General features: G+C 33.5%; 57 protein-coding genes, 1 pseudogene and 1 riboswitch (1 of these 59 only partly in view). Of the genes and pseudogenes, 44 read left to right on the plus strand and 14 right to left on the minus strand.

Annotation, left to right across the window (positions count from 1 at the left end):
• From kynU to ACX6U0_RS17140, 4 genes are all read left to right on the plus strand, one after another.
• On the plus strand, positions 1 to 1,237 hold the 3' portion of the coding sequence (gene kynU, locus ACX6U0_RS17125; RefSeq protein WP_464961086.1) for a kynureninase. It extends 38 nt beyond the left edge of the window; 1,237 of the gene's 1,275 nt are visible here — the last part of the coding sequence; its start codon lies off the left edge, out of view; its stop codon occupies positions 1,235 to 1,237.
• A gap of 12 nt (positions 1,238 to 1,249) precedes the next feature.
• On the plus strand, positions 1,250 to 1,873 hold the full coding sequence (gene kynB / locus ACX6U0_RS17130; protein WP_464961087.1) for an arylformamidase: 624 nt from the start codon (positions 1,250 to 1,252) through the stop codon (positions 1,871 to 1,873).
• Between the two features lie 13 nt (positions 1,874 to 1,886).
• A complete protein-coding gene (locus tag ACX6U0_RS17135) occupies positions 1,887 to 2,585 on the plus strand; it encodes a tryptophan 2,3-dioxygenase family protein (protein ID WP_464961088.1) in 699 nt (232 codons plus the stop codon).
• A 174-nt stretch (positions 2,586 to 2,759) separates the two neighbouring features.
• Positions 2,760 to 3,632, plus strand: coding sequence for a cation diffusion facilitator family transporter (locus tag ACX6U0_RS17140; protein ID WP_464961089.1), 873 nt, complete (start codon positions 2,760 to 2,762; stop codon positions 3,630 to 3,632).
• A gap of 63 nt (positions 3,633 to 3,695) precedes the next feature.
• Here ACX6U0_RS17140 and ACX6U0_RS17145 read toward each other — a convergent pair whose 3' ends face one another.
• The 4 genes from ACX6U0_RS17145 to ACX6U0_RS17160 all read right to left on the minus strand — a co-directional run bounded on the left by ACX6U0_RS17145 (position 3,696) and on the right by ACX6U0_RS17160 (position 7,330).
• Positions 3,696 to 4,691, minus strand: coding sequence for an ABC transporter permease subunit (locus ACX6U0_RS17145; protein WP_464961090.1), 996 nt, complete (start codon positions 4,689 to 4,691; stop codon positions 3,696 to 3,698).
• Positions 4,684 to 5,601, minus strand: a complete 918-nt coding sequence (locus tag ACX6U0_RS17150) for an ABC transporter ATP-binding protein (protein WP_464961091.1) — start codon at positions 5,599 to 5,601, stop codon at positions 4,684 to 4,686. Before ACX6U0_RS17150 ends, ACX6U0_RS17145 begins: the two co-directional genes overlap by 8 nt.
• On the minus strand, positions 5,594 to 6,403 hold the full coding sequence (locus ACX6U0_RS17155) for a GDSL-type esterase/lipase family protein (protein WP_464961092.1): 810 nt from the start codon (positions 6,401 to 6,403) through the stop codon (positions 5,594 to 5,596). Before ACX6U0_RS17155 ends, ACX6U0_RS17150 begins: the two co-directional genes overlap by 8 nt.
• Positions 6,404 to 6,526: 123 nt before the next feature.
• Positions 6,527 to 7,330 carry a formate/nitrite transporter family protein gene (locus tag ACX6U0_RS17160; RefSeq protein WP_464961093.1) on the minus strand — a complete coding sequence of 268 codons (804 nt, stop codon included), beginning with the start codon at positions 7,328 to 7,330 and terminating at the stop codon, positions 6,527 to 6,529.
• A 242-nt stretch (positions 7,331 to 7,572) separates the two neighbouring features.
• Here ACX6U0_RS17160 and ACX6U0_RS17165 point away from each other — a divergent pair, with 242 nt between their 5' ends.
• A complete protein-coding gene (locus tag ACX6U0_RS17165) occupies positions 7,573 to 7,833 on the plus strand; it encodes a DUF2573 family protein (protein ID WP_464961094.1) in 261 nt (86 codons plus the stop codon).
• 189 nt (positions 7,834 to 8,022) lie between these two features.
• Positions 8,023 to 8,940 (plus strand): proline dehydrogenase family protein, encoded by a 918-nt coding sequence (locus tag ACX6U0_RS17170; protein ID WP_464961095.1) that lies wholly within the window; start codon positions 8,023 to 8,025, stop codon positions 8,938 to 8,940.
• Between the two features lie 182 nt (positions 8,941 to 9,122).
• Here ACX6U0_RS17170 and ACX6U0_RS17175 read toward each other — a convergent pair whose 3' ends face one another.
• Entirely contained in the window at positions 9,123 to 9,263 is a 141-nt protein-coding gene (locus ACX6U0_RS17175; protein ID WP_464961096.1) for a YuzL family protein, read from the minus strand.
• Positions 9,264 to 9,480: 217 nt separating this feature from the next.
• On the opposite strand from ACX6U0_RS17175, the gene ACX6U0_RS17180 reads away from it, so the two are divergent.
• From ACX6U0_RS17180 to ACX6U0_RS17230, 11 genes are all read left to right on the plus strand, one after another.
• Complete coding sequence (locus ACX6U0_RS17180) at positions 9,481 to 11,862, plus strand: 3-hydroxyacyl-CoA dehydrogenase/enoyl-CoA hydratase family protein (protein WP_464961158.1); 2,382 nt, start codon at positions 9,481 to 9,483, stop codon at positions 11,860 to 11,862.
• Between the two features lie 20 nt (positions 11,863 to 11,882).
• A complete protein-coding gene (locus ACX6U0_RS17185) occupies positions 11,883 to 13,058 on the plus strand; it encodes an acetyl-CoA C-acetyltransferase (protein ID WP_464961097.1) in 1,176 nt (391 codons plus the stop codon).
• A gap of 51 nt (positions 13,059 to 13,109) precedes the next feature.
• The gene (locus ACX6U0_RS17190) at positions 13,110 to 14,894 is read left to right on the plus strand and encodes an acyl-CoA dehydrogenase family protein (protein WP_464961098.1); all 1,785 of its coding nucleotides are present in this window, start codon (positions 13,110 to 13,112) and stop codon (positions 14,892 to 14,894) included.
• A 377-nt stretch (positions 14,895 to 15,271) separates the two neighbouring features.
• Positions 15,272 to 15,628, plus strand: a complete 357-nt coding sequence (locus tag ACX6U0_RS17195) for an arsenate reductase family protein (RefSeq protein WP_464961099.1) — start codon at positions 15,272 to 15,274, stop codon at positions 15,626 to 15,628.
• Positions 15,629 to 15,668: 40 nt separating this feature from the next.
• Positions 15,669 to 16,052: a glycine cleavage system protein GcvH gene (gene gcvH / locus ACX6U0_RS17200; protein ID WP_464961100.1), complete on the plus strand. Its 384-nt coding sequence runs from the start codon at positions 15,669 to 15,671 to the stop codon at positions 16,050 to 16,052.
• A gap of 211 nt (positions 16,053 to 16,263) precedes the next feature.
• Positions 16,264 to 16,614 carry a toprim domain-containing protein gene (locus tag ACX6U0_RS17205; RefSeq protein WP_464961159.1) on the plus strand — a complete coding sequence of 117 codons (351 nt, stop codon included), beginning with the start codon at positions 16,264 to 16,266 and terminating at the stop codon, positions 16,612 to 16,614.
• A 14-nt stretch (positions 16,615 to 16,628) separates the two neighbouring features.
• A complete protein-coding gene (locus ACX6U0_RS17210; protein WP_464961101.1) occupies positions 16,629 to 16,952 on the plus strand; it encodes a thioredoxin family protein in 324 nt (107 codons plus the stop codon).
• A gap of 440 nt (positions 16,953 to 17,392) precedes the next feature.
• Entirely contained in the window at positions 17,393 to 17,755 is a 363-nt protein-coding gene (locus ACX6U0_RS17215) for a hypothetical protein (RefSeq protein WP_464961102.1), read from the plus strand.
• 63 nt (positions 17,756 to 17,818) lie between these two features.
• Positions 17,819 to 17,929: riboswitch (SAM riboswitch) on the plus strand.
• Between the two features lie 136 nt (positions 17,930 to 18,065).
• The gene (locus ACX6U0_RS17220; protein WP_464961103.1) at positions 18,066 to 19,079 is read left to right on the plus strand and encodes a methionine ABC transporter ATP-binding protein; all 1,014 of its coding nucleotides are present in this window, start codon (positions 18,066 to 18,068) and stop codon (positions 19,077 to 19,079) included.
• A gap of 1 nt (position 19,080) precedes the next feature.
• The gene (locus tag ACX6U0_RS17225; RefSeq protein ID WP_464961104.1) at positions 19,081 to 19,749 is read left to right on the plus strand and encodes a methionine ABC transporter permease; all 669 of its coding nucleotides are present in this window, start codon (positions 19,081 to 19,083) and stop codon (positions 19,747 to 19,749) included.
• A gap of 25 nt (positions 19,750 to 19,774) precedes the next feature.
• Complete coding sequence (locus ACX6U0_RS17230) at positions 19,775 to 20,608, plus strand: MetQ/NlpA family ABC transporter substrate-binding protein (protein WP_464961105.1); 834 nt, start codon at positions 19,775 to 19,777, stop codon at positions 20,606 to 20,608.
• A gap of 73 nt (positions 20,609 to 20,681) precedes the next feature.
• On the opposite strand, the gene ACX6U0_RS17235 is transcribed toward ACX6U0_RS17230, so the two are convergent.
• Complete coding sequence (locus ACX6U0_RS17235; RefSeq protein WP_464961106.1) at positions 20,682 to 21,653, minus strand: 2-hydroxyacid dehydrogenase family protein; 972 nt, start codon at positions 21,651 to 21,653, stop codon at positions 20,682 to 20,684.
• Between the two features lie 539 nt (positions 21,654 to 22,192).
• On the opposite strand from ACX6U0_RS17235, the gene ACX6U0_RS17240 reads away from it, so the two are divergent.
• The 13 genes and pseudogenes from ACX6U0_RS17240 to yunB all read left to right on the plus strand — a co-directional run bounded on the left by ACX6U0_RS17240 (position 22,193) and on the right by yunB (position 38,696).
• Positions 22,193 to 26,242: an autotransporter outer membrane beta-barrel domain-containing protein gene (locus ACX6U0_RS17240; protein ID WP_464961107.1), complete on the plus strand. Its 4,050-nt coding sequence runs from the start codon at positions 22,193 to 22,195 to the stop codon at positions 26,240 to 26,242.
• A gap of 129 nt (positions 26,243 to 26,371) precedes the next feature.
• Positions 26,372 to 27,097, plus strand: coding sequence for a DUF3298 and DUF4163 domain-containing protein (locus ACX6U0_RS17245; RefSeq protein WP_464961108.1), 726 nt, complete (start codon positions 26,372 to 26,374; stop codon positions 27,095 to 27,097).
• Between the two features lie 704 nt (positions 27,098 to 27,801).
• On the plus strand, positions 27,802 to 28,587 hold the full coding sequence (sufC, locus tag ACX6U0_RS17250) for a Fe-S cluster assembly ATPase SufC (RefSeq protein ID WP_192603238.1): 786 nt from the start codon (positions 27,802 to 27,804) through the stop codon (positions 28,585 to 28,587).
• Between the two features lie 20 nt (positions 28,588 to 28,607).
• A complete protein-coding gene (sufD, locus tag ACX6U0_RS17255) occupies positions 28,608 to 29,915 on the plus strand; it encodes a Fe-S cluster assembly protein SufD (protein ID WP_464961109.1) in 1,308 nt (435 codons plus the stop codon).
• Positions 29,915 to 31,135, plus strand: coding sequence for a cysteine desulfurase (locus ACX6U0_RS17260; protein WP_464961110.1), 1,221 nt, complete (start codon positions 29,915 to 29,917; stop codon positions 31,133 to 31,135). Before sufD ends, ACX6U0_RS17260 begins: the two co-directional genes overlap by 1 nt.
• Entirely contained in the window at positions 31,125 to 31,574 is a 450-nt protein-coding gene (sufU, locus tag ACX6U0_RS17265) for a Fe-S cluster assembly sulfur transfer protein SufU (RefSeq protein WP_464961111.1), read from the plus strand. Before ACX6U0_RS17260 ends, sufU begins: the two co-directional genes overlap by 11 nt.
• 46 nt (positions 31,575 to 31,620) lie before the next feature.
• Entirely contained in the window at positions 31,621 to 33,018 is a 1,398-nt protein-coding gene (gene sufB, locus ACX6U0_RS17270) for a Fe-S cluster assembly protein SufB (protein ID WP_098861060.1), read from the plus strand.
• Positions 33,019 to 33,178: 160 nt separating this feature from the next.
• Positions 33,179 to 33,700 (plus strand): DinB family protein, encoded by a 522-nt coding sequence (locus tag ACX6U0_RS17275; RefSeq protein ID WP_464961112.1) that lies wholly within the window; start codon positions 33,179 to 33,181, stop codon positions 33,698 to 33,700.
• A 178-nt stretch (positions 33,701 to 33,878) separates the two neighbouring features.
• A pseudogene (locus ACX6U0_RS17280) lies at positions 33,879 to 34,666 on the plus strand (sulfite exporter TauE/SafE family protein).
• 15 nt (positions 34,667 to 34,681) lie between these two features.
• On the plus strand, positions 34,682 to 36,088 hold the full coding sequence (locus tag ACX6U0_RS17285) for a bifunctional metallophosphatase/5'-nucleotidase (RefSeq protein ID WP_464961113.1): 1,407 nt from the start codon (positions 34,682 to 34,684) through the stop codon (positions 36,086 to 36,088).
• Positions 36,089 to 36,157: 69 nt separating this feature from the next.
• Positions 36,158 to 36,460, plus strand: coding sequence for a YunC family protein (locus ACX6U0_RS17290; RefSeq protein WP_464961114.1), 303 nt, complete (start codon positions 36,158 to 36,160; stop codon positions 36,458 to 36,460).
• A 199-nt stretch (positions 36,461 to 36,659) separates the two neighbouring features.
• Entirely contained in the window at positions 36,660 to 37,766 is a 1,107-nt protein-coding gene (locus ACX6U0_RS17295) for an HD-GYP domain-containing protein (RefSeq protein ID WP_464961115.1), read from the plus strand.
• 105 nt (positions 37,767 to 37,871) lie between these two features.
• A complete protein-coding gene (yunB, locus tag ACX6U0_RS17300) occupies positions 37,872 to 38,696 on the plus strand; it encodes a sporulation protein YunB (protein ID WP_464961116.1) in 825 nt (274 codons plus the stop codon).
• A 31-nt stretch (positions 38,697 to 38,727) separates the two neighbouring features.
• Here yunB and ACX6U0_RS17305 read toward each other — a convergent pair whose 3' ends face one another.
• The gene (locus tag ACX6U0_RS17305; protein ID WP_464961117.1) at positions 38,728 to 39,729 is read right to left on the minus strand and encodes a M23 family metallopeptidase; all 1,002 of its coding nucleotides are present in this window, start codon (positions 39,727 to 39,729) and stop codon (positions 38,728 to 38,730) included.
• 178 nt (positions 39,730 to 39,907) lie between these two features.
• Here ACX6U0_RS17305 and lipA point away from each other — a divergent pair, with 178 nt between their 5' ends.
• Positions 39,908 to 40,795 (plus strand): lipoyl synthase, encoded by an 888-nt coding sequence (lipA, locus tag ACX6U0_RS17310; protein WP_464961118.1) that lies wholly within the window; start codon positions 39,908 to 39,910, stop codon positions 40,793 to 40,795.
• A 38-nt stretch (positions 40,796 to 40,833) separates the two neighbouring features.
• Here lipA and ACX6U0_RS17315 read toward each other — a convergent pair whose 3' ends face one another.
• Positions 40,834 to 41,448, minus strand: a complete 615-nt coding sequence (locus tag ACX6U0_RS17315) for a YhcN/YlaJ family sporulation lipoprotein (RefSeq protein ID WP_464961119.1) — start codon at positions 41,446 to 41,448, stop codon at positions 40,834 to 40,836.
• A gap of 90 nt (positions 41,449 to 41,538) precedes the next feature.
• Between ACX6U0_RS17315 and ACX6U0_RS17320 the strand changes: the two genes are divergently transcribed.
• Positions 41,539 to 41,814 carry a YutD family protein gene (locus ACX6U0_RS17320; RefSeq protein WP_464961120.1) on the plus strand — a complete coding sequence of 92 codons (276 nt, stop codon included), beginning with the start codon at positions 41,539 to 41,541 and terminating at the stop codon, positions 41,812 to 41,814.
• A 211-nt stretch (positions 41,815 to 42,025) separates the two neighbouring features.
• Here ACX6U0_RS17320 and ACX6U0_RS17325 read toward each other — a convergent pair whose 3' ends face one another.
• Positions 42,026 to 42,295 carry a DUF3055 domain-containing protein gene (locus tag ACX6U0_RS17325; RefSeq protein ID WP_088000540.1) on the minus strand — a complete coding sequence of 90 codons (270 nt, stop codon included), beginning with the start codon at positions 42,293 to 42,295 and terminating at the stop codon, positions 42,026 to 42,028.
• Positions 42,296 to 42,563: 268 nt separating this feature from the next.
• On the opposite strand from ACX6U0_RS17325, the gene ACX6U0_RS17330 reads away from it, so the two are divergent.
• Both ACX6U0_RS17330 and ACX6U0_RS17335 read left to right on the plus strand, forming a co-directional pair.
• Positions 42,564 to 43,013 carry a DUF86 domain-containing protein gene (locus ACX6U0_RS17330; RefSeq protein WP_464961121.1) on the plus strand — a complete coding sequence of 150 codons (450 nt, stop codon included), beginning with the start codon at positions 42,564 to 42,566 and terminating at the stop codon, positions 43,011 to 43,013.
• Positions 43,014 to 43,044: 31 nt separating this feature from the next.
• Entirely contained in the window at positions 43,045 to 43,815 is a 771-nt protein-coding gene (locus ACX6U0_RS17335) for a TIGR01457 family HAD-type hydrolase (protein WP_464961122.1), read from the plus strand.
• Between the two features lie 58 nt (positions 43,816 to 43,873).
• Here ACX6U0_RS17335 and ACX6U0_RS17340 read toward each other — a convergent pair whose 3' ends face one another.
• Positions 43,874 to 44,392: a phosphatidylglycerophosphatase A family protein gene (locus ACX6U0_RS17340; protein ID WP_464961123.1), complete on the minus strand. Its 519-nt coding sequence runs from the start codon at positions 44,390 to 44,392 to the stop codon at positions 43,874 to 43,876.
• Between the two features lie 629 nt (positions 44,393 to 45,021).
• On the opposite strand from ACX6U0_RS17340, the gene yutH reads away from it, so the two are divergent.
• Positions 45,022 to 46,047 carry a spore coat putative kinase YutH gene (gene yutH, locus ACX6U0_RS17345; RefSeq protein ID WP_464961124.1) on the plus strand — a complete coding sequence of 342 codons (1,026 nt, stop codon included), beginning with the start codon at positions 45,022 to 45,024 and terminating at the stop codon, positions 46,045 to 46,047.
• Between the two features lie 205 nt (positions 46,048 to 46,252).
• Here yutH and ACX6U0_RS17350 read toward each other — a convergent pair whose 3' ends face one another.
• Positions 46,253 to 46,480 (minus strand): NifU family protein, encoded by a 228-nt coding sequence (locus tag ACX6U0_RS17350; protein WP_025671774.1) that lies wholly within the window; start codon positions 46,478 to 46,480, stop codon positions 46,253 to 46,255.
• Between the two features lie 119 nt (positions 46,481 to 46,599).
• Between ACX6U0_RS17350 and ACX6U0_RS17355 the strand changes: the two genes are divergently transcribed.
• The 3 genes from ACX6U0_RS17355 to ACX6U0_RS17365 all read left to right on the plus strand — a co-directional run bounded on the left by ACX6U0_RS17355 (position 46,600) and on the right by ACX6U0_RS17365 (position 48,457).
• Complete coding sequence (locus ACX6U0_RS17355) at positions 46,600 to 46,902, plus strand: YuzD family protein (protein WP_464961125.1); 303 nt, start codon at positions 46,600 to 46,602, stop codon at positions 46,900 to 46,902.
• Between the two features lie 157 nt (positions 46,903 to 47,059).
• Positions 47,060 to 47,479 carry an NfeD family protein gene (locus tag ACX6U0_RS17360; protein ID WP_464961126.1) on the plus strand — a complete coding sequence of 140 codons (420 nt, stop codon included), beginning with the start codon at positions 47,060 to 47,062 and terminating at the stop codon, positions 47,477 to 47,479.
• Between the two features lie 18 nt (positions 47,480 to 47,497).
• A complete protein-coding gene (locus tag ACX6U0_RS17365; RefSeq protein WP_464961127.1) occupies positions 47,498 to 48,457 on the plus strand; it encodes an SPFH domain-containing protein in 960 nt (319 codons plus the stop codon).
• A gap of 49 nt (positions 48,458 to 48,506) precedes the next feature.
• On the opposite strand, the gene ACX6U0_RS17370 is transcribed toward ACX6U0_RS17365, so the two are convergent.
• Positions 48,507 to 49,574, minus strand: a complete 1,068-nt coding sequence (locus tag ACX6U0_RS17370; protein WP_464961128.1) for an NAD(P)/FAD-dependent oxidoreductase — start codon at positions 49,572 to 49,574, stop codon at positions 48,507 to 48,509.
• Between the two features lie 197 nt (positions 49,575 to 49,771).
• Between ACX6U0_RS17370 and ACX6U0_RS17375 the strand changes: the two genes are divergently transcribed.
• The 4 genes from ACX6U0_RS17375 (at position 49,772) to ACX6U0_RS17390 (ending at position 53,859) form a co-directional block, all read left to right on the plus strand.
• Positions 49,772 to 50,008 carry a YuzB family protein gene (locus ACX6U0_RS17375; protein ID WP_088000521.1) on the plus strand — a complete coding sequence of 79 codons (237 nt, stop codon included), beginning with the start codon at positions 49,772 to 49,774 and terminating at the stop codon, positions 50,006 to 50,008.
• Between the two features lie 173 nt (positions 50,009 to 50,181).
• A complete protein-coding gene (locus ACX6U0_RS17380) occupies positions 50,182 to 51,681 on the plus strand; it encodes a spore germination protein (protein WP_464961129.1) in 1,500 nt (499 codons plus the stop codon).
• Positions 51,671 to 52,762, plus strand: coding sequence for a GerAB/ArcD/ProY family transporter (locus ACX6U0_RS17385; protein WP_464961130.1), 1,092 nt, complete (start codon positions 51,671 to 51,673; stop codon positions 52,760 to 52,762). The genes ACX6U0_RS17380 and ACX6U0_RS17385 overlap by 11 nt, the downstream gene beginning before the upstream one ends.
• Entirely contained in the window at positions 52,759 to 53,859 is a 1,101-nt protein-coding gene (locus tag ACX6U0_RS17390) for a Ger(x)C family spore germination protein (RefSeq protein WP_464961131.1), read from the plus strand. Before ACX6U0_RS17385 ends, ACX6U0_RS17390 begins: the two co-directional genes overlap by 4 nt.
• Before the next feature lie 125 nt (positions 53,860 to 53,984).
• Here the strand turns inward: ACX6U0_RS17390 and ACX6U0_RS17395 are convergent, their stop codons facing one another.
• The gene (locus ACX6U0_RS17395; RefSeq protein WP_464961132.1) at positions 53,985 to 54,668 is read right to left on the minus strand and encodes a DUF2225 domain-containing protein; all 684 of its coding nucleotides are present in this window, start codon (positions 54,666 to 54,668) and stop codon (positions 53,985 to 53,987) included.
• 447 nt (positions 54,669 to 55,115) lie between these two features.
• Between ACX6U0_RS17395 and dapF the strand changes: the two genes are divergently transcribed.
• Positions 55,116 to 55,967, plus strand: a complete 852-nt coding sequence (gene dapF, locus ACX6U0_RS17400) for a diaminopimelate epimerase (protein ID WP_464961133.1) — start codon at positions 55,116 to 55,118, stop codon at positions 55,965 to 55,967.
• 16 nt (positions 55,968 to 55,983) lie between these two features.
• Positions 55,984 to 56,337 (plus strand): HesB/IscA family protein, encoded by a 354-nt coding sequence (locus ACX6U0_RS17405; protein ID WP_464961134.1) that lies wholly within the window; start codon positions 55,984 to 55,986, stop codon positions 56,335 to 56,337.
• A 262-nt stretch (positions 56,338 to 56,599) separates the two neighbouring features.
• Here the strand turns inward: ACX6U0_RS17405 and ACX6U0_RS17410 are convergent, their stop codons facing one another.
• Positions 56,600 to 57,589 (minus strand): NAD(P)/FAD-dependent oxidoreductase, encoded by a 990-nt coding sequence (locus ACX6U0_RS17410; RefSeq protein WP_464961135.1) that lies wholly within the window; start codon positions 57,587 to 57,589, stop codon positions 56,600 to 56,602.
• Positions 57,590 to 57,671: the final 82 nt, after the last annotated feature.

Here is a 57,671-nt window from a genome sequence, read left to right on the forward strand (position 1 = left end):
TCAAAAAGATTCTTTAGCTAACTATCGTAATGAATTTTATCTACAACCTAATACAATTTACTTAGATGGAAATTCTCTTGGACTTCTTTCAAGAAGGGCAGAGCAAAGTTTACTAGATTTATTAGCTTCTTGGAAAAACTTAGCCATCGATGGCTGGATGCAAGGGGAGTACCCTTGGTATTATTTTGCAGAAAAACTAGGTGCGTTAAGTGCGCCATTAGTCGGAGCAAAAGAAGATGAAGTAATCGTTACAGGTTCTACAACCACTAATCTACATCAGTTAATTGCAACTTTTTATCAACCAAGTGGGAATAAAACGAAAATATTAGCTGATGAATTAAATTTTCCATCTGATATTTATGCGATTCAAAGTCAATTAAAGTTAAAAGGTTTCGATCCAGAAACTCATTTAATTCGAGTGAAGAGCCGTGATGGTAGAACGATTAATGAAGAAGATATTATAAATGAGATGACCGAAGAAATAGCTTTAATTATCTTGCCAACCGTTTTATATCGAAGTGGCCAATTGCTGGATATAGAGCGTTTAACAAAGGCAGCTCATGAACGTGGAATTTTGATTGGTTTTGATGGCTGTCATTCAGTCGGAGCGATTCCACATAAACTTCATGATTGGGATGTAGATTTTGCATATTGGTGTAATTATAAATATTTAAACAGTGGCCCAGGTGGGGTTGGAAGTTTATTCGTACATGAAAAACATTTAGGAAAAATGCCGGGCTTGACTGGTTGGTTTGGTTCAGATAAAGAAAAGCAGTTTGATATGAAGCATGAGTTTTCACCTGCTCAAACAGTCGGAGCTTATCAAATTGGAACTCCACATATTTTAAGCATGGCTCCTTTAGCGGGCTCACTTGAACTATTTAATGAAGTGACAATTGAACGAGTTCGAGAAAAATCATTACAAAGTACAGCTTATTTAATGAACTTAATTAATGAAGAATTAGGTGAGTTTGAATTTACGATTGGAAATCCACTCGATGATGTTTCTCGTGGTGGCCATGTTTGTCTTGAGCATGAGGATGCAGCAAGGATTTGTAAAGCATTAAAATTGGACGGAATTGTTCCAGATTTTCGTGCACCAAACGTAATTAGGTTAGCTCCAATTGCCTTCTATACTTCATATGTTGATATTTGGAATAGTGTACAAATATTAAAGAAAATCATGGTGGAAAAGCAATATGAACAATTCCATAATGAACGAGAAATTATTGCTTAGGAGTTGTATGGAATGTCTTTAATTGATATCTCAAGAAGATTACAAAATGGAATGCCTGTATGGCCAGGTGATACTAATTTCTCATTTGAACTAAGCTGGACAAAAGAAGAAAGTGGTTCAGTGAATGTTGGTAAATTAACGTTAAGCACACATACTGGAACGCATATCGATGCGCCTTTTCATTTTGATGAAAACGGTAAAAGGGTAATTGACCTGGATCCAAATCTGTATGTAGGTGAAGCGAGGGTTATTGAATTACCAGGTGTTGAGAGTATTAAAAAAGTAGACTTAGAGGCATTTTCATTAAATGGTGTAAAACGATTATTAATTAAAACAAATTCATGGAAAAATGATAACGCTTTCCCAGAAAGTATACCTCATATTGAAAAAGACGTAGCAGCGTTTTTAAAAGAAAATGGAATTAAATTATTAGGTATAGATGTACCTTCAGTAGATCCACTTGATAGTAAAGAATTAGTTGCACATCATGCGCTACATGAAAATGGAATACACATATTAGAGTCAATTGACTTACGAAGTGTTAGTGAAGGGGACTATGAACTGATAGCATTACCTTTACCATTAACCGATGCAGACGGAAGTCCAGTTCGTGCAGTTTTACGTAAATACGTTTAGGGGGATATGAAAAATGACACAAGAGCAAAAGAAATTAACTGATTATGAGAAATACATCCGAACAGAAGAGTTATTAAGTTTACAAAAGCCAGACGCTGAATTATTTTGTCCTGATGAATTAACATTTCAAACGATACATCAAATTGCTGAGTTACATTTTAAATTAATCATTCAATCAATCCATGCAGCAGATCAACATATGCGTGCAAAGGAAGTAACAAGAGCAATCCATCATCTTGGTCGTATTAATAATCACCTAAAACATTTACCAGCAGTTTTTGATATGGTGAAGGCTGTAAGTCCAAGTGATTACCATATTATTCGTTTAGCATTAGGTAGAGGAAGCGGTCAAGATTCACCTGGATTTAATGAAATCTTAAGATTAGGACCAACACTTTGGCAGCCATTTGTAGATTTACTAAATGAAAACTTATTAACACCAGTTCAATTACATCAAAATGCATCAACTCATTTTGAATTATTCCAGCTGATGCAAGAACTGACTGCCTTTGATGAAAGCTTCCAAACTTTCCGTAGACAGCATATCCAACTTGTTAGAAGAATGATTGGAATGAATACGAAGAGCTTAAAAGGAGTACCTGCTGAAGCATTAGAGCGAGCAGTACGATTTGAATTTTATCCTGAGTTATGGCAAGCAGTTTGTGACTTAACTGATTTAACAGGTTCTAGCTATAACCCAAAACCACTATAATAAATTAACTTCAATTATCTTTATGATCGAAACAAACCAGATTCTATGTGTTTATTACATAGGTTCTGGTTTTATTTTTTCTACTTATGTAACGATGGAAACAGTCATTTATGGGAATGATAAATAAATGAGAAAAATTGAGAGATAAGTTTCAAAGTAGAGCGGAGTGTTTATATGGATAAAAGTCTTCAAAAACAACTAGATACGGCAGCTTTTTTAAGTATTTTTGCTTATTTAATTCTAGCAGCAGTTAAAGTAATTGTTAGTTTTAGAACAAACTCTAGTGCATTACTTGCAGATGGTCTTAACAACGTGACGGATATTGGGGCATCATTAGCTGTGTTTATCGGGATTAAAATTGCTAGAAAGCCAAGAGATCTAGATCATCCATATGGTCATTCAAGGGCTGAGCAAATTGCTACATTAATAGCTTCCTTTATAATGATGTCAGTAGGCTTACAAGTCATTATAGAAAATGTAAGACTTTTGATAAAAGGAGAATATGAAACACCGAGTCATTTGGCGGCGATTGTTGCATTTGCTTCTGGGATTTTTATGATTGGGATTTACTTTTATAATAATAAAATCGCCAAAAAAACCAAAAGTAAAGGACTTGAAGCATCGGCAAAGGACAATTTATCAGATGCATTAGTCAGCTTTGGAACGACGATAGGTGTATTAGGAGCATCTTTTGGCTACCCAATTATAGATCCAATTGTGGCAATCATTGTTGGTGGTATCATATGCAAGACAGCATGGGAGATTTTTTATGAAGCTTCCCACTCATTAACCGACGGCTTTGATCCAGATGAAATGGTGTTATTTACTGAAACGGTGGAAAAAGTACCAGGCGTATTTAAAGTTGTCGACTTAAGAGCAAGGATGTATGGGAATACAACAATTGCCGATGTAGTCATAGAAGTTGATGGTGGAATCGACGTAAGCAAAAGTCATAGCATTACGGATCAAATCGAAATGATTCTACACGAGCAACACAGTATTCAATATACACATATTCATGTTGAACCTAAGAGTAAATTTAGATGATAAATTAAAAAGGTGACGCTTAAAAGTGTCACCTTTTATTTGTAGCTAAGTACAAAATTAGTATTAACCTAACATATCTTGTTTAATAAACGTAATAAATCCAATGAGTAAAGCAGCTATTCCCCAAACTGATAGATTGATGAGAGAGAACTGCATATTCAGTCCTTCTATTGAAGGTAATTGACCTTGTAAATAATCAGTAAGACCAAGATTTACACTAAAGAAGTATTTTGCACCTGACCATGATGTTGCAAGTCCACTTAAAACACTTCCTGTAATTAAAGCCGCTAGCATAATCCCCATCGCAGCTGGTGTTGTTCGTACTAGCACAGAAACCATAAATGATAATGTTCCAATAATGATACAAACAAACCACGCTAGTCCAAAAGCCATAATGACATATTTCCATTGAGGTATCAGTTGAACTGAATCCGTTATTAAATTGTTATTTTTAATGACAAAACCAGTTAAGACAGGAACAGTCCATCCTTTAAAGCTAAATACAAACCCAGAAACGAGATAAGCCATCAAACCATATAAAACGATTAGAAATGATATTAATAAATAAATTGAAATACATTTACTAAGTAAAACCTTCCATCGCTTAACAGGCCGTGTGAGTAAGAGTTTGATTGTTCCATCACTTCTTTCACCGGAGACAATGTCAATTGTAATCACCATTACGAGTAAAGGTAGTAGTAACCACCCGATACTTTGTTCTATTAGCTCTCGAATGAATGTCGGTGCGCCAGGTGTTGTAGGATTAATATTATTATCTAAGTAGTATTGTTCTTGATCAATTTGGACCTTTAACCAGCTTTTCCATTCTTCAGGAATACCGGATGAATTTAAGCGGTTTTGTTGATCAACAATCTTTTGTTGAAGTGCAACCTTCCAATCATCAGTCCCTAAGCGTTTAATTGTTTCTTGCGTTTGCTGTAGCTGAGCATAGACAAAAATCGGGATAAGGACAGATAGAATTAGGAAAATGACTAGTATTCTTTTTTTACGAACCATTTTTTCAATTTCATTAAAGACGAGTCTTATTAATTCAGCCAAGTGCTTCGCCTCCCGTTATTTCCATAAATAAATCTTCTAATGTTACGGACATTGTACGAACCCCGTTAACTTGTATTGACTCATTTATAAAAAGCTGAATATAATCATGGATTTTTTCAGGTGACATGCGACATTGTATCACTTCATCCTTTTGAACAACATCTTGAATGGACGGATCATTAGAAAGTAATTCTTGCGCACTACTCACAGGTGATACTTTCCATTCAACTCGTTCAGCAGCTTCTTCAACAAGTTCTTTTACTGTAGAAACTCTGACCATTTTTCCTTTATTAATAATGCCGACTCGGTCACAGATCATTTCAATTTCGCTAAGTAAGTGGCTTGAAATAAACACACTGATATGATGTTGTTTTACAAGCATATGTATAAATTCTCTTAATTCACGAATTCCAGCTGGATCTAAACCATTTGTAGGTTCATCTAAAATAAGCAGCTTTGGATCACCTAATAGTGCTTGAGCAATTCCAAGTCTTTGTTTCATACCAAGAGAATAATTTTTTACTTTTTCATGTATTCTTTCATCTAATTTTACTAGCTTTACTACTTCATTGATTTTTAACTCGTCTGTTATATGTAACATTCTAGCGAACTGTATAAGGTTTTCCCATCCAGTTAAGTAACCATAGAGCTCAGGATTTTCAACAATACAACCAATTTCCTCCATCGCTTCTTTGAAGTGAGTTTTGACTTGATAACCAGCAACCTCGATTTTTCCTTTTGATGGAGAAATTAACCCAACCAGCATTCGAATTGTTGTTGTTTTTCCAGCTCCGTTTGGTCCTAAAAATCCAAAGACCTCTCCTTGGTTAACTTCAAACGAAATATTGTCAACTAGTACTTTGCCTTTTATGACTTTAGAAACATTTTCTACTTTTAATACTTTACTCATTTTTCTCACCTCGAAGCTGGCTTCCTATTTTTTTAGATAAGCGATTGGCCATTTCAATGTATCCGGCTTTGTTTGGATGGAAGTGATCTGTGTATAAATATTTTTCTTCTTCGTTGTAGAATAAATCGAAAGTAGGTATAACATATGCATTATCGAGCTGAAGTACTGTCTGTTCTAATATTTCATTCCATTTTGAAACGAAGCTTGAAGAGGCATCTAGGCCTTCTACATTATGAAAAGGGTTGTAATAACCCAATGCATAGATAGGTGCAGACTGGTTTTGTTTTCGTATTTGTTGAAAGATCGCTTGAAGATTTTTCTGAAATGTTTTTTCGTCAGGTCGATAAGATTGTAAGAATTGTTGATTTAGTTGTTCTGCTCCTGGAAATAAATCATTACCTCCGATTGAGAGCATAATAGTGTCGGCAGAACGAATTGCTTCTTGTACGCTTTTATTTTTAAGTTGAACGACTAAATCTGAAGTTTTTGCACCACTTACTGCTAAATTAGAGATTGTTGAGGATTGGTCATAGTCTTTTTCAAGTGTTTCTTTCACTCTTCTTACATAACCTTGTCCTTCATCATCACCAACCCCACGAGTAATTGAATCGCCTAATGAAACAATCATAATTGAATCTTTCTTATGAATACTTTGTTTTGTGTCATTTTCTTGGCTAACAATCAGTTTGCTTTTCTGAGGATTTAAAACTGTGTATGCACCTTTTATAAATCCATAAGTTAATAGTAAAAAACACAAAAATGAACTAATCATGATAAAATAAACGAATTTATTATACTTCATTTTGTCACCACCAAAAAAGGTAAAATTTTCATATATAATCACATTATTACCATATTAAATATAGATTTGCACGAAAAAACCTGTCTACTTAGTTTTTGGACAGGTTTAGGTAAAAATCATTCTTTATGAAATTTGTTTTAATTTTTCATGATTTACAGAGCTACGATTGTTTAAGTAATAATAACAAACGCCAACACCGATAGAACCACCAACAATATTACCTAAAGTAACTGGAACTAAATTGTGTAAAACATTACTAAAAGTAAATGCTATATCATGAGGCATAATTGATGCTAATGTAAAAACGGCAATATTTGCTACACTATGTTCATAACCAGAAAAAAAGAACGCAAATACCAATAAGAAAATTATGACCATTTTTGCCATATCGTCTTTTAATCTTGTTGGTAAAAAACAAGCAAGACAAACAAGCCAATTACATAATACTCCTTTAAAAAACAATTGAATAAAAGAAGCGTGTATCTTGTGATCAACAACATTTGTTAAGTAATGATCTATTGGAAATTCCTTGGATAAACCAGTAAAGTAGTACAAGACGGCAAAGACAATACATCCTAAAATATTACCAGAGTAACATGCAATCCAGTTTCTGATTAAATCAATTTTGCTTGTTTTTTTAGCCAACGTAGAGATTGTAAAATACATTGTATTACTAGTAAAAAGTTCTCCACCGCCATATATAATCATAACGAGTGCTGTGGCGAAAACAAAAGGATAGGCTACTGAAGTGAATAGAGATTCTTGTAGTCGGAAAACTTCTGCTAATTTTAAGCACACAATTAAAATAAAACTAATATAAATAGAAGCCAATGCTGCACGAGTTACATATTTATATATATTTTGATCTAATACATTCTTTTTTTTAAGAGCCAATTCGATGCAATACTGAATACTATCCCGTTCCAAGATGATCACTCCAATACATTGCTTATTATAAATAGTTACACCATCTAGTATAAAGACAATATTCATTGGAAGTTTGTGAAAGTGTGTACAATGTGTGAAATGAGAAATTATGCGATATAGTATGAAAATGTAATTAATAAACTAGCATTCATCTATTTTTATTATTTGCGAATGTATAATATAATTTCGTGTATCAGAATACATTTTAAAAAGTTATGCAGTATGTAGGAGAGGTGAGTTTTATGCAAAAGGAATTTGAACAAAAATTTGAAGCACTAATTAAGAAATATACAGAATTAATGCTTGGAGAATGGTCTGAGGAAAAACAAGAAAAAGTAGAGAAGTGGATCATGTACACATATATATCTAAATCTATGCCTCCATTGGCGAAACATTGGAATGAAACATACCCAGAAGCGAAGGAAGAAATGGTTCATTTAATTAAAGAAATAAAAACATTAAATGAACAACACCGAGACGAAATAGCAAATAAGAAAAAATAGGTAATAAGTTTTAGGACGTCGTATGGATGACTGATGACTAAAGTTATGATAATATAATATTTAGAAAGCGTTTTTAGTTTACACAAAATTCGACAATTTGCTAAAAAAATGTTTTAACGATATTCATTAAATGATACATTAGTATTAGATAGAGAGAGAAGTACGATTTAAGAATTTGGGGGTTAAGAGATGGAACAATTGATGAAAAATACTTTTTTATTCATGTCAAAAAATAAATTTTTAACGAAGATGGCAAAGAAATACGGTCTTCGTTTTGGTGCAGCTCGTTTCGTTGCTGGGGAAACAATTGATTTAGCAACTAGAGTAATCCAAGATTTAAATAAAAAAGATTTAAAGGTTACAATTGATTATTTAGGTGAATTCGTTGATACGGTTGAAGAAGCAAACGAAATGACTGATCATTGTATCGAAGCAATTGAAGCAATCGGCAAAAATAATTTAAATTCACAACTTTCATTAAAGATGACTTCAATGGGTCTTGATATTTCGGACGAGCTTGTATTAGGAAATATGCGTCGAATTCTTGAAGTTGCTACAAAACACAATGTGTTTGTAACGATTGATATGGAAGACTTTACTCGTTGTGAAAAAACAATTCGCATATTTAAACAATTAAAATCTGAGTACGATAATATCGGTACTGTAATTCAAGCTTATTTATACAGAACTGAAAACGATATCAATGATTTAAATAGTTTAAATCCAAACTTACGTCTAGTTAAAGGTGCATATAAAGAACCTGCAGAAGTTGCATTCCCAGACAAAAAAGACGTTGATGAGAACTTCAAAAAAATCATTAAAATGCACTTATTAAACGGTAACTTTACTGCGATTGCTTCTCACGATGAAGCTATGATTGAATATACTAAGCAATTAGTAAAAGAACATAATATCCCTAACGATCAGTTCGAATTCCAAATGTTATATGGTATTCGTGTTGAACGCCAATTAGAGCTTGTTAAAGAAGGCTATAATATGCGTGTTTACGTGCCTTATGGTACTGACTGGTATGGATACTTCATGCGTCGTTTAGCTGAACGTCCAGCTAACGTAGCTTTCGTGTTAAAAGGTATGTTCAGTAAATAATGAATTGAAAGAGACTGCTGAAAAGAGGATTGTCCGAGATCCTTATTTCAACAGTCTCTTTTTTCTTTTTATACAGGATTATTTGTGAATCGACCTTAATATAAATTCAAAAACAAAACAACATTATTTTTTATTATTTCATGGTCCTAGTCTATGGAAAAAACCTTAGTAAAAAAATATTCTTATTGACCCATATTTTCTCGTCCGTACTGCTGGTTGTTACTTTGTTTTCCTTTTTCCTGCTTTTGATCTCCATGACCTGCATTTCCTTGTACACTTGCTGCACTAACTGCACCCTTAGATGGATTTCTCTTCCGTCGCATAGTAATCACCTCCATTCATTAGACTAACCTAATACAGTAATCTTATTAGTAAAAAGGGATTGGCTAAAAATAAAAAAATATTAATTTAAACTTTTTGTTTATTGCGAAAAATTAGAATTTAGCATATAGTGAAAGTAGAGCTCATTTGCGATGGGGAAATTCTATCTTGAAAGTGAATGAGTATTCATTCAAGAAACAAGGAGGAGAAATGCATATGATCCAAAGAATTAAAAAAGCCGCTGTACTCGGCTCGGGTGTGATGGGTTCAGGTATTGCAGCACACTTAGCGAATATAGGTATTCCAACATTACTTCTTGATATTGTTCCAAGAGAATTATCTGAGGAAGATACTGCAAAAGGTCTTACTACCCAATCTAAAGAATTTCGTAATCGTTTTAGTCAAACGGCTATTCAAAAATTATTAAAACAAAAACCAGCTCCTCTAGCCTCAAAGAAAAATTTAGCTTTAATTGAAGCTGGAAATTTTGAAGATGACATGAGTCGTTTAAGTGAAGTTGACTGGGTCATTGAGGTAGTAGTTGAAAATTTAGCGATAAAAAAACAAGTATTAGCAAAAGTTGATGCAGTTCGTAAGCCTGGATCAATCATAAGCTCTAACACATCAGGAATTTCAATTGAAGCAATGTCTGAAGATTGTTCTGAAGACTTTAAAAAACATTTCTTAGGCACACACTTTTTTAATCCACCTAGATACTTAAAATTATTAGAAGTAATTCCTACACAACATACATCTCATGAAGTACTGTCATTTATGAAAAAATTTGGTGAAGATGTTTTAGGTAAAGGGGTTGTACTTGCGAAGGATACACCTAACTTTATCGGGAACAGAATCGGAACTTACGGGTTACTTGTAACAGTTCGTGAGATGCTTAAAGGTGGATATAGCGTTGGTGAAGTAGATTCAATTACTGGTCCGATGATTGGCCGTCCATCTAGTGCTACTTTCCGTACGTTAGATGTAGTTGGATTAGATACATTTATCCATGTTGCAAATAATGTTTATGACTTAGTAGAAGGCGAAGAAAAAGAAGTATTCAAGGTTCCAGAGTTTATGAAGGAAATGGCAGATCGTAAATGGTTAGGAAGTAAGAGCGGTCAAGGATTCTTCTTAAAACAAGGTAAGGAAATTTTAGAACTAGATCCAGCTACTTTTGAATATGGTGCAAGAAAAAAATTAACGACTGTTTCTACTGAAACTGTTAAACAAGTAAAAGGTTTATCAAATAAGTTGAAAGCGCTTGTATACGCTGATGATAGAGCTGGAAACTTCCTATGGAGTATTATTAGTCCAGTATTAGCGTACTCTGCTCAATTAACTGGTGAGATTTCAGATAATATTGTAGGAATTGACCAAGCAATGAAATGGGGATTTGGATGGGATTTAGGTCCTTTTGAGATTTGGGATGCAATTGGTGTTTCTAAGTCAGTTGTCCGCATGGAAAGCGAAGGGATTTCTGTTCCTAGTTGGGTGAAGGATCTGTTAGATAATGGTAATGATAGCTTCTACAAACAAGATAATGGTGTTGTTAGTTTCTATCATAATGGGGAATATGTTCAATTAGAGCGAAATGAAAAAGAAATTAAACTTAGCGCTTTAAAAGAACAAGGTCGTATCATTAAGAAAAATTCTGGTGCAAGTTTAATTGACCTTGGAGATGGTGTTGCTTGTTTAGAGTTCCATACAAAGAGTAACGCAATCGGTATGGATATTACACAAATGATTAACTTCGCAGTTGAGGAAGTATCTAAAAATTACAAAGGGTTAGTCATTGGAAATCAAGCTAAGAACTTCTGTGTTGGAGCAAATTTAGCAATGATTCTAATGGAAGCTCAAGATGATAACTACTTTGAAATTGAAATGGTTGTTAAAGGCTTCCAAAACGCAATGATGAAAATCAAATACTCTGATAAACCAGTAGTAGTAGCTCCATATGGAATGACACTTGGTGGAGGTTCAGAGATTTGTTTACCGGCATCTAGTATTGTTGCATCTTCCGAGACTTATATGGGATTAGTTGAAGTTGGCGTAGGATTAATTCCTGGCGGTGGCGGTAGTAAAGAGCTTTATATGAAACAATTAAAACAATTCCCAGAAGGTGTACAGTTTGACTTGCAAACTTTAGCAAACCGAGTGTTTGAAACAGTGGCGATGGCTAAAGTGTCTACATCTGCACAAGAAGCTTTTGAAAACGGATTCTTAAATCACAATGATCGTAAAGTGTTTAATGCGGATCATTTAATTTATGAAGCAAAACAACGAGTTCTAGAATTATATGAAGCTGGCTATAGTGCGCCAATACGTGAGAAAGTTCCTGTTGTTGGTGAAACAGGCTATGCAACATTATTATTAGGTGCTCAAGCAATGTATCAATCTGGATATATTAGTGAGCATGATTTAACAATTGCAAAAAAATTAGCTTATGTGATTGCTGGTGGTAAAGTTCCATTCGGTACAAAAGTTGATGAGCAATATTTATTAGACATTGAACGAGAAGCATTCTTAAGCTTAATCACTGAAATGAAGTCACAAGCTCGTATGCAGCACATGCTTGTAAAAGGAAAACCGTTACGTAACTAATCGGAGATGGAGGGAAGAACATGAGAGAAGCTGTCATTGTAGCAGGTGCAAGAACACCTGTAGGCAAATCGAAAAAAGGTTCACTTGCAACAGTTCGACCAGATGATTTAGGAGCATTAGTAGTAAAAGAAACACTAAAACGTGCTGGTAATTATGATGGTCCAATTGATGATTTAATTTTTGGATGTGCAATGCCTGAAGCTGAACAAGGCTTAAATATGGCACGAAATATTGGAGCACTTGCTGGATTACCAAATACAGTACCAGCTATCACAATCAATCGTTATTGTTCGTCAGGTTTACAAAGTATAGCGTATGCTGCAGAGCGAATTATGTTAGGTCACTCAGAAGCAGCGATAGCTGGTGGTGCTGAATCGATGAGTTTAGTACCAATGTCAGGACATGTCATTCGTCCAAATAGTAGATTAGTAGAAAACGCACCTGAATATTATATGGGCATGGGACATACTGCTGAGCAAGTAGCTAATCGCTATGGGATTTCTCGTGAAGACCAAGATGCATTTGCGGTTCGAAGCCATCAAAAAGCAGCTGCAGCAATTCGTGAAGGTCGCTTTGTGGATGAAATTGTTCCAGTTGATGTAGCGCTACGTTCGATTAACTCTAACAACAAATTAGAAGAGAAAAGGTTTACTTTTTCTCAAGATGAGGGTGTACGTGAAGGTACAACTTCTGAGATTTTAGCAAAATTACGTCCAGCATTTAATGTAAGAGGATCAGTGACTGCTGGTAACTCTTCACAAACAAGTGATGGCGCTGCTGCTGTATTAGTAATGGATCGTGAAAAAGCTGAAGCAGAAGGATTAAGTCCACTGTTAAAATTCCGTTCATTTGCAGTTGCAGGTGTAGCACCAGAAGTGATGGGAATTGGTCCAGTTGAAGCAATTCCAAAAGCTCTTAAACTAGCAGGGTTAAGTTTATCTGATATCGGATTATTTGAGCTAAACGAAGCATTTGCTTCACAGTCAATTCAAGTAATGCGTCATTTAGGTTTAGATGAAAATAAAGTAAACGTAAACGGTGGTGCAATTGCATTAGGACATCCGCTTGGTTGTACTGGTGCAAAATTAACACTATCTCTATTACATGAAATGAAGCGTCGTGGAGAGCAGTTCGGTGTAGTAACAATGTGTATCGGTGGCGGAATGGGTGCTGCTGGAGTATTTGAATTAATTTAATAAAAACATTGGAAAACAAAATAAATGACAAGAAAACAGGAGGAAGTAATGATGGAAAAAACAATCGGTAGTGTCATTAAAGGCGGAAGCTTTTTAACAGAAGAAATCACTTTTGATAAAATTTTTACTCCAGAGGATTATACTGATGAGCACAAATTAATTGCGAAGACAACTGAAGAGTTTGTTGTAAATGAAGTTTTACCAGAATTAGAGTATTTAGAGAAGCATGAATTCGAGCGTTCTGTACGTTTATTAAAGCAAGCTGGTGAGCTAGGCTTACTTGCTGCTGATATTCCAGAAGAATATGGTGGCATTGCATTAGATAAAATTAGTTCTTCATTAATTTCAGAGAAGTTTTCTTTAGCTGGTGGTTTTGCAATTACTCATGGAGCGCATGTTGGAATTGGATCACTTCCAATCGTTTTATTCGGTAACGAAGATCAAAAGAAACGTTATTTACCTGATTTAGCTACTGGTGAAAAATTAGCTGCATACGCGTTAACAGAACCAGGTTCAGGTTCTGACGCATTAGGAGCGAAAACAACAGCGAAATTAAATGCTGAAGGTACTCATTATATCTTAAACGGTGAAAAACAATGGATCACTAACTCTGCATTTGCAGATGTATTCGTTGTATATGCAAAAATTGATGGTGAGCATTTCTCTACATTTATCGTTGAAAGAAACTATTCTGGCGTTTCAACTAGCCCAGAGGAAAAGAAAATGGGTATTAAATCATCTTCTACTCGTACTTTAATTTTAGAAGATGTTGCAGTACCAGTAGAAAATCTTTTAGGTGAAGTAGGAAAAGGTCATGTCATTGCATTTAACATTTTAAATATTGGTCGTTACAAATTAGCTGTAGGTACTGTTGGATCTTCTAAACGTGCATTAGAATTATCTGCAACTTATGCAAACCAACGTCAACAGTTTAAAACACCAATCGCTAAATTTAGCTTAATTCAAGAAAAATTAGCGAATATGGCTACGAAAATTTATGCAAATGAAAGTTCAGTATATCGTACAGTTGGTTTATTTGAAGACCGTTTCAGTCAATTAACTGAGGAACAAGCAAAAGATCCTAAAGCAGTAGCTGCTGCTGTTTCTGAATATGCAATTGAGTGTTCATTAAATAAATTCTTCGGTTCAGAAGTTTTAGACTATGTAGCTGACGAAGGTGTTCAAATTCATGGTGGTTATGGTTTCATGGCAGAATATGAAATTGAGCGCATTTATCGTGATTCTCGTATTAACCGTATCTTTGAAGGTACAAATGAAATTAACCGATTAATCGTACCAGGTACATTCTTACGTAAAGCAATGAAAGGTGAATTACCTTTACTTCAACAAGCTCAAGCAATTCAAGAAGAGCTTATGATGTTTATGCCTTCAGAAGTAGGCGATGCGCCACTTGAACAAGAAAAGCATTTACTACGTAATGCGAAAAAAATCGGAATCATGATTGCAGGATTAGCTGCTCAAAAATTCGGTAAAGCATTAGAAAGAGAGCAAGAAATCTTAGTAAACATTGCTGATATTGCAAGCAATATTTATGCAATGGAATCTGCAATTCTTCGTACAGAAAAAGCAATCAACAAAGTAGGCGTAGAAAAATCGAACCAAAAACTACTTTACACTCAAGTATTCTGTCAAGAAGCGTTCAATGAGATTGAGGCTCATGCAAAAGAAACTTTAGTTGCTGTTGAGTCAGGAGATTCTTTACGAATGATGACTTCTGCACTTCGTAAATTTACTCGACACACGCCAATTAACGTAATTGCTAAAAAGCGTGAAATCGCTGCTGGTGTATTAGCTGCTGAGCGTTACACAGTTTAAGACTAGAAAAACTGCCTTTCATAGAGATTGGCAGTTTTTTTATGAATTGCTATTTTTGATCCAATCATTATACTATTACATGGTAAAAATAGGATAATTTAACTTCAGATATGACATACTAATATAGGTTATTTCTAAATTCTATTAAATTGTCATCATTAATGGTTGAGTAAACCTACCTTGGAAATACGAATGATAGTTAAGATATAAAAAAAATACCGTAATAAATTTAAAAATAACCGAACGTTTAACTAGTTAATATTGTCGAATGTTGTTATAATATTTATAAATGACAATTTATAACAGAATTTTCTAACCGAACTATTTTAACTCACTTATTTACTGTGATAAAATAGAAAATGGGAGGAGTTGCTAATATGAGTATCATTTTTTATACATATCCAAAGTGTGGAACTTGTCGAAAAGCTGCTTCTTGGCTTAAAGAACATAATGTAACTGTGGAAGCAGTTGATATTACGTTAAATCCGCCTTCAAAGGAACTACTTGCTGATGTTTTAAAAGCGAGTGGGATTCCTATTAATAAACTATTTAATACAAGTGGTGTAAAATACCGAGAACTTGGCTTGAAGGATGTTATTCCAACTAAAACTGAAGAAGAGCTTCTAGAACTTTTAAGTTCAGATGGCAAACTGATCAAAAGACCGCTTCTTTTTAACGGAGATAAAGCGACAGTTGGTTTTAACGAAGAAGTATTTGAAAAAGTTTGGTTATAAAATAACATAAATTATGGTAATTAATCGAGGAGGATTCACAATGTCAATTCCAAAAGAATTACGTTATTCAGAAGAACATGAGTGGGTAAGAGTTGAAGGTAATAAGTACTATATCGGTATTACTCATTTTGCACAATCAGAGCTTGGAGATATCGTTTTTGTTGAGTTACCAGAAGTAGGCGATGATATTACAGTAAACGAGCCATTTGGTAGCGTTGAGTCTGTAAAAACAGTTTCTGAACTTTATGCTCCTATTAGTGGGAAAGTTGTTGAAGTAAACTCAGACCTAGATGATAATCCAGAATTCGTAAACGAATCACCATACGAAAAAGCTTGGATGGTAGTTGTTGAGGCTTCTAACACTTCAGAATATGAAGAGTTAATGTCTGCTGAAAAATATGAAGAAATGATTAATCAAGATTAATTATCTTTAAGAGCGTCCAATTATGGGCGCTTTTCTTAATTTATGTGTATACTGATAAATACAAAATACTTTTTTATGTTATTTTTTGTCTTGTTTTTGGGGTAGTTAATATTCCTTTCATGAAAAAAAGGAAACAACAAACGAAAATAGAATATACTATATAAATGAATTAAGCTTTAGAGTCCTTTACATTAGGTGATGCCCAGTGAATATTGAAGAACAAAGAAAAGTAATCATTGTCGAAGGTACTACTGATAAAAGAAAAATACAGTCTATAATAAAAGAACCTGTAGATATCATTTGTACAAATGGAACTGTAGGGACAACTAAATTAGATGAACTAGCGGAAATGTTAGATTTTAGAGAAATCTATGTGCTAGTTGATGCTGATGAGGCTGGAGAAAAACTGCGAAGATTATTAAAAAGAGAATTTCCTCAAGCGGAGCATTTGTATATTGACAGAAGTTATCGTGAAGTTGCAACAGCCCCAAGCCAACATTTAGCAAGTGTATTATTAGGAGCAGACATTTCTGTTTTTACAGACTATTTAAGAACAATATAAAGAGGAATATTGATATGCACCAGTGGACAAAGAATGAATTAATGCAACGTATAGAATCAAAAGAAACAACAATTTTATATATATATACCGCTATGTGTGGTACTTGCCAAGTAGCATCAAAAATGTTAGAAATCACAAATGAAATACTGCCTAACTTACCATTATCCAAGCAAAATATTAATGATCTAACACAAGAAGCTCAGCACTGGAAAATTGAAAGTGTACCTTGTTTACTTATCTTCGACAAAGGAGAAATCAAGCAAAAGATATACGCTTTCCAATCTGTTCCGTACTTACATGACTTATTAAAAAAATATAATCTATATATTAAACGATGAATATTGAGAGGGTTGAGAAGACCTCTTGGTAATAAAAAGTGACAACTAATTTACAAGTTATTAGTTGTCATTTTTTTGTTTTTAAGTTTTTTTTACTGATAGAATGTTGCTTTTAAATTTGAATTAAAACTGACAAAAGGTTATTACAACGGAAGGTGCGAGACTCCTGTGGGAAATGTGGGAAAGCTGAGACCCCACAGGCGAAGCCGAGGAGGCTCAGCTCACACCCCACGGAAAGGGAGCAACCTGGAGTTGTAATAACCTTACGCATTCTTAAAGTTTCTGAATGTACCCAACTTCTGACATATTTCTTGGGAAATAAGGTGAAAGTTGTAGAATAAAATGCATTTACCCATGGTAATTGTCGAGCGAAAAATAAAGAACATAACACCTATCTATGAGAAAATAGTTTTAAAGAATTCGGAAGAGGTGTATACGATATGGAAATTAAGGAGTGGGTTGGACAAGCTAGAAATTTATTTGTAAAAAAAGAATATTTACAAATTATTTTACCGATAGAAGATCGAATTATCGAATTAAATTGTCTTAATGAGAAGTCATATATCAAATTCAGCAAAAAAGCTCCATTTATTGAAATATTAGATCGGGCTATTCCACAGTTAAGAATAAATTTAACAAAAGATGGTTGGAAATCGTTAAATTTAGGAAGAGAACGTTTAGGTCTTTTATTAAAATTAAATGACGCTTCTTATGAGGGGAATTATCGATTATTATTACTCATTGAAACAATCTTTCAATATACGAGTGTGGAGAATGAGAAAAAACTTTTAGAAAATTGTTGACAACTTATGTCTAAGTTTGTAGAATGAAAATTACATTAAACAACCGAATATTTGATACGTTAACTCTTATCGAGAGAGGTGGAGGGACTGAGCCCTGTGAAACCCAGCAACCGTCAATGCTAGTCATTGAAATGGTGCTAATTCCTGCAAAGCAATTGCTTTGAGAGATGAGAGAAAGGCTTACTTTTTATGTTAAACCTTTCTGCTCATGCGAGTAGAAAGGTTTTTTTGTTTTTAAAGACTAAAAAAGTAAGTTCTTACAAAAAATTGAAAAGAGAGTTGTTAGAATGTTTGAGAGGAGAAATCATGAATGATTCAAATAAATAATGTAAGTAAGATATATAGGAGCAAAAAGGGCACTGTTACCGCGGTAAAGGATGTTTCATTAACAATTGAAGCAGGAGAAATCTTTGGCATGATCGGATATAGCGGTGCTGGGAAAAGTACGTTATTACGAATGCTAAACGGACTTGAAATTCCAACAGATGGTGAAGTAATCGTCAATGGGAAATCAATTACAAAGTGTTCATCAGCAGAGCTTAGAAAATCAAGACAGAAAATCGGGATGATATTCCAGCACTTTAACTTATTATGGTCTAGAACAGTTTTAGACAATATACTTTTCCCACTTGAAATTGCAAAGGTTTCAAAAAAGGAACGCGTTGAACGTGCGAAGGAATTAATTAAGCTTGTGGGCCTTGAAGGAAGAGAAAATGCATACCCTTCGGAACTAAGTGGAGGTCAAAAGCAGCGTGTTGGGATTGCAAGAGCATTAGCAAATAATCCAGATGTTTTATTATGTGATGAAGCTACTTCTGCTTTAGATCCTGAAACAACTGACTCAATACTTTCACTATTAACAAGTATTAATAAGCAACTAGGAATTACAATCGTTATGATTACACATGAAATGCATGTTATTCAAAAGGTTTGTCAGCGAGTAGCAGTAATGGAAAATGGAAGAGTCGTTGAAGAAGGACATGTAGTAGATGTGTTCACTCATCCACAACAAGAAATTACAAAGAAATTCGTAAAACAGATTAGAGGAACAGACGAAGAATTTAATCATCAAGTAATTATAGAAAGCAATGGGAATGATAAAACTTACAGGCTTACATTTAAAAATGGACAGGCTAATCAACCCCATATATCTGAAGTAGTAAAGCACTTTGATATTGAAATCAATATTTTGCAAGGAAAAATTGTTCAAACGGCTGAAGGGTCTTACGGAACACTGACTATTCAACTTGTAGGAGATTTAAATAACATCAAAGAGGCAATTTCTTACTTAGAATCAAAGCAAGTTGAAGTGGAGGTAGCGTAACATGACACAACTTTTTCCGAATGTAGATTGGGAAACAATGATCTTAGCAACACAAGAAACTTTATTTATGACAGTAATCGCAGCATTAGCTACTTTTATTTTAGGCTTAATTATCGGGTTGCTATTATTTTTAACAAGTAAAGACCAGCTTTTAGAAAACAAAGTAATCAACATGATTTTAGCTGGATTTGTAAATATATTCAGATCAATACCGTTTATTATTTTAATCATTTTATTAATTCCGTTTACAATATTTATCCTTGATTCAATGCTTGGTGCGAAAGCTGCATTACCTGCTCTTATTGTCGGAGCTGCACCATTTTATGCAAGAATGGTTGAAATTGGTTTACGTGAAATTGATAAAGGTGTAATCGAAGCAGCAAGAGCAATGGGAGCAAGTACTTTCACAATTATATTAAAAGTCCTTATTCCAGAAGCATTGCCTGCTATTATCTCAGGCTTAACTGTTACAACAATTGCAATCGTTGGTTATACAGCAATGGCAGGGGTTGTAGGTGGCGGAGGACTTGGTAACTTAGCATTTATGGAAGGTTACCAAAGGTCAAATAATGAAGTAACGTTAGTGGCAACAGTCATCATCTTAATCATTGTATTTATACTTCAATTTATTGGAGATTTAATAACAACAAAAATAGATAAAAGAGCTTAATTCAAATTTAGGGAGGAAAAAGAACATGAATTTCAAAAAGATTACAGGTTTATTAGGAGCAGGCGTATTAGCTTTATCATTAGCTGCATGTGGTAATGGAGAAAACGAAGCTGGTGGAAAAGGAAATAAAGAATTAGTAGTAGGTGCATCAAACGTACCTCACGCAGTAATCTTAGAAGAAGCAAAGCCTTTACTGAAAAAAGAAGGAATTGATTTAAAAATCGTAAAATTCCAAGACTATGTGTTACCGAATAAAGCTTTAGAATCTAAAGAATTAGATGCTAACTATTTCCAACACATTCCTTACTTAGAATCACAAATGAAAGAAAATGGATATAAATTTGAAAATGCTGGTGGTATTCATATCGAGCCAATCGGTGTTTACTCTCAAAAATATAAAAGCTTAGACGATCTACCAAAAGGTGGAACAATTATCATGAGTAGTTCAGTTGCGGATCATGGTCGTATGTTAAGCCTATTACAACAAGAAGGTTTAATTAAAATTGCAGATGGTGTAGATCCAACTGTTGCAACAATTAAAGATATTGCTGAAAACCCTAAAAACTTAAAATTCAGAGCTGACGTTGAAGCTGGATTACTTCCACAAGTTTATAAAAATAAACAAGGTGATGCTGTTTTAATCAATACTAACTACGCGATTGATGCTGGTTTAAATCCTATGAAGGATGCTATTGCTTTAGAGGGTAAAGAATCTCCATATGTAAACATCATTGCTGTACGTGAAGGTGACAAAGACAAAAAAGAGATTAAAGCATTAGTAAAAGTATTACACTCAAAAGAAATTCAAGATTTCATCATTGAAAAGTATGAAGGTGCTGTAGTACCTGTAAGCGAATAAGTAATCAAAAAAATCTTAGCATTTTTGCTAAGATTTTTTTTTGATTAATAACTTCTATTCATATTAGTAAAGATTAGTTTTTAACAAATATTTCATTTACAGCAGAAATAGGATTTCGACCGTTTATTACCTCAACAATATTTTTAGCTGCGACTTCTGACATCGCTTCACGCGTTTCATAAGTCGCATTTCCAATATGGGGTGTTAATACAACATTAGATAATGTTTTTAAGTCGTCCGTAATGCTCGGTTCAAATTCAAAAACATCCAATGCAGCACCAGCGATCACACCATGTTTTAAAGCACTAACTAACTCAGATTCATTAACGAGTGTACCTCTTGCCGCGTTGATAAAGAAGGCAGTTTTTTTCATTTTTGCAAATTCTTCTTCTCCAAAGAGATGGTGTAGTTCAGGTTTATATGGAGAGTGAAGTGAAACAAAATCAGATTCTTTAAGTAAGTCGTCAAATGAAACATATGTTGCATTATACTGTTGTTCAATCTCTGGACTTAACCTTCTAGGTTGAGTATATAAAACCTTCATATTAAAAGCATTTGCTCTTTTTGCTACGGCTTGTCCAATATTACCAAAGCCAAAGATTCCAATTGTTTTCCCTGAAACTTCAGTGCCTCTAAAGAATAATGGTGCCCATCCATCAAAACCACTCGTACGGCATAACTGATCGCCTTCTACTACTCTTCTTGAAACTGCTAATAGGATCGCAAGTGTTAACTCTGCCGTTGCATCTGTAGAAACAAATGGAGTATTTGTCACATGGATTCCTTTGCTTGTAGCATAGTCAATATCAATATTGTTAAATCCAGCTCCATAATTCGCAATGATCTTCACATGTTTCGCTGCATCGATCACCCTTTTTGTAATTGGAGTAGAAAGTAAACTTAGAATTGCATCAACATTTTTTACACTTTCACAGAGCTCTTCTTCAGAGATTAATCCATCACCATTATAAATAGTTATATCGTTACCTTTTAAAATTTCTTCTGCTTTTTCTGGTATTTTACCAGCTACAAATATATTCGCCACTATATATCCCACTTTCTGAATAAAATCTTCTATTATATATGTTTTTATTATAAATGATTTGCTTGTAATTATTTAATATGAAAAATCGGTTTTTATATTTTAAAGCTGTTTTCTTATACATTGTGGCTATTTAAGAATGTGTTATATGATTATAACTCCAGGCTAATCATTTTCTGGGGATGAAAACTGAGAAAGGTAGGCGTGCTAAAACCACCACGACATCCTATCATAAAGCATGCATGACCCACATCTTGTGGGCCTAATGCGGGCTGTCTTTAACCTTCCCACATCTCCCACAGGAATCTCTTACCTTCCGTTGTAATCAACTTCTGTCGCTAAAATACTAAATGCAATAATCTTTAGAATAGATTCCATTTAAAAAAGGGATTTTGAGAAAAAGAAGGTATATAGACTTATATAAGTTTAGAAATCTGCAACAAAAAATATTATTATTAAAATTTATAAGAGAATATACATAATTTCCAAAAATGTAATATAATTACATTTGCGTTCATTTTGTATAGGAAAAGGGAGAATCTATGAAAAAAGTACTAAAGTCAAATAAAATGGCTGCCGTTGTTAGCTCGGTTTTACTTACATCTGCTATAACGACAACATTTCCATTTAATGTAATTAGTGTAAAAGCCACTACAAAAATCACAAACTTACACGAGAGTAATTCAAATTACTTAACAAACCATCAAGAACACCACACATCTATGACAACATCAAAACATTCTACACAAAAAATTTACACTTCGAAAATTGAAACAATCTCAAAAATTACTAAGAATTCAATTAAAATAGGCAAAAAAACCTTCAAGTTCTCAAAAACATTTAGCGGTGTATTTGGAAATACTACTGCACTTAAAAAGGCACGTGTTCAATTTACATACGATGCAAATCATCAAATTAAAAATGTCAGTTTAATTGAGTTAAATTCACCTGGTAAGGCATCGAAAAAAGGTGATACAAATTATGCAAATAATATTGTATTTGACGGGAAGAATACAAAGTTTAATGGAACTTTAAGAGTAAATGCAAACTATATCACTATCAAAAACATTACAATTAAAAGTAATTTAGACATAACACCAAATGTAAAATCTGTCTTTAAGACTAGTAAAGTAGTCGTAAAAGGAAAAACAACAATCACTAACCAATCCAAGGCTATTAAATCAGTGAGTGGAAGTGATGCAACTAATAAAGTGAGTAATACTAAATTTTATAACTCCTTATCTTTTGCAGCTTCAACTTTAAATGGATCAACGAATGCAATCACAAATGCTACTTCTCCATCATCTTCAAATCTTGAAATTATTTTTGATGGTTCGAACTTAAGTAAATTAGAAGTGAAATCACCAAAATCTTCAATCCAAGTACTTGGCAAAACGATTGTAAGCGATATTGTATTATCATCTAATGCGATTCTTAAAACAGATTCTGTAACAAAAATTAATAAAGTTAGCATTAGCAATGGGGTCAATACACTTAGTTTGAATGGTAATATCGGAACATTAACAATTCAATCATCATCAGCGGTTACGATAAATGGTAAGGCGAAGATTAATACTCTTACGAATAACTCAAATGGATCTTCAGTAAACGTTAATATTTCAGGAACAATTAACAATTTAATTGAGGCTGGGACTAATAGTATTTTGAATATTGATATAAATGCTATCATTCTTCAATTAAATATACTGAAGAATAGTCAGATTAATAGTTTAGGTGACATAAAAAAGTTATCAACAAGTGAAAAGGTACAAACTTTAATGCTGAACGCAGCTGTTAATCAATTAGAAGTAAAAGGTAACTCAAAAATAACACTTGGAGATCAGATAAAGATTAATTCAGTAATGACAAGTAATAATATTATATTAACAGGTGGTCTTCAATCATCAATTGAAACAATTGATTTAATGAATAACGCCAATAAATTAATCTTAAATGTGCCAACTAGAACAGTTCATATCAATACTAAAGGCACAACTTTAGAAATATCAGGCAGTGCTCAAGTTAGCAATGTTTTATTAAATACAGTGTCAAATATATTATTTACCCTACCGCAGATCGGAAATATCCTTGCTTCTGAAATGAATAAAGGGAAAATTGAGTTGGGTAGCAATACAAAGGTAGAAAATATTCAAAGTAAGAATCTTTTAATCAATGAAAATCAACTTGCTCAAATTAACAAAATAAATGGTCAATTAGTCCAAAAACCAAGTGGATTAAGTTATGACCAAATTGTAGCAAATATCGTTTTACTAAAGATTAACGCACTTCCAGAACTTAATAAAATTACAATAACTAATGATCTTGCAATAAAAGATGCAAATGATTCATTCAATCAGTTAACTGCTTTTCAAAAAACATTGGTAGGATTAAACTATCAAGAAAAACTTGCGAAATCAGTAGAAATCATAACAAATATCAAGGCTGCTACTGCTGTAACAACACTAATTGATAATTTGCCTAGTGTAGTGGATTACACACATAAAATTCAAATAGAGTCAGTAAGAGCTGCATATGAGACATTATCGATTGAACAAAAAGCTTTAGTACTCAATACAACGGATTTAAAGACTGCTGAGGATCAATTAATTGTAGCGTTAGCAGATAAAGCTGCAGCTGACAAAGTAAGCGATTTGATTAAAGCGTTACCTGAAACCGTGATGTATTCAGATGAAGCTAAGATTACAGAAGCCCGAACTGAATATGACTTATTATCAGCAAATCAAAAAGCATTAGTAGAAAATGAAATTGATTTAACAAATGCAGAAGCTAAATTGGTCGTTGCTTTAAGTGATAAAGCCGCAGCAGACGTGGTGAGTAACCTAATCGCAGCACTTTCGATAAGTGTTAAATATTTTGATGAAACACAGATCAAAGCAGCCAGAAAGTCTTATGAAGATTTATCGTCAGGTCGCCAAGCATTAGTAACAAACTTAGCATTACTACAAGCTGCAGAAGCAAATTTAATCATTGCAATTAATGATAAAGAAAAAGCTGATGATGTTAGTGAGCTAATCACTTTATTGCCTGCTTTAGTAAAACATACAGACAAAGTACAAATTGAAGCCGCACGTGCAGCTTATAATCTACTAACAGATGCACAAAAGGATTTAGTATCGAATGAGTCTATTTTAGTGTCAGCAGAAACTAATTTAACAATTGCATTAGCCGATAAGGCAGCTGCTGACAGTGTAAGTGATTTAATTAGATCATTACCTGAAGTTGTCATGTATACAGATCAAGCAAAAATTAATGAAGCACGAACGAAATTTGATTTATTAACATCAAATCAAAAAGCATTAGTAGAAAATCAATCTGATTTAATAAAAGCAGAAGCTAAACTGGTCGTTGCATTAAGTGATAAAGCCGCAGCAGACGTGGTGATTAACCTAATTTCAGCATTACCTGTAAATGTTTCATATTCAGATGAAATTCAAATTAAAGCAGCTAGAGATGCTTTTAATAATTTATCAGCAGATCGTCAAGCTTTAGTTGTAAATATGGCAAAATTAGTTGATGCAGAAGCAAAATTAACGATTGCACTTGAAGATAAGCAAAAAGCCGACAATGTGACTGGTTTGATAAATGCCTTACCTAATACGGTGGATTATAGTCATAAATCTCAAATAGAGTTAGCGCGTAGCGCGTATAATGCACTGACTACTTCTCAAAGAACATTAGTACTTAATGAAGCTAGCTTACAATCTGCAGAGGCACAACTTGCAATTATTGTCAGTGATAAGGCAGCAGCGGATCATGTGCAAGCATTAATAGATGCACTTCCTACAGATGTAAAACTAGAGCACCAGGCAAATATTGAAGCAGCAAGAGCAGCATACAATGCCTTAACTGCTACACAAAAAACGTATGTTACAGTTGCCCCATTAGAAGCGGCAGAACAAAAATTGAAACTGTTAATGCCTCCTATGGAAATCGAGTCTAATGCAATAACGAATTTTGATTTTGCAAATGTTGCTGCTACATCAGCTAAGTTAGTAAGTAAAGTTATTACAACAACGGACTTCCAAACTACACCAAGGGAATTCACAATTAGTGATGGTTCGATAACGATACCTATAAAAATTAACTGGAATGTTCCATTGAGTGGTTTTACTATTGGTCAAGTTATGGGAGGCGTAATTGATAGTTTTATTCAGGATTATTGTAATGCCCATGGAATTGATCTAATGAAGAGACCAATGGCAGCGTTTGGCACGGATGACACATTCCAAATTATTTCTTATAGTTCAGGTTCAAGTTCAAATATCACACTTGGTGGTAAGGATTGGGGAGTATTCTTTGATAACAGCCAAAGTGTTGGAACAAATGCTGATACGACAAAAAGTAAAACATTTACTGTAAGTGATGGAACAAAACAAGCGACGATCTCACTTAGTACAAATTTGTCTAATATTGATAATGTGATTACGAGAATAAATCAAAGTTTATCTGCATCTTTAGTGGCTGCACAAGCAGTTAAAGTCGATGCAAATCATTTTAAAATCGTTGCTAGTTCATCTAGTTACACAATTACAATTGGTGGAACAGATAAAAGTTATTTCTTTAGTCATTAATGATAAAAAAGTGCAGATCCTATTATAAGGATCTGCATTTTTTTATCAGTTTGATAGATATTAGCAAGTAATAAATCAATCCTTAATTCCTCATACTATACGTAATATTTGGTTTAAGGAGGAGCAAAGATGAAAAAAGTCATTCGATTCTTAACAGCTTGTATCATGACAGGCTCTATAGTGATACCGACTTATACACAAGCTGCGGTGAAACAAAACAGTAAAATAGTACAGTTATCGCCTGCTTCTGTACAAAAAGCGCAAGTATACGAAGTGAAATTGAGAAATACACCAATTAAATATCCACAAGTAAAAGGATTGAGTAGCAAAAAAGCTGAACAGAAAATAAATGCAACATTACAAAAAGGTGCTAATGCAGCTAATCAACATCGACTAAAATTACTTGCAGAAGAAAAAGAAGCGAAGGCAAAATGGACTTCAAGTCAAGGTCCATGGAGACCTTATGAATATGTTTTTACTTATAAAGTTCCTTTTAATGATGCTGGGAAATTAAGTGTTGTCTATTATGAATATGTTTATACCGGCGGCGCACATGGAATGACTACAGGAACAACGTTTAATTTTGATTTGAATACAGGCGATCTGATTCAATTATCTAAACTAATAAAAGGAAATGAAAAATCGATTCAAGATTATACTTATCAACAATTACAAAAGAAATATAGTGGATATGTTTTAATTAAGTCACCAAATGAAATTGAATTAAGTGATAAAAATAGATTATGGGTTTTTGATCAGGAAGGAATAAAATTAATTTTTAGTGAATATGAAGTAGCTGCATATGCGGCTGGTATGCCTGAAATTGTCGTACCTTATAAAATTTTTCAGCAGTAAAAATGATTATATAATTTGAAAAGAACCTTTCTAAAAAAGGTTCTTTTGCATTTTTATAAGAAATAAATTTTTTTATGAAAAATTGGTTTTTTGTTAATAATGAAAGAGTGCGAATCTTACTAAATATATGTGTAATTTTTAACTGCGTGTCACCCAAATAACTCGAACAACTATATTAGTATTGAATAATCTAAATAGAATATGGTGAAATAATTGTTTTAAGAAAACATTACGAAACACTATCTTCTATCTAATAGTGCCTAATACGTTCAGACTGTATCTTTGGGATATATTAATACGTAATTGAAATCTAAGGACTAGGTTTTGTAAGTGAACAAGTTAATTAGGACATATGCACTTAACTAGTTAAGAGCTTTAATATTTTCGTTTATCAAAATCTTTTTTAGTTAATTGATTGCATAGTTTTGTTGCTCAGGTGTGAGTTTAGTTGATTTTAACTTATTTTTACCACGATTCATTGTTAAAGTAGAAATGATTATTTCCTATATATATAGTGACGTTGTTAATTTCTATTTTTGCAAAAAATTAGCCAGACAATAAAACTTTTTTAATAAAATAGTACTCTGCTTGAAAATACTTTTTAATTGCTTTAAGATTAGAATGAGAATAAAATGAGAATGAACTAAAATAGCCATTTTCTATTTTATAGAAATTTTATTTGTTAAGATTATGGAGGGTAAACAATGGGAGCTTCTACATTAAAAATACAAGACCTTCAAGTTGCTATTGAAGGTAAGCAAATTTTAAAAGGTGTAAACCTTGAAGTAAAAGGTGGAGAAATCCACGCAATCATGGGACCAAATGGTACAGGTAAATCTACTTTATCTTCAGCTATTATGGGTCATCCAAAATATGAAGTGACTGGTGGAAGCATCGAGCTTGATGGCAACGATGTATTAGAAATGGAAGTTGATGAGCGCGCTCAAGCGGGTCTTTTCCTTGCTATGCAATATCCAAGTGAAATCAGTGGCGTTACAAATGCCGATTTCTTACGTTCAGCAGTAAACGCTCGTCGTGAAGAAGGCGATGAAATTTCATTAATGAAATTTATCCGTTCTTTAGATAAAAACATGGAATTCCTTGAAATGGATCCAGAAATGGCACAACGTTATTTAAATGAAGGTTTCTCAGGCGGAGAGAAAAAACGTAATGAGATTCTTCAAATGATGATGATTCAACCTAAAATTGCAATCCTTGATGAAATCGATTCAGGGTTAGATATTGATGCATTAAAAGTAGTATCTAAAGGTGTTAACGAAATGCGTGGAGAAGAGTTCGGTTGCTTAATCATCACTCACTACCAACGTTTATTAAACTATATTACGCCAGATTTCGTTCACGTAATGATGCAAGGTCGTATTGTAAAATCAGGTGGTCCTGAATTAGCAGCTCGTTTAGAAGCTGAGGGATATGACTGGATTAAACAAGAGTTAGGTATTGAAGACGAGACAGTTGGGCAAGAAGCTTAATCGGATAGGAGGGGATTCTCATGACAACTGGTACTACAATTCCATTTAGTCAAGAAACAGTAAAGCAGCTTTCTGCATTGCGTAATGAACCAGCTTACTTCACAGAGTTCCGTTTAAACGCACTTGCTAAAGCTGAAACACTTTCTCTACCAAAACCAGATAAAACGAATATCTCTAAATGGGATTTCTTTGGTAAAGAATTTGATGTAACTACTGGCAATGTTCCAACGAAGGATCAATTACCAGAATCAGTTACATCTTTAATGAACGAAGATGCTGATCAATCAGTATACGTACAATATAACGGTTCACCTGTATATCACGCGCTTTCTACAGAAGCAAAAGAAAAAGGTGTTCTATTTATCGACTTACACACAGCTATTAAGGATCATGAAGACCTTGTTAAAAAGTACTTCATGACAGAAGCTGTAAAAGTAGACGAAAACAAATTAATCGCACTACATGCTGCATTAGTAAATGGTGGTGCATTCTTATACATTCCGAAAAATGTTGTTCTTGAAAAACCAATTCAAGCAATTTTCGTAGTGGATGGAGAAACAGTACCTGCATACAATCATGTGTTAGTAGTAGCGGACGCTAACAGTGAAGTAACTTATGTAGAAAACTATGTTTCAACTTCTCAAGACTTAAACGGCGCTGTTGTAAATGTAGTAACTGAGGTAATTACTTTAGATAACGCTAAAGTAAGTTACGGTGCAGTTGATACATTAGCAAAAGGTGTAACAGCTTATGTTGTACGTCGCGGCCACGCTGGACGTGATAGTAAAATTGAGTGGGCACTTGGTCTAATGAACGATGGTAACTCAGTATTTGAAAACGTTACGAACCTAATTGGCGACGGATCATTTGGAGATATGAAAATGGTGACTGTTGGTCGTGGTGAGCAAACGCAAAACTTTACGACGAGCATTATCCATTTCGGTAAAGGATCAGAAGGTTGGATCTTAAAGCATGGTGTATCTAAAGATGCAGCAACTTCAATCTTTAATGGAATCGGTAAAATTGAGCACGGTGCTTCTAAATCTAATGCACAACAAACTTCTCGTGTGTTAATGCTTAGTGAAAAAGCTCGTGGAGATGCAAACCCAATTCTTTTAATTGATGAAAATGATGTAATGGCAGGTCACGCAGCTTCAGTTGGTAAAGTAGATCCTACTCAACTTTACTACCTAATGAGTCGTGGTATTCCGAAGAAAGAAGCAGAGCGCTTAGTTATTCACGGATTCTTAGCACCTGTAGTTTCGGAATTACCGGTTGATGAAGTTAAAAAAATGCTTGTTGATGTAATTGAGAGGAAGGTTAAGTAATGGATGTTAAATCAATCCGTGAAGCCTTTCCTATTCTAAATCAAGAAGTAAATGGACATCCTTTAGTGTATCTTGATAGTGCAGCAACTTCACAAAAGCCTGTACAGGTAATTGAGGCAGTTTCTAACTACTATCGAGAAATTAATTCCAATGTTCATAGAGGCGTGCATACGCTAGGAACAAAAGCGACAGATGCATATGAAGGAGCTCGTGAAAAAGTTCGAAAATTCATTAATGCTTCTTCAATGGAAGAAATTATTTTCACTAGAGGAACAACAACTGCAATCAATACAGTTGCTGCTAGTTATGGCAGAGCTAACCTGAAAGCTGGGGATGAAATAGTGATCTCTTATATGGAGCATCATAGTAATATCATTCCATGGCAGCAGGTGGCAAAAGCAACTGGCGCAACCCTTAAATATATACCTTTAGAAGAAGATGGTTCGATTAGTATCGAGCAAGCAAGAGCTACAATTAACTCTAATACGAAAATCGTTGCCATTATGTATGTTTCAAACGTACTTGGTTCAATTAATCCCGTAAAAGAAATTGCAGCAATTGCCCATCAAAATGGAGCAGTCATGCTTGTTGATGGTGCACAAAGTACGCCACATATGAAAGTGGATGTACAAGACTTAGATTGTGATTTTTATGCATTATCTGGTCATAAAATGTGTGCTCCTACAGGTATTGGTGCACTTTACGGTAAAAAACATCTTCTAGAAAACATGGAACCAATTGAATTTGGTGGGGAAATGATTGATTTCGTTGACTTACAAGATTCAACTTGGAAAGAGCTGCCTTGGAAATTTGAAGGTGGTACACCAATCATTGCTGGTGCAGTTGGATTAGGTGCAGCAATTGATTTCTTAAACGACATCGGTATGGACAATATCGAAAAACATGAGCATGAGATTGTAGATTATGCCCTAGAGCAGTTATCTTCTGTAGAAGGAATCACAATCTATGGTCCAAAGCATCGTGCGGGTCTTGTAACATTTAATATTGATGATGTTCACCCACATGATTTAGCGACTGTTTTAGATGTTGAAGGCATAGCTATACGTGCAGGTCATCATTGTGCACAGCCATTAATGAGATGGTTAAAAGTATCTGCTACTGCTCGAGCAAGTTTTTATTTGTATAATACAAAAGAAGATGTAGATGCTTTTGTAAGAGGACTAGTAAAAACGAAGGAGTACTTTAGTGATGTCTATTAATCGTAATATAGATCTAGATGCATTGTATCGTCGAGTGATTATGGACCATTATAAAAACCCTCGTAATAAGGGTGTTGGGGCTATCTCTGATGGTGACTTAACAGTTAACATGAATAACCCAACTTGTGGTGATCGAATTGAATTGCGTTTAAAAGTTGAAGATGGAATCGTATCTGATGCTCGTTTTGACGGTGAAGGTTGTTCCATTTCAATGGCATCCGCTTCAATGATGACACATGCTATAAAAGGTAAGAAAATTGAGGAAGCATTAAGTCTTTCTCAAATATTTTCTGACATGATGCTTGGAAAAGAATACGATGATTCGGTTGAATTAGATGATATTGAAGCATTGCAAGGTGTTTCGAAATTTCCTGCACGAATTAAATGTGCAACACTTGCATGGAAAGCGATGGAGAAGGGGTTAAAATCAGAAGAATAATCTTCTGAACTTTAATCCTCTCTTCTATTAGAAGGGAGTATGAATGATGTCTACGAATTTACCAGATATTAGTGATTATAAATATGGGTTTCATGACCGTGACGTATCAATCTTCCGTTCAGAACGTGGTTTAACAAAGGAAATCGTTGAAGAAATTTCACGTATGAAAAATGAACCACAATGGATGTTAGATTTTCGTTTAAAATCTTTACAACATTTCTATGATATGCCAATGCCTCAGTGGGGTGGAGACATGTCTGATTTACGCTTTGATGAAATTACTTATTATGTAAAACCATCAGAGAAAACAGAAAAATCTTGGGATGAAGTACCTGAAGAAATCAAAAATACATTTGATAAACTAGGTATCCCTGAAGCAGAACAAAAGTATTTAGCAGGTGTTTCTGCACAGTATGAATCTGAGGTAGTTTACCACAGTATGAAGCAAGATTTAACTGATCTAGGAATCTTATTTACAGATACAGATACTGCTTTACGTGAGCATGAAGAAATTTTCAAAGAACACTTTGGAAAAGTAATTCCACCTACAGATAACAAATTCTCTGCATTAAACTCTGCAGTTTGGTCTGGTGGATCATTTATTTACGTTCCAAAAGGTGTAAAAGTAGATACGCCTCTTCAAGCTTACTTCCGTATTAACTCTGAAAATATGGGTCAGTTTGAGCGTACTTTAATCATTGCTGACGAAGGTGCTCACGTACATTACGTTGAAGGTTGTACAGCTCCAGTTTATACAACAAACTCACTTCACTCTGCAGTAGTTGAAATCATCATTAAAAAAGATGCTTACTGCCGTTACACTACAATTCAAAACTGGGCGAACAATGTATTCAACTTAGTTACGAAGCGTGCTGTATGTGAAGCAAATGCAACAATGGAATGGATTGATGGTAACATCGGTTCTAAACTTACGATGAAATATCCTGCAGTTATCTTAAAAGGTGAAGGTGCTCGTGGTCTTACACTTTCTATTGCAATTGCTGGTAAAGGTCAACACCAAGATGCTGGTGCAAAAATGATTCACTTAGCACCAAATACTTCTTCTACAATTGTTTCGAAATCAATTTCGAAGCACGGTGGTAAAGTAACATATCGCGGTATTGTTCACTTTGGTCGTAAAGCTGCTGGATCTCGTTCAAACATTGAATGTGATACATTAATTATGGATAACGCATCAACTTCTGATACAATTCCATACAATGAAATCTTAAACGACAATATTTCTCTTGAGCATGAAGCGAAGGTTTCTAAAGTATCTGAAGAGCAATTATTCTACTTAATGAGCCGTGGTATTTCTGAGCAAGAAGCTACAGAAATGATCGTTATGGGATTCATTGAGCCGTTTACAAAAGAATTACCAATGGAATATGCTGTTGAAATGAACCGTCTGATTAAGTTCGAGATGGAAGGATCAATTGGTTAATATTCTTTAAAGATAAGAAGGCGAACTGCTTAAGTTCGTCTTCTTTTTTTGATTTATTCTTAAGTCAGAAAAAATGATTTTTTATATATTTAATTTATTACAGGTAAATTTTATAATTAATTAAGTTTAAATTACTTTTATCAAAGTAAGGAGTGATTAGATGAATTTTAATCTAAATGAAGCAATTGAGGTTTTAGAACGGACGCCACAAACTTTAGAATTTTTTTTATCAGGTCTATCCAATAGATGGCTACAGTGTAATGAAGGAGAAGGAACATGGAATGTCTCTGAAGTAATTGATCACCTCATAGAGGCAGAGGAAACAAATTGGGTGATAAGGGTCAATTGTATTCTTGGGGGTGAGATTAAGCATTTTCCTTTATTTGATCGTTTTTCGCACTTAAATAAAGAAAATGCTAAGCCAATCGAAGAGAGATTGCTTGAATTTAAGTCACTTAGAACTCAAAATATCACTAAACTACAACATTTAATAGACCCTAAAGTACATCTTGAGTTAACAGGTATTCATCCTGAATTCGGTATAGTTAATCTAAGTGAGTTGCTGTCTACTTGGGTTGTCCATGATTTAACACATATCAGTCAAATTGTAAGGGTAATGTCAAAGAGTTACGGAGAAGATGTAGGTCCATGGAAAGAATATTTAAGTATACTTAAAAAATAGATTTTCATAAGTAATAGGATCAATGAGATTCCTATCAGCAGTACTCGAAGAAATTCGAGTTTTTTTGTGTTAAACTATTACTTATTATAATGAGAGATTAATTGAACAAACGGTACTTAAGGAGAGAAATAAAGGTTTGGACATTTTATTACAGGTTCTTATACTACTGAGTATAGGATTGGTAGCAGGAACAGTCGGTTCGCTAATTGGTCTAGGCGGAGGAATTATTATTGTTCCGATGCTTTTAAATATAGATCGGTTTTTAACTGCATTTTCGACGGTACCGATTCATGTTGCAGTTGGTACAGCTTTAGTTACAATCGTGTTTTCTTCACTTTCATCAACGCTTGCTTATCATAAACAAAAAAGAATTGATTTTAAGAGTGCCTTCTATTTTTAATCGGAAGCGTTCCAGGAAGTCTAATAGGTACTTATCTTAATTCGCTTTTAAATACAGAACGATTTACATTATTTTTTGGGATCCTTCTCATTTGTATCTCGGTATTTCTCTTTGTTTCATCTAAATTGAATAGAAAATCAAAAGAAATACATAAAGGTGTTATTCGTACATATACAAATGACGAAGGTGAAGCATATACATATAGTTATAGTCTTCCATTGGCAATCGGTTTATCTATATTAATTGGTCTAATCTCAGGTTTATTTGGGATTGGTGGAGGCATAATGTTGGTTCCGATGATGGCCTTTTTATTTGGTTTTCCGCCACAACTCGCTATCGCAACTTCGATGTTTGTTGTGATGTTTACGACGCTTGGAAGTTCTATTTCGTATTTAGCGATTGGATCAATAAACTTCTATTATGCACTGTTATTAATACCAGGTGCATGGTTTGGTGGAAAGATTGGTGCCTATATCAATCAAAAATTAAAAACGGAAACAATTGCCTTGTTGTTAAGACTAGTCGTTTTAATATATGGTATAAAATTGATGATAGAAAATATATAACGAAGGAGTGGAACAATGGATTCAAATAATCAAAATTTAAATATTCGATTGTTCCATACAAATGACATTCATAGTCACTTTGAAACTTGGCCAACAATTGTGGGGCTATTAAAGTCGAAAAGGGAACTTGCTAGATTAAATGGAGAAGAATCTCTAACTTTTGATGTTGGAGATTTCGTTGACAGATTTCATCCAATTTCAGAAGCAACAATTGGAAAAGGGAATGTTAATCTATTAAATGAAGCAGATTTTGATGCTGTTACGATTGGAAATAATGAAGGAATAACTTTAGCTAAAGATGATTTACTTAAATTATATGAGCATGCGAGATTTAACGTTTTAGTAAGTAATTTAGCGATCAAAGAGGAACATTCAAATTCATTCAGTAAGCCGTATGAAATTTATGAGAAAAATGGCTTGAAAATTGGAGTCATTGGATTAACGATTTCTTACCCAGTTTTTTATGAATGTCTTGGTTGGAGTATTCAAGACCCTATAGAAAGTTTGGCGCAAATACTACCAATTGTGACTGAACAATCGGATATCGTTATCGTACTTTCACATTTAGGGTTAAAAATCGATCAAATGATTGCAAAACAATTCCAGGGAATTGATGTGATTCTTGGTGCCCATACACATCATTTGCTACCAAACGGAGAATATGTAGAAAATACATTATTATGTGGAACAGGCAAACATGGTAATTATCTTGGTGAAGTATTGTTGACTGTAAACAAACAAACGAAACAAATAATCAATAAAACTGCATCGGTTATAGAATTACATAATATACCGAAACATTACCAAGATGAATCTACAAGCCATTATTTAGCATATTTAATGAGAATGAGCGAAGAAATTCTTAGTGAACCTACCGCTCTACTCTCAAAAAGTTTACCAACAAACTGGTTTAAAGAAAGTTTACTACCAAGAATCTTGGCAAATTCTTTAAAGCAGTGGACTGATTCCGATATTAGTTTAATGAATGCTGGGATTTTACTTGATGGTCTAAATAGAGGAGTTGTGACGAAGGGTCATATTCATCGTATTTGCCCACATCCAATCAATCCATGTACAGTTTACTTATCTGGAGCTGAATTACTAGAAGTAATCAACCGTGGAGAAGATAAAGAGCTGGTACATTTAAAAATGAAGGGTTTTGGATTTAGAGGTAAAGTGATTGGGATGATGGTATACGACGGGGTCACAATTGTAAATAGGCATGTAAAAAGACAGCTATACCGTGAAGATATATTTATTAATGGTGAAATGTTAGATTTATCTAGAAATTATAAGATAGGCACATTAGATTTATTTACTTTTGGGAAATTTTTCCCACAAATATGTGCCGCGAAAAATAAGAAATTCTTTATGCCTGAATTTATTCGTGATGTGTTACTTTGGGCTTTAAAAAGTATGTAAATTTGTAGGTTAGACAGGTTCATTTATTAAATTTTTCTCATATTTTAGAATGAGAAAGGAGCGGTGAACTTGATTCAATTAACACCTATCAAGATTGAAGATCATACTTTTAATGCGGTAACTGTCCTTCTTCCAAAAACAACTTTATTAGTTGTTATGAATGATAAAGGTTATATCATGTGTGGGGCTTTAGATGTCGCACTTTTAAATGAGAGACTACTTGATCGCAAAATTATTGCGGGCCGAGCAGTCGGAGTCAAAACAATTGAAGAGTTATTAAATGCACCTTTAGAGTCAATTACAATTGAAGCCGAAAGACTCGGAATTCAAAAAGGGATGATTGGAAGGGAAGCATTATTAAAAATGTTATAAAATCAGCCACTAAATTTTGTTTAGTGGCTTAATTTTTTCACAATTTAACCGTTATAAATAGTATAATGTAAAACATAGTCAGAAAAAGTAGAAAAATCTATTCAGGTGCTAAAAACAACTAGAATCATATTAATGACATCACGAATTTACTCATCTGAGCAACCATATATTTAATAAAAAGTATATCAGGGAGAAAACTATGAGAATTGTCGTGACTTCAACTCTTGTTCCAGGCACACTTTTAGGGAAGCCAATTTATAATGAACAGGGAAAAATTTTAGTTAATGCTAATGTTCCTTTAACAGTGATGATGATTAATCGTCTGCATAAGTTAGGTATATCCTATGTCTTCATTCACGATCCTCTATCTGATGGCTTAGAATTAGAGTCTACTATTTCAGACGAGCTTAGAATTGAGAGTACAAAAAAAATTGAAGATGCTTTTGTAAAATTTAAAAATGAAGAGCTTCATCTTAGATGGCTTTCATTAGAAAAGTCTGCTCCTCAATTAAAGGGTATAATTGAATCATTGTTAAAAGAATTAAAGAATAACAATGATATGCTTTCACTATTAACGGATGTATTTTCTTATGATGAGTATATCTTTACTCATTCCTTAAATGTAACAATGTACTCACTAGCAATTGGTACGAAATTAGGTTTAAATAAAAGTCAATTAGATTTATTAGGTCTCGGGGCACTATTACACGATGTTGGCAAAATGGTGGTGCCGATTCAAATTTTAGATAAACCAGAACGATTAACAGAAGAAGAGTATGAATTAATTAAAACACATACGACAGCTGGATATGAAATTCTTAGAGAAGTACCAAATATTCATTCAGTTGTGGCGATTTGTGCACTACAACATCATGAACGAATAAATGGAAGCGGTTATCCAAAAGGTATACTTGGAGAAGAGATGCATCTGTATTCTAAAATTATAGCGATTTCGGATGTATTTGATGCGGTTACGTCTAACAGAGTATATAGAAAAGCGATGTTACCTCACGAAGGATTAGAGCTTTTATACAGCGGTAGTCATAAGTTATTCGACGCAAAATTAGTCCGATTATTCAGAGATTCTTTATCGATTTATCCTACAGGTTTAACTGTTCAATTAAATGATGGTCGTCGAGGAATTGTTGCAAGACAAAATGCAGCATCAACTGATCGTCCAATCATCCGAATTATCGAGGAAAATGGCTATGAAGTAAGTATTCCATACGAAGTGGATCTGTATGATGACCTTCACTTATTAATTACAGAATGTGATACAACCTTAAAACAAAGAGTATTTCAATAAAAAGATGTTCCATGAAATGTATGGAACATCTTTTTTGTATGGAAGAGAATGCGAATGAACATGCCATGACATGCATACCCATTTAATAGGGGGGCATGGATACGGATGAAAAAATTTAAACACAAACGTGTTCCAGGAAGTAGATTTATTACGAAAAAAAAATCGCAGAGTGTCTTTAAATCAAGTTCTATTAAATCAATACCAGTTTTACAGTCATTTCGAAAAAAGCTACCTAATAAGTATGTCGTCATCATCATGATATTACTTATTCTTGGTTGTTATGGCTTTTGGAAGATTGATAACATTTTTTCACCTACAATATTAAAGTATTCAGAAAAACAAACGAAGCGAATTGCCAATCTAGTCATAAATGAAGCTTATGAATCTGCTTCAAGAGAACTAGAAGGACAGGATATTATTATTCGTGATGTTGATCAAAATGGTAAAACAGTGATTAGTACAAATACTTATTTAATCAATAAAATAATTGGTTCTACGACAAGAAATGTTGAAGAGAATATTAGAAGAGTTGAACACGGTGATCTTTCGTTTTTATCTTTACCGAAATCTGAATTAAAGAAGATGAAAAGTGATGATGAAGGATTCTATATTGATGTACCGCTTGGGGTCATGACAAACACAGTATTATTGGGGAGACTTGGTCCGACAATTCCTGTACGTTTTTCTGTAGTTGGTGATGCAGTTGCGAATGTCTCACAAAAAGTAAAACCATTCGGATTTGATAATTCGGTTGTAGAAATTATCATGAATGTTGAAGTAAATATGAATGTTATTATTCCATTTACATCAAAGTCGACAAAGGTTAAAGTACAGGTGCCAATTGCTTCTGAGATTATCGATGGGGAAGTTCCAAGCTATATTCCTTTTTCGCCAAATCAAACGACTCCTAATACGACTAATAAAAAATAAAAGCAGACCTATGCGTCTGCTTTTATTTTGATTAGCTACTTCTCCTTGCGATTCGATCCTGTCTTTCCCATAAACGAAGCCTTGGAAAGGGATCATAAGACCATTCTGAATAGCCATTATCTTTGTAAATTCCGTAATGTAGATGTGGAGGAAACTTCCCTGATGTACCTGGAGGACCATATCCAGTACTACCCACATAGCCAATAATTGTTCCAGGTTCTACTACTTGACCCTTTATTATTTCTTTATTAAAGCCACCTAAATGTGCATAGTAGTGATAGTTATTATTTAAATCACGAATTCCAATTCTCCATCCACCAATACGATTCCATCCTTTTGTTTCTATAACGCCATAGCAGGTTGCTCTAACAGGTGTACCATAGTTAGCGAAAATATCAGTACCTTCATGTACTCTTCGTCCTCCAAAGCTTCGAGGAGCCCCCCAAGTACTTCGATAACTGTGTTCACTACGGATTGGTAGTGGGAAAGCATTTCCGGTAATATTAAGTTTCCCATAGTATTGGTATATACGAGCATACTCATCGATTATATCAACAGTAATCGCTCTTTGATAATAGTCCCATAACATCATTCTGATATACTGTCTTGATGGTCCATAGAAATGTAAACGATGTATGAATGCAAATAATAAGTCTTCGTCATCCTCTATTGAGGCTTTCCCATCACTATTACCGTCCATACCAATTCCACCAAATAAATGAATGGTGGGAAGGTATGTGTCTTCTTTTATTGGATTGGTTAATCCACTCCAGTCTTCAGGCTTAATAAAAATTGAAAGTACGCCGTTTTCACGTTTTGGAATATCATTTCTTACACTTCGGACGTTTCGCTCATATGTGTCAATTGCTGCAAAATAGTACCATGGAATAAAGGTTAATGCTTCTCCTTTTTTATATAATGACATTCTTTCCAGGTCTAGCTTTGCCTGGTCAATTTCTTCGGCACCTGCAAATGATGGTGTTATGAAGATAACCACCATACAAAAGAGTACAATTATTTTTTTCAAAACCATCATCCCTTAATTAGATTTTCTTCTTTAGTTTGGTTAAAGGAGCGACTTTCATAGATGGAAATTATAGGGAGATACAAACGAAAGTTTTTCATCTCTGTGAAAAATGTAGTAATATATAGTAATATTGGAATTGATATTGAAATATGTCGTAAACGAATAAACGTTGGAGGAATTTCAAATGGCATCGAAAAAAGAAGAGTATTTGAGAAAGCCCGAATGGCTAAAAATAAAATTAAACACGAATGAATCGTATACTGATTTAAAAAAGATGATGCGTTCAAAAAATCTTCATACAGTATGTGAAGAAGCTCGTTGTCCTAATATTCATGAATGCTGGGCAGTAAGAAAAACTGCTACATTTATGATCTTAGGAGCAATCTGTACTCGAGCTTGCCGTTTCTGTGCGGTTAAAACAGGTTTACCAACTGAACTGGATTTACAAGAGCCAGTACGTGTTGCAGAATCAGTTACACAAATGAATTTAAAACACGTTGTTATTACTGCAGTTGCTCGTGATGATTTAAGAGATGGTGGAGCAGCTGTATTTGCTGAAACTGTTAGGGAAGTAAGAAAAGCAAATCCATTTACTACAATTGAAGTTTTACCATCTGATATGGGCGGTAAATTTGAAAACCTTAAAATGTTAATGGACGCAAAGCCAGATATTATGAATCATAATATCGAAACTGTGCGTGACTTAACACCTCGCGTACGTGCAAGAGCAACTTATGAAAGATCTCTAGAGTTTTTACGTAGAGCGAAAGAAATTAACCCAGATATACCAACTAAATCAAGTATCATGCTTGGTTTAGGCGAAACAAATGAACAGCTTTATGAAGCAATGGATGATTTACGTGCAGCAGGTGTAAATATTATTACGCTTGGACAATATTTACAACCAACAAAAAATCATTTACCAGTTAAGAAATATTACACACCTGACGAATTTGCTGCATTAAAAGAAGTTGCACTTGGAAAAGGATTCTCACACTGTGAATCTGGCCCATTAGTTCGTTCATCTTACCATGCTGATGAGCAGGTTCAATCAGCTAAACAAGCACAATAATAAAAAAGCACTAGCCTAGCTAGTGCTTTTTATTGATATTAATGTGGATCATTAGACATTTGATCAAAGTGTAAGCTTTGTTTATCAACGTCGAATCCTTCTGATAAGAATTTAATTTTTTCTTCTAATTGTGCGTCAGTTAAATCACCATATTTTTGAAGCTCTTCAATATTATTAAAATTTTCTACTCTATTTGAAGTGTAAATATGGTAGTAACTAGGTAAAGCAGAACGAGCAGTTTTTTCAACTTGAGTTCTTACTTTGTTTTGATCATCATGTGTACTATAAGCAATAAAGACTTCTTGATCAGTTACAAATGTTGCTGCATCATCAACACTAGGAAGTTTAACTTCTAAATAAGAAATAAATTTTGCAACTTCCTGTTTATCAATTTTTAAAGTATATTCACCATCTCTACCTGAAACCTCTTGCTTTTGTAGCCTAGAAAAGCCATAATCTTTGTAAGAAGATTCTTCATTATTGTTAACATCACCAAGTTCCATTGGTGCTGTATTTAACTTTTTAGGTGTATTTGTTCTTTGCTCATCTTTATAAGCAGTATCCTCATATTCAAATTGTCTAGATTTACTTGGACCAAATGAACAACCACCTAAAAATGATAAAGTGATAAGACAAACTAAAATTTTGCGCATACGTAAAACCACCTTTTATTAGGATTGTAAAATTAGTATGCCAAATAAGATGATTACATATTTATGGGAGTATAAGGAAGGAGAAATATTATGGTTTGCATACAAAATGTTTGTTATGAAATTGTTGAAGACTATCGTGAAGGCTTTAATGAAGAAGCCTTTAAAGCGCGATATGCAGAAATCCTTTCGAAGTATGATTATATCGTAGGCGACTGGGGATATGAGCAATTACGCTTAAGAGGATTTTTTGACGACTCACAAAAAAATGTACCATATGATTCTAAAATTAGTACATTACGTGAATATATTTATGAATACTGCAATTTTGGCTGTAAATATTTTGTCGTGAAAAAGATTAAAAACTAATTGGTGGGGATACCCATCAATTTTTTATTTCATTAGGCTTGTGGATAATTATTTTTAGATTTTTTTAAATAGTAAAAAAACATGTGGATAAGTATAAGAAATGAGATTAGTTTGTGTATAAGTAATAACTTAATCACAAAAAGAGTGGACAACTTTGATTGTTATCCACTCTTTTTTCATTCTATTTTGGTTATCCACAAAAAAATCTAAATTAATAAATTATTTCGCTAAGGAAATCTAATAACTCTGCTGCTTTTTCTTCAGTGATTCCAAAAGCAAATTCTAAATAACCTTCTTCTTTTAAATCATCTGATCCTATAATTGCAAAACGGTTACTTTGAATGTCTAATACAATAACCTTTCCGTAGTGACGATCAGAATAAATTAAAGCAAGGTCATGCCTTTCTTCATCTCCCATAAAGCTTACAAATCTTGTCTTCGCTTGAGTTACATCATCATATAAGAAAAAACGTTCACCCATTATTTGTTACCCCCTAATAGTATCATTCAAATTATTTTCTTAAAATATTTACATTTTTGATGGGATTTTAATTTGAGTAAACATTTATGATTCTGTTTTCACTACAAAGTTCAACAGATTAACTGTCGGGTCCCAATCATTTACTTATCTACTATATCAAAAATCGAGCAGAAACGCTTTCATTGATGTCGATTTTTTTCGAATTTAGCTATAAAATAAATATATGTTCATAAAATGTAGAAGATAGAATTGAGAAGGAAGTGTACATATGTACTTTATTAATCGTCAAAGTATTATTGATCGAATAGAAGTAATGAACTCAATGCTTAACTATTATGATTCAAGTAGTAAACCAAGTAATCAAACTGAGGTGCTGGCATTTGAACGAATGACGCAGCTTTTTATCGATAGTATATTAGATATCGGTAATGCAATGATTGACGGATTCATCATGAGGGATCCTGGTAGTTATGATGACATTGTTGATATATTAATGGATGAGAAAGTAATTACGAAAGAATTAGGTGAAGCAATTAAAAAGCTAATACCAATTCGTAAACATTTATTACAGGATTATACAACACCGATTACAGATACAATTATGTCTACTTTTGCAGAAAACATTAGTGCATATAAAGAATTTCCAATTTCAGTACATACTTATTTGAATAAAGAACTTGGTGTCGTAAATGCCTTTAGTAGCGACAAGGAGAAATAAACGGTCTTAAGAGAATTGAAGGAGTGTCAACATGAAGCAGTATAAAGGATATTTAATTGACTTAGACGGTACCATGTATCGTGGTGAAGAACAAATTGAAGAGGCTAGTCGTTTTATTGAAGCATTAAAAGAAAAAGGTATTCCTTATTTATTTGTAACGAATAATTCAACACGTAAACCAGAGCAAGTAGCAGAAAAGCTAAATCGCTTTAATATTCCTACGACTAAGGAACAAGTATTCACAACAAGTAATGCAACAGCAAATTACATAAAAGAGCAAAAAGAAAATGCATCAGTTTATATGATTGGTGAAGAGGGTCTAACACATGCACTAGAGGATGTTGGCCTAAAAATTACTGATGATAATCCAGATTTCGTTGTTAGTGGTCTAGATCGAGATATCAATTATGAGAAATTAGCAAAAGCTTGTTTAGCAGTTAGAAATGGTGCTACTTTTATTTCAACAAATGGCGATATTGCACTACCCACTGAAAGAGGACTATTACCTGGTAATGGTTCATTAACTTCTGTAATTTCAGTTTCTACGACAGTAAAACCAATTTTTATCGGAAAACCCGAATCAATTATTATGGAACAAGCATTAAAAGTACTAGGTGTGCCTAAAGAAGATACGTTAATGGTAGGAGATTATTATGATACCGATATTTTAGCCGGAATCAATACTGGTATAGATACTTTACTTGTTCATACTGGTGTAACGACGAAAGAAATGTTAACGAATTATGAAGTGCAACCTACTTATTCAGTCCACTCATTAGAAGAATGGCTACAATATATTTAATAAAAAGCTAGCCAATTTGAAAAGCACTCAGCTTATTTAGCCGAGTGCTTTATGTTTTTTATTTATCACTTTTACGTTCATCGGAGTTTTTATGAGCTGCGCGATGAGCCAATCTGCTAGATGCTGCAGCCGCAATTGCTCCAACGATATCATCTAGAAACGTATGAACCATACCAGTTGACTTATCATTTAATCTTTCTAAAATGCCAGGCTTCATTTTATCGATATAACCATAATTCGTAAAACCAATCGATCCATAAACATTTACAATCGAAAGGGCAATGATTTCGTCTATACCGTATAAACCTTCGTCCCTCTTAATGATGGATAATAAAGGCTCTTGTAATTTATTTTGCTCACCTAATATATCTAACTCAATACCGGTAATGATGGCATTTTGTATTTCACGCTTTGTTAAGACCCTTTTAACATTGTGTAAACACTCTTCCATCGACAAATCATCATGATATTTACTTTGTAAAAAATAAACTAAATCGGCAATATCATCAAGCGTTACACCTCTTTTTTCCAATAATGATAGTGCAGTCTTCTCTAGATCGTGATTTAAAAATTCCATGTCATCACCTTTTCCTTATCAATTAATTTATTTAGTGGGAATGTAACTAAAATTGAATGAACTACTGAAACGATTAGAAATATACAAGGATAAAGAGCCAATCTTTTTAATTAAACAGAGGTTTAAATATATATGATTCTATATTGAACAAAATTCCCCTTTATAAAAAAATGTTAATCATTAAGATGAACTCAATATAATTTAAAAATATACAATTTTGAGGTTCAACAGCCATATTTCTAATTCACTAAAATAACAAATTTCGAATAGTTCTTTCCTAATCTAACCCTTGATATGTTTTCAAGTTTCGAGTATCTTTATAGCTTTTTTTCTATGTTAGTTCTTTCCAACACTTTAAGAATACCGTAGTAAATCTTTTCATGTTAATGAATTGCTTGTCGGAGCTGACCAGTCGCCTCCACCTTTCTAATAACCACCACTTCTTCAGATTCATGGAGATATTCCCTTCAGAGCTGAGCGCAGTTCATTCCGCTTTTATTATTTATACGCCATTTTCTCCAATTTTGTGAAGGGTCATTCGGTTTATGTTTTAAACTGAAAAGTATGGGTACAGGTTTTTGGGTTTGTGACATATACATTAGTAAGTAGCAATATAAAGGATGTGAGTGATGATGTTTATTAGAAATCAAAACATCATTCAAGATTTGTTTCATCATTATCAAATTCAACCAGCTGAGCTACTTTCGGTTCAGTCATATTACATGTTTTGGCAAAGGAATAGAGTGTATTTTCTTGTGCCAATCGGAAATTTAAAAGAAGATGATTTACAGGAAATGAAAAGATTGAGTGATTTTATGAGTACAACTGGTGATCAAACTGTTGCAACATTTGTTCAGAATGTTCAAGGGTATTATGTAAGTAAAATTGCTGGCAGTAATTATTCTTTATTTAAAAGTTTTCGTCAAAACGATCGAAGCACAAATTTTGGTGAAGAACTAGCAGTTTTTCATTTGCGAGGTAAAAAGTATAATGAGGATTTAAAGCAGTTGAAAAGAATTGGTCAATGGAAGACTTTATGGGAGAAACGGTTAGAGCAGTTGGAAAGATTTTGGCAAAATAAGGTGAATAGTCATCCAGAAAACTATTTTGAACAAATCTTCATCGAATCATTTCCATATTATCTTGGAATGACAGAAAATGCAATTCAATATGTTGTTGATACTGAACTAGATGACACACCTCAAATTGTTGATTCAGCGACAATTTGTCATCAAAAAATGGCTGAAAGAAAAATGAAGGAAATACATTTTGCAAAAATACCTACAGAATGGATATATGATCATCCTTCTAGGGATTTAGCAGAATGGGTAAGGGATGAATATTTAGAAAACAGCAGCGGGAATTACCGAAAAAAAATACTGTCTTTTCTGTTTAGTTACGAAAAGAAAAGTCCACTATCTACATTTTCTTGGCGATTATTATACGCAAGACTTTTATTCCCAGTGCATTATTTTGAAACGATTGAGGGCTATTACTTATCTAAGACAGATGCGGAGAGAAAAAGACATGAACGTAAGCTAGTTCATTATTTGGAAACGACAAGTGAGTTTGAAGCGTTTTTAGGTAACTTTTATGAAATGATTGGGTTGCCAACAGCTAAATTAGGAATTAGAGAAATTAATTGGTTAAAGTAAAAAAGAGAAGGGAATCCTTCTCTTTTTCGCTTTCTTCGTTGTTTCGTCTGCTTGCGGTGCTCATTACCGTTTAGGTAACTCCGCTCCTCTTCAGACTTCACGCCTCGAAAGACAAACGTTTTCAATCAGTCTGATTCTCAAAAATTTTAAATTTGTCTACACATTGAAAAGAGAAGGAATGAACCCTTCTCTTTTATGAATTGAATTAGAATACTTGCTCTACTTCAATTACTCCAGGTACCTCTTCTAATAGAGCACGTTCAATACCAGCTTTTAATGTGATTGTTGAACTTGGGCAGCTTCCACATGCGCCTAAAAGGCGTAATTTAACAATGCCATCCTCAATATCAACTAAATCAACGTCTCCACCATCACGAAGAAGAAATGGTCTTAATTTATCTAATACTTCTTGTACTTGTTCTTTCATGTCCATACTTATCGACTCCTTTCACTAATTTTATTATAATCAGTTAAGAGGAAAAAATCTATTACAGAGTACTTTGTGTTGTGTAATTTTTAGGACACACAGTTATTGTATGCCAGGAGGAGAAAATGAGTAATAAAATTTTAGTGGAAGTTTTTGGGGCTGAAGTAATTTGTGCAAGTTGTGTAGGTATGCCATCTTCAATTGAAACATTTGAATGGCTTCAAGCAGCACTACAAAGAAAGTATCCTGACCTAGCATTTGATTTTCAATATATCGATATTTTTAATGTTGAAAATAATGAGAAAGCGAATTTTGCAGAGAGAATTAGAAATGATGAATTTTTCTACCCAGTTGTATTAGTAAATGGAACAGTGGTTGGAGAAGGGAATCCAAAACTGAAGGACGTATATCAAGCAATTGATCAATAATTTTGTTACCTCTTTATGCAAATAAGGAGGTATTTTTAATTTAGTTTTAATAATGTTCAAGATTTCTATGTAAATTGGACTAATTTACATGTTAAAATGGAAGTGGAAAATAAATTACAAAATTTGGCATATACATAGAACTGGGAGGAGGGGTGGTATGGTCGCAATTAGCTTATTTGTAATTGGCGTTATATTAGTTATTATTGAAATGTTTTCAATTACATTTGTTTTCTTATGGCTCGGAATAGCGTGTATTTTAGCAGCAATTGTAAGTTATTTAACTGGATCGATCATCTTAACTTTTATTACTTTTATTATTAGTGCACTAATTCTTTGGTTAAGTACGAAGAATTTTGCAAAAAGAATTCATCAACATAAAACAATAGAAAATGGTGTAAATTCTTTAATTGGTAAAGAAGTGAATGTATCGTCAGTCGAATTGACAGATGATACATTAGGCACAACAAAAGTATTTGGAGATGAATGGACAATTCGTTCGACCGAACCATTAGTATTAAATGAAAAGGTAATAGTCACTAAAATAGAAGGCGCAACATTATACGTAACAAATATTTAGTCAGGGGAGAAGTGGGTTATGTCTGAAATACCATATGGTCTAATTTTTATAGGAATTATTGTTTTATTCGTCGTTTTACTATTATTATCAAGTATTCGAATTGTACGCCAATCTGAAGTTTACCTAGTAGAACGTTTAGGTAAATTCCATCGTAAATTGGAGAGTGGCATACATATTGTCATTCCATTTATTGAAAGAGTGGCAAGTAAAAAAACATTACGTGAAACAGTTGTGGATTTTCCACCACAATCAATGATTACGAAAGATAATGTAAGTATTCAAGTGGACTCAGTAGTATTTTATCAAGTTACTGACGTAGTACGCCATGAGTATGAAATTGCGAATCCTTTATCAGCGATCTCAAACTTAACAGCAACAACATTACGTAACTTAATTGGGGAATTAGATTTAGATGAAACGTTAACAAGCCGTGATACGGTTAATAATAAACTACGTGCAATACTTGACCAAGCAACAGATAAATGGGGAATGAAAGTTAATCGTGTTGAAATTCGTAATATTATCCCACCGATTGATATTCAAAATGCGATGGAGCGTCAAATGCAAGCAGAACGTACTCGTCGTGAAAAAGTACTAAACGCTCAAGGTGAAAAGGAATCGAAAATCCTAAAAGCTGAAGGGGAAAAGCAATCTCAAATTCTTGAAGCTGAAGGTCAACGATTAAGTCAGGTTGAAAGAGCACGTGGAGATAAAGAGTCACAAGTATTACGTGCAGAAGGGGAAGCTGAAGCAATCATTAAACTAGCAGAAGCAAAAGCACGCGGTGAGCAAGTAGTATTAGATGTTTGGAGAGCTGCGTCACCTACAAAAGAAATGGTACAATTACGTTCAATGGAAGCATTAGAAAAAGTGGCAAATGGAACTGCATCAAAACTTGTTATTCCTACAGATGCTACAAAGCTTTTAGGAATGGTCGAAAGTGTAAAAGAAGTTATGCGTTCGGATAAGACTGAATAATAGAAAATAAAAAAAAGACCCTTAGCAAACGCTAAGGGTCTTTTGTTGATCAACCATTATGGTATTTGTATAACCATAGGATACCTGACTTAATAAGTCTTGGTACTCGACCTAATAATGGACGTTCATTAAATAAGCCGAAACCATGTTTCTTACCTAGAGATCCCATAATTCCTTTTAATTTAATTTGTGGCATTTCATCTGGCAGTTGTTCACCATTCCATTTTTTCTGTAAGATGGTAACAATTTGCTCTGCTTGTGCTTCTGCAAGCTGTGCAGATGGTGCATATGGTAATGCTGCACAATCACCGACTACATATACATGTTCATCAGTTGGAATATGGTGATATTTTGTAATCACAATTCTTCCGCTATTGTCTTTTTCAACTTCTAGATTTCGAACAACTTCTACTGGTTGAATTCCAGCTGTCCAAATAACAGCATCGCAATGAATTTCATCATCGTGGTTGAATAATGTATTTTCCTCAACCTTTGTGATATTTGAATTACTGATAATTTTTACATCGTGCTCGTCAAACCATTTTTGAACATAGTGACTAAGCTTTTCTGGAAACATGGATAGAATTCTACTTCCACGATCGAAAAGTAAAATCTTTAAATCGCTTCTGCTTTCTCTTAATTCACTTGCAACTTCTACACCACTTAAACCAGCACCAACAACTCCAACTACAGAGTTAGGCGGGAGACTATTTACATTTTCATAAGCAATTCTTGTGTTTTCAATTGTTTGAATACTATAAGTATGCTCTTGTGCGCCTGGTACGTTGTGATACTTATCTTCACAACCTAAACCAATTATTAAATCATCATATGATACTGTTTTTCCATTGTTTAATATCACTTGTTTGTTTGATGTATCAATTGTTGTAATATCCCCATATACAACAGTCAATTTTTCATGAGTTGGAAATGGAATTCGGATATGCTGCTCCGGTACTGTACCAGCAACTAGTGCATAGTATTCTGTTTTAAAGCAGTGAAAAGAATTCCGATCAATTAGTGTGATATGAACGTCCTCAGGTAAGGCCGATGTTAATAATCGAGATAAAACACGAACATTTCCGTATCCGCCACCTAGTAATACGAGGTTTTTCATAGTTGTTGTTCCCCTTTTGTTTTATTAGCAATAAATAAAAAAAATTTTTCTAATTTTCGACAATTATATTATATATATTTTGAGGTGAAATAACAACGTCTTACTTAGTAAAATAAACCTTGTTCCAAATAAATCTAAAATGATTGACCTTTTAAACAAAAAAGAGTAACTTTATGATGAGCAAGGAGTGAAAAAAATTGAGACCATTAGTTGAATTTTGTATTAAAAACCTAGCAAACGGTGCCCAAAAAGCATTAGAGCAGCTTGAACGAGATCCGAATCTTGATGTACTAGAATACGGATGCCTGGGATACTGTGGTAAATGCAGTTTATCACTTTTTGCATTGGTTGAAGGGGAAGTAATAACGGGGGAGACTCCAACAGAACTGGTTGATAATATATACAATTTTCTAGAAGAAAATTTACTAATATAAAAACATCACTATTATGATAGTGATGTTTTTTTTTTGAACTTTTCCAAAAGATTGTTTTTGAAAGTAACGAAAACTGCCTTTTATTTTATTCATCAAAACGAAGACAAGTATATTTTTCATAAACTACATAATTATGGATAGAATAATGTTAATTAGACATAAGGAGTATCATTATGAGATTTTCTAAAGATACATTAACCGGTGGTCAACAGACTAATGAAAATAGATTATCAGTTGATTTAAAAAGTAATATAGAAAAAATTAATGATTTTTTATGTAATACAGAAGATTTAATTGTTACTGAAATCAATAGAAGTAGTGAAAAGATAACGATAATGTATTTAGATACAATGGTGAAAAAAGATTTACTTTTTTCCTATGTAGTCGATCCCTTATTAAATAACAATTCAACTGATTTAAAATTTTTAAGTAAATTGGAAATAAATAAATCTTCCAGAATATCAACAATAGGAAAAAGGTTAGTAGATGGTTATTGTGTAATCTTAAAGGAGAATTGTACAGAAGGCTTTATGACGGAAGTGTCAGACAGTCAAGGACGTTCCATTAATGAACCGAATACTGAACAAAATATCAATGGAGCACATGACGGATTTATTGAAAGTATGAGCACAAATATTCAATTGTTAAGAAAAAGAGTGAGAAATACCGATTTTAAGGTGGAATATTTTTCGATTGGAAAAATGACAAATACAAAAGTTGCGATGGTTTATATTGATTCACTAGCAAACCGTATTCTCATAGGAGAAATTAAGAAAAGAATTTCTAGCATACAAATTGATCAACTTCAGTCCACTGGTAATTTGGAGGAACTGATAGAAGATAATCCATATTCTCCTTTTCCTCAGGTGTTAAACACTGAACGACCTGATCGTGCTACATCATATTTATTAGATGGGAAAATTGCGCTAATAGTTGATGGAAGTCCTATGGTGTCCATAGTCCCAATTACATTCTTTTCTTTTTACCAGGCACCTGATGATTATAACCATAGATGGTTAATTGGGTCCTTTTTTCGTATAATCAGGGTTTTTAGCTTTATCGTTGCGATCAGTTTACCTGCCATCTATATTGCAATTGTTACCTTTCATTCAGAAGTACTACCAATTGGGATACTATATTCAATTCGGGTATCTTTAGAATTTGTACCGTTCCTGCCATTAATTGAAGCAATTGCCATGCAAATCATTTTAGAATTACTAAAGGAAGCTTCAATTCGTTTACCATCTCCAATTGCACAAACGATTGGTATTGTAGGTGGTCTAGTAATTGGTACAGCTGTTGTGGAGGCTCACTTAGTTTCAAACACGATGATCGTCGTAATTGGCTTTACAGCAATCGCCTCATTTGTAGCGCCAATCAATGAAATGGGTACAAGTGCTAGATTATTAGGCTTTCCAACTATGATTGCGGCATCGATATTTGGATTCTTTGGAATCATCCTATCGTTAATGCTTATATTTATGCATTTGAGTAAATTACAATCTTTTGGCATTCCATACTTTTCACCAATTGCACCATTTAAGAAAGAGGATTTAAAGGATACATTTATTAGGCTTCCATTTTGGAAACTAAATACGAGACCGACTGATGCTAAACCAAAAAAATTAATTCAACAAGGAATGTCTAGGGTGTGGAAGAAAAATGATCACTAAAAAGACTTCAATTACAAAATTTCAATTATTCTTTTTTTTAATTCAAAGTCAGGTTGGCATAGGATTACTCTCATTACCTAATGTTGTTCAAGCTACAGCAAAAGGTGATGGATGGATTTCAACGATTCTTGCTGGATTAATCGTTCAAATCATGCTCATTATTTATTGGCTTTTGTTTAAACAATTTCCAAATGAAAATTATACAAAAATTACAATTAGAATATTTGGCAAGTATATAGGGAAAATATTAAACTTTATCATTTATTTATATTTTATATTGACTGGTAGCCTAGCACTCATTCTGTATATTAATTGTATTAGTCTTTGGTTACTACCTTTAACACCTATTTGGGTTTTGTCTTTATTTATTATGCTATCAAGTATCTATCTAGCCCTTAGTGAATTGACCATCATAGCAAGATTCTTTGTCATTGCTACCTTCATGTTGGTCTTATTAATTTTAATCTCATTTTTATCTTATGGAGTGGAAAAAGAGTTCCAGAATATTTTGCCACTTGGGAATACTGGTATGAAAAATATATTGATGGGTAGTAATAAGTCAATTATCTCTATGCTAGGTTTTGAAGGTATGCTTTTAATTTATCCTTTTATTCTTAACAAAGAAAAAGGAGTGCTAAAATCAGCTTCCTTAGCAAATCTGACTGTAACAGCTTTATACACTTACTTCTTATTTCTTTGTCTCATCAGTTTTAGTCCCAATCAGCTAAAACAAGTACGTGAACCTGTTTTATATCTATTTAAAGCACTATCTTATGAAATGATAGACAGAATTGATTTGATTTTCATATCTAGTTGGATTGTTCCAATGACAACTTCTATTATTGCTTACTTATTTTTTGCAAGTAAGAGTATCAGTAAGGTTAAGTCTTATAAGAAAACTATTTTGGTAAACGCTATCATCATCTTTCTTATTTCTATCTATCCATTTGATGAAAATATGATTACAAAATTTAGTACGTATGTTACATACTTAAGCTATTTTGTGGTTTTTATTTTGCCAATTTTACTCCTTGCTTTTACATTATTTATAAAAACATTGAAAAGGAGTGAAAATGTTTGAAAAAAATTTTTTTAATTTATCTATGTGTTTTATTATTATTCTTATCAGGTTGTTGGGATCAGAGTCTTCTTGTAACTAAAACTCTTATCAATGGAGTTAGTTTCGACATAACTGAAAAAAATGAATTAGAAGGTGCTGCAAGAATTTTAAATATCGAGAGTAAAGGTGGAGGGCAATTTGAGCTAAAAGATGAATTGATTGAAACGAAAAGTAAATATTCATCAGAAGTTGGACCGGAAATCAATTTTAAGATGCCTGGAAAAATAGATGTAAGTAAAGCCCATATTATACTGATTGGAGAAGAGCTAGGAAAGCAGGGAATACATCCATTTTTAGAACTCTTTTATCGACCAAAAGATGCGTATGTCACTTCTAGGGTTGTTATGACCAAAGGAAGTGCGACTGAGATTCTATCTGTAAACCCTCAAAAAAGTCCAATTGCATTTGAAATATTGAAAGCATTGAAATCATCAGAGTCTTTAACGAATATTCCAAATGTAACAGTCTTTTCAGCTTGGTCTAAAATTGTAGATTCTGGAGAGGATCTTATGTTACCTTATGTAGAAAAGGTTGAAAAAGATCGAGTGGCGATCGGCGGTGTTTATCTTTTTCATAACGATAAATATACTGGATTTAGCATACCGAAAGAGAAAAGCACTTTATTACTATTATTAAGCGACGGTTTACAAAAGGAAGGACTAATTGCACTGAATTTAAAAAGCAATCGATCAACCGCCTTCAGAGTGATGGATGAAAATAGGAAGATGGAATTAGTAATTGATAAAACTCATCGGAAAATAACCTGTAAAATAAATTTGGAATTAGATGTCAATCTAGTTAGTTATTCAAATAATTTTATAGAAAAAACGAATGTTAATGCTTTAAACAAAGATATAGCTACTCAACTTACGAAAGAGGCAAAAGAAATTACAGATATTCTTTTAGAAGCGAACTGCGATGCGTTTGGAATAGGAAGGAAGCTTGCTAGTTCCCATCCTGACTTATGGAAGAAAGTAGACTGGGAAAAAGATTATAAAAATGTTCAGTTTGAACCGAAAGTAAAAGTTAATATCACTAAGACAGGAACTGTATTTTGAGAAAAACTTTTATTAACAGATATCAGATTTATATATATTGTTCTAAGCAAAAAATACCTCCTAAAATAGGAGGTATAACTATGTAGACAAAGATAAAAATTAAATAGTAAAAACTTTAATCTGATTTAATTTGCCTTCGCTTCTTCTCTCGTAACTTGCCATTGTTGACGCGCCTTTTCTACAATCCCTTTTTCTAGTTGAGCATTTGAATGAGCAACGATTTTTGAAAAATGGCTAACTGCTTCTTCATATCGTTTACATCTCCTAGAAAGCTCACCTATTAAAAACAAGACTCTAATTTCAGACATTTCAGTTCCTACATAGTCTGCTATGTCAAAGCTTTTTTTATATGCTTCAACTGCTTGTAACATAAATCTTTCTTCTTCCACTTGATTGTTCATTTTGCGGTAAAGCCAGCTAACTCTTAATAATAAGCCAGCTAAAATATAAAATTTTTCATTTTTAAGTATAGAACAGTAGATTGCTAGCTTGTAGCAGGTAATAGCATCGTCAATGGTTCGGATATCTCCAAAGCTACGAGGTCGCCACTTTTCAGAAACTTCCTTTTGAATGATTGCTTTAGAAATCGAGGAGATTGGACTACTATTCTTAGTAAAAGCGTATCCACATAAGTTACAAACGTTTACGTAATATAAATATGGAGAATTGACTTCATCTTGATACGTTACACAGAAATCAGTGCTTACTTCGACAGTTTTTGGGTATGAAATTCTAACGTTGACAGTAGAAAAAGAATTTGAACAACATGGGCATTTCAAAGTACGGGAAAAAGTGGGTGTAATAGTCATATTTTCACTTAGCTCCATTTTTAACTGATTTAAATGTTCTATATATCCTATATCGGCAGTGAGTCGATAGAATGTTTGTTTAAAAATGAAATATAATAAAATAATTCAAAAGTCATGAATCTAAGTTTATTAACAATGGAGTGTTTAAACATAAAATTGTATGCTCAGTCTGTAAGGGATAGTATTGTGGCATCCGTCATAATGTAATGAGCAATCAACCAATTTGTAACGTACAATAACATATATAGAAAGAGAGTATTGATATAATGTAGTTGTTTAAGAAGAAGTACTTATGAGTCAATGAAAAAAAGCCAAAAAAAATGAGCAGTCACATGATTGTGATCGCTCAAAAATGTTTCTATATCGAGAAACGGGGGATGTTCTTATTGTGCTCAGATCATTAAAATTTTATACTTGTATTATTAAAAATAGTAAGGAGTCATGAAAATGAATTCTTTTCGTTATACAAAGATGCATGGTTTAGGTAATAATTATATATATGTAAATATGTTTGAAGAAAAATTGAAGGAGGAAGATCTTTCATCGATTGCTATTAGCGTTTCAAATATTCATACTGGTATCGGTAGTGATGGCATGATTTTAATTTGTCCGTCCGATGTAGCTGATGTGAAAATGAGAATATTTAACAATGATGGATCTGAAGCAAAAAATTGTGGGAATGGTTTAAGATGTGTTGCTAAATATGCTTTTGAACATGGTTTAGTAAAGGAAACTAATTTTACAATCGAAACGATTAGCATTATTGTAAAGGCAAATGTACATCTTGAGAACGGATCTGTTAACTTGGTTACTATTAATATGGGAGAACCAATATTCCAGCGTTCCTTAATTCCGATTAGCGGAGAAGAACAGGAATTTGCAAGAGACAACATTTTATTTGAAGATGAACTTCATTCATTCATTGGTGTTTCAATGGGAAACCCACATGCAGTATTTGAAGTCAAAGATATTAAAAATGCACCGTTAACCACACTTGGTCCGTATGTAGAGAAGCATGAATTGTTTCCTGAAAGCGTAAATGTTGAATTTATCGAATGTTTACCTCATAATGAAATCAATTTTGTAGTATGGGAACGTGGATCTGGCGTTACCCAAGCATGTGGAACAGGGGCATGTGCGGCTGCAGTAGCAATGATACAAGAAGGTAAATATAATAGAGACGAGCCAATTACTGTTCACTTACAGGGTGGGGATTTACAAATTACTTGGTCCTCCGATGGAGATGTATGGATGAAAGGCCCGGCTGTTACAATAACAGAAGGCATATATTATTTATAAAGAGGAGTGAATTTGTATGATTACAGTGACTGAACAAGCAGGATTAAAAATCAAAGAAATGATTGAAAATGAAGAAGATCAAAACGTTTATGTACGTTTAGGTGTAAAAGGTGGCGGCTGTTCTGGACTTTCATATGGTCTAGGATTCGATCCTGAAAAAAATGAGAACGATACTGAACTAGAATTCCAAAATATTAAATTTTTAATTGATAATGAAAGTGCACCAATCTTAAAAGGTGTGGTAATTGACTTTAAAGAATCCTTACTTGGTGGCGGATTTACAATAGAAAACCCAAATGCAATTGCATCATGTGGATGTGGTTCAAGCTTCAGAACTGCTACGAACGCAGGTACGCCTGAAGAGTGTTAATAGAAAAAACCTTCTTAATTAGTTACGACTACTTTAGGAAGGTTTTTTTTGATGAGAAAATAGATTGTTAATATTTTTACAAAATATAGTTAAAATAACGAATCATTTTTCTAAATTGATACTATTATATAGTGTAATCAATTATTTAGGTTTGTATTTTGTTGTGAAGTTTTTCACTAAGTATGGTATCATATGTTCAGTACATCACATACAAGGGGAAAAAAGACTGCCCACCTGTATGGACAGTCTGATGTACTCTATTTTAGAACATTGATGAGCTGTGACCTGGTTGTAATTTTGCACTTGGATCAATATATGCTTTTGCATTATTGATAGCCGTAGGAGCTTCACCAAATCCAGATGCAATAAGTTTTACTTTTCCATCATAAGTACAAATATCACCAGCAGCATAAATACCTTGAATATTTGTTTCCATGCGAGAATTAACAACGATATTATTTTTTTCAATTGTTAAGCCCCAATCTTTAATTGGACCTAATGAAGATACGAAACCGTAATTTACAATTACATCGTCGATTTCGATTTCTTCGCGCTCTTCAGTTTTTGCATTTTGAAGAACTACTTTTTCGATTCGATCAGTACCAATGATTTCAACAGGAACCCAAGGAGTTTTTACTTCAACTTTTGAGTTCATTAAGTTTTCTACGCTGTGTTCATGAGCTCTAAATTTATCACGACGGTGAATTAGTGTTACTTTTTCTGCGATTGGTTCTAACATTAATGACCAGTCTACTGCAGAGTCACCACCGCCAAATACAACTACTCGTTTGCCAGCAAATTTGTTCATATCATCTACGAAGTAATGTAAGTTTGCTTTTTCAAAACGTTCTGAACCAGGGATTTCTAACTTACGTGGTTGGAATGCACCATTTCCAGCAGTAATGATGATTGCTTTTGTATAATGTTCAAAGCCATCATTACAAACTAAATGGAATACGCCATCATCATTTTTTGTAATTTGTTGTACAGATTGCTCTAAGCATACAGTTGGTTCAAATTTTTTCATTTGCTCTTTTAAGTTATCGATTAATTCTTGAGCACGAACTTTTGGAAAACCTGCAACATCATAAATATATTTTTCAGGGTAAAGTGCTGATAATTGCCCACCTAGTTGTGGTAAGCTTTCAATAATTTTTACACTTGCTTGTCTCATTCCACCATAAAAAGCAGTGAATAAACCAATTGGTCCTCCACCAATAATTGTAATATCATATACTTTTTCGTCTTTCATAAACGGAATATCCCCCTTGTGTATATATGCATTAACGCATGTCTTCTATAGAATAATATCATATTTTATAGAGATATAAGAA

It is taken from the genome of Gottfriedia sp. ABJ_BB2_2, from assembly GCF_055484705.1.

What these genes read in the sequence shown, in the direction of transcription:
- kynB (WP_464961087.1), top strand. Translation starts at nt 1,250, where the DNA reads ATGTCTTTAATTGATATCTCAAGAAGATTACAAAATGGAATGCCTGTA.
- ACX6U0_RS17135 (WP_464961088.1), top strand. Translation starts at nt 1,887, where the DNA reads ATGACACAAGAGCAAAAGAAATTAACTGATTATGAGAAATACATCCGA.
- ACX6U0_RS17140 (WP_464961089.1), top strand. Translation starts at nt 2,760, where the DNA reads ATGGATAAAAGTCTTCAAAAACAACTAGATACGGCAGCTTTTTTAAGT.
- ACX6U0_RS17150 (WP_464961091.1), bottom strand. Translation starts at nt 5,601, where the DNA reads ATGAGTAAAGTATTAAAAGTAGAAAATGTTTCTAAAGTCATAAAAGGC.
- ACX6U0_RS17155 (WP_464961092.1), bottom strand. Translation starts at nt 6,403, where the DNA reads ATGAAGTATAATAAATTCGTTTATTTTATCATGATTAGTTCATTTTTG.
- ACX6U0_RS17165 (WP_464961094.1), top strand. Translation starts at nt 7,573, where the DNA reads ATGCAAAAGGAATTTGAACAAAAATTTGAAGCACTAATTAAGAAATAT.
- ACX6U0_RS17170 (WP_464961095.1), top strand. Translation starts at nt 8,023, where the DNA reads ATGGAACAATTGATGAAAAATACTTTTTTATTCATGTCAAAAAATAAA.
- ACX6U0_RS17175 (WP_464961096.1), bottom strand. Translation starts at nt 9,263, where the DNA reads ATGCGACGGAAGAGAAATCCATCTAAGGGTGCAGTTAGTGCAGCAAGT.
- ACX6U0_RS17185 (WP_464961097.1), top strand. Translation starts at nt 11,883, where the DNA reads ATGAGAGAAGCTGTCATTGTAGCAGGTGCAAGAACACCTGTAGGCAAA.
- ACX6U0_RS17190 (WP_464961098.1), top strand. Translation starts at nt 13,110, where the DNA reads ATGGAAAAAACAATCGGTAGTGTCATTAAAGGCGGAAGCTTTTTAACA.
- ACX6U0_RS17195 (WP_464961099.1), top strand. Translation starts at nt 15,272, where the DNA reads ATGAGTATCATTTTTTATACATATCCAAAGTGTGGAACTTGTCGAAAA.
- gcvH (WP_464961100.1), top strand. Translation starts at nt 15,669, where the DNA reads ATGTCAATTCCAAAAGAATTACGTTATTCAGAAGAACATGAGTGGGTA.
- ACX6U0_RS17210 (WP_464961101.1), top strand. Translation starts at nt 16,629, where the DNA reads ATGCACCAGTGGACAAAGAATGAATTAATGCAACGTATAGAATCAAAA.
- ACX6U0_RS17215 (WP_464961102.1), top strand. Translation starts at nt 17,393, where the DNA reads ATGGAAATTAAGGAGTGGGTTGGACAAGCTAGAAATTTATTTGTAAAA.
- ACX6U0_RS17220 (WP_464961103.1), top strand. Translation starts at nt 18,066, where the DNA reads ATGATTCAAATAAATAATGTAAGTAAGATATATAGGAGCAAAAAGGGC.
- ACX6U0_RS17225 (WP_464961104.1), top strand. Translation starts at nt 19,081, where the DNA reads ATGACACAACTTTTTCCGAATGTAGATTGGGAAACAATGATCTTAGCA.
- ACX6U0_RS17230 (WP_464961105.1), top strand. Translation starts at nt 19,775, where the DNA reads ATGAATTTCAAAAAGATTACAGGTTTATTAGGAGCAGGCGTATTAGCT.
- ACX6U0_RS17240 (WP_464961107.1), top strand. Translation starts at nt 22,193, where the DNA reads ATGAAAAAAGTACTAAAGTCAAATAAAATGGCTGCCGTTGTTAGCTCG.
- ACX6U0_RS17245 (WP_464961108.1), top strand. Translation starts at nt 26,372, where the DNA reads ATGAAAAAAGTCATTCGATTCTTAACAGCTTGTATCATGACAGGCTCT.
- sufC (WP_192603238.1), top strand. Translation starts at nt 27,802, where the DNA reads ATGGGAGCTTCTACATTAAAAATACAAGACCTTCAAGTTGCTATTGAA.
- sufD (WP_464961109.1), top strand. Translation starts at nt 28,608, where the DNA reads ATGACAACTGGTACTACAATTCCATTTAGTCAAGAAACAGTAAAGCAG.
- ACX6U0_RS17260 (WP_464961110.1), top strand. Translation starts at nt 29,915, where the DNA reads ATGGATGTTAAATCAATCCGTGAAGCCTTTCCTATTCTAAATCAAGAA.
- sufU (WP_464961111.1), top strand. Translation starts at nt 31,125, where the DNA reads ATGTCTATTAATCGTAATATAGATCTAGATGCATTGTATCGTCGAGTG.
- sufB (WP_098861060.1), top strand. Translation starts at nt 31,621, where the DNA reads ATGTCTACGAATTTACCAGATATTAGTGATTATAAATATGGGTTTCAT.
- ACX6U0_RS17275 (WP_464961112.1), top strand. Translation starts at nt 33,179, where the DNA reads ATGAATTTTAATCTAAATGAAGCAATTGAGGTTTTAGAACGGACGCCA.
- ACX6U0_RS17285 (WP_464961113.1), top strand. Translation starts at nt 34,682, where the DNA reads ATGGATTCAAATAATCAAAATTTAAATATTCGATTGTTCCATACAAAT.
- ACX6U0_RS17295 (WP_464961115.1), top strand. Translation starts at nt 36,660, where the DNA reads ATGAGAATTGTCGTGACTTCAACTCTTGTTCCAGGCACACTTTTAGGG.
- yunB (WP_464961116.1), top strand. Translation starts at nt 37,872, where the DNA reads ATGAAAAAATTTAAACACAAACGTGTTCCAGGAAGTAGATTTATTACG.
- ACX6U0_RS17305 (WP_464961117.1), bottom strand. Translation starts at nt 39,729, where the DNA reads ATGGTTTTGAAAAAAATAATTGTACTCTTTTGTATGGTGGTTATCTTC.
- lipA (WP_464961118.1), top strand. Translation starts at nt 39,908, where the DNA reads ATGGCATCGAAAAAAGAAGAGTATTTGAGAAAGCCCGAATGGCTAAAA.
- ACX6U0_RS17315 (WP_464961119.1), bottom strand. Translation starts at nt 41,448, where the DNA reads ATGCGCAAAATTTTAGTTTGTCTTATCACTTTATCATTTTTAGGTGGT.
- ACX6U0_RS17320 (WP_464961120.1), top strand. Translation starts at nt 41,539, where the DNA reads ATGGTTTGCATACAAAATGTTTGTTATGAAATTGTTGAAGACTATCGT.
- ACX6U0_RS17325 (WP_088000540.1), bottom strand. Translation starts at nt 42,295, where the DNA reads ATGGGTGAACGTTTTTTCTTATATGATGATGTAACTCAAGCGAAGACA.
- ACX6U0_RS17330 (WP_464961121.1), top strand. Translation starts at nt 42,564, where the DNA reads ATGTACTTTATTAATCGTCAAAGTATTATTGATCGAATAGAAGTAATG.
- ACX6U0_RS17335 (WP_464961122.1), top strand. Translation starts at nt 43,045, where the DNA reads ATGAAGCAGTATAAAGGATATTTAATTGACTTAGACGGTACCATGTAT.
- ACX6U0_RS17340 (WP_464961123.1), bottom strand. Translation starts at nt 44,392, where the DNA reads ATGGAATTTTTAAATCACGATCTAGAGAAGACTGCACTATCATTATTG.
- yutH (WP_464961124.1), top strand. Translation starts at nt 45,022, where the DNA reads ATGATGTTTATTAGAAATCAAAACATCATTCAAGATTTGTTTCATCAT.
- ACX6U0_RS17350 (WP_025671774.1), bottom strand. Translation starts at nt 46,480, where the DNA reads ATGGACATGAAAGAACAAGTACAAGAAGTATTAGATAAATTAAGACCA.
- ACX6U0_RS17355 (WP_464961125.1), top strand. Translation starts at nt 46,600, where the DNA reads ATGAGTAATAAAATTTTAGTGGAAGTTTTTGGGGCTGAAGTAATTTGT.
- ACX6U0_RS17360 (WP_464961126.1), top strand. Translation starts at nt 47,060, where the DNA reads ATGGTCGCAATTAGCTTATTTGTAATTGGCGTTATATTAGTTATTATT.
- ACX6U0_RS17365 (WP_464961127.1), top strand. Translation starts at nt 47,498, where the DNA reads ATGTCTGAAATACCATATGGTCTAATTTTTATAGGAATTATTGTTTTA.
- ACX6U0_RS17370 (WP_464961128.1), bottom strand. Translation starts at nt 49,574, where the DNA reads ATGAAAAACCTCGTATTACTAGGTGGCGGATACGGAAATGTTCGTGTT.
- ACX6U0_RS17380 (WP_464961129.1), top strand. Translation starts at nt 50,182, where the DNA reads ATGAGATTTTCTAAAGATACATTAACCGGTGGTCAACAGACTAATGAA.
- ACX6U0_RS17385 (WP_464961130.1), top strand. Translation starts at nt 51,671, where the DNA reads ATGATCACTAAAAAGACTTCAATTACAAAATTTCAATTATTCTTTTTT.
- ACX6U0_RS17395 (WP_464961132.1), bottom strand. Translation starts at nt 54,668, where the DNA reads ATGACTATTACACCCACTTTTTCCCGTACTTTGAAATGCCCATGTTGT.
- dapF (WP_464961133.1), top strand. Translation starts at nt 55,116, where the DNA reads ATGAATTCTTTTCGTTATACAAAGATGCATGGTTTAGGTAATAATTAT.
- ACX6U0_RS17405 (WP_464961134.1), top strand. Translation starts at nt 55,984, where the DNA reads ATGATTACAGTGACTGAACAAGCAGGATTAAAAATCAAAGAAATGATT.
- ACX6U0_RS17410 (WP_464961135.1), bottom strand. Translation starts at nt 57,589, where the DNA reads ATGAAAGACGAAAAAGTATATGATATTACAATTATTGGTGGAGGACCA.